Consider the following 55,667-nt stretch of genomic DNA (forward strand, 5'->3'; position numbering starts at 1 on the left):
TCGCGGAGGCACTGTCAGAGAAGTATGTCCAAGTCCCACGACGCACGAAGTGTCCGCGCGAAGTCACGACGACCGCGTAGTGCGGCGACGAGCCGTACGGGGCGCCGCTCGTCGCCGAGGCCACGTGTGACAGCTCGGTCACCGGGATCGACCGCGCTGGAAAGCTCGCGACGGACGGCGACTCCGGGTGTCCCGCTCGATTGCGCCGTGCGGTGCCGGCGGCCGATGAGCTTTCCCGGCCGCCGGTCGGACGGGTGGATCAGCGCAGTCCGGCGAAGAGATCGTTCTCGGGTACGGCGGCGCCGGTGGCGTCCTGGACACGTACGAAGGTCTCCGTGCCCATCAACTCACCGAACCTCTCCTTGCCCATCTTGAGGAAGAAGATGTTCTCACCCTGACTGGAGTGCGCGGCCAGCGCATCGAACTTCTGATTGCTGAACGCGGTGGTGTCCACCCACGTGGTGATCTCATCGTCGGGGAGGCCGATCTCGGCCATCGCGGCGGCCTCGGCAGGATCCGGCTCCGGCATGTCCTCATGAAACTCACGCATGATTTCGCCGAACCGCTGCATCCCCGAGCGGGGCACCGTGGTCCAGTACACCTTCGGTGTCAGCGTGGTCATCTCCAGCGCCGCCATCGTGATGCGGTGGGCCTGGATGTGGTCGGGGTGACCGTAGAAGCCGTTCTCGTCGTAGGTGACGACCACATCGGGTCGGTAGTGCCGCATGAGTTCCGCAAGCCGGGCGGCGCCTTCCTCGACGGGGGTCTGCCAGAAGGATCCGGGGGCGTCGTTGCTCGGCCAGCCCATCATCCCGGAGTCGGCGTAGTCCAGCATCTCCAGCTCGCTGACCTTCAGGACGTCACAGCTCGCCTCGAGTTCTTGACGGCGCATCAAGGCGACGGCCGCCGGATCATGCCCGGGATCGCCCGGCTTGACACCTCCCGGCCCATCACCGCAACCGCCGTCGGTACACGTCACGAGAACCGTACGGATGCCTTCCGCCGCGTACCGCGCGAGGACCCCTCCGGTTCCGGTGGCCTCGTCGTCGGGGTGGGCGTGTACTGCCATGAGCGTCAAGGGCCGGTCAGTCATGAAACAGTCCTCCTGCAGAGATACGTCTTGGTCCAAGCAGCGCGGCGGGCGTACCGCGATTCTGGGGCCCGGATCCTGGTGGGGCGGACGACCTTGTGTTCTCCGTGTCCCCCGCCCCGCGCGGCGCCGACGCCCCGGTCGATGCAACAGCGCCGCCCGGACCGGCTGTTCCCGGCACGGCCGCTTGGCCCGCCCGTCGGCGTTTCCACGCGAACGAGAGACAGCCGCGACCCGCACATCTCAGCGCCACGTCGGATCCGACTTCCCTCCGGCGCCGGCGTATGTGCTGCATCACCGCATCCTGCGGGGCCGATCGTCTCGGCTCGGGGCAGGCGAGACAGCACGCCGGCCGAGGGTGTGGTCGGGCATCGTGGTGGCATCGGCGGGCAGGTCGACCAGGCGGCGCAGCCGCCACACCAGCACGTCACCGATCGAGTCGGCGGTGCCCGGCTCCCGCCGTTCGGCAGCCTCCGCCGGATCGTGGCCGGTCGACCGCGCAGTCCTTCGCGTGGAGAGGTGGCTCGGATGCTTCCTCTGCAAGGCGCACATAGGCGATATCGCAGGTGCGATCAGTCGGCGAGCTTGCTGCCTGAGGTGAGGCCAGTGCCGTGTGCCCCGACGTTGGCGGTGGTCCGCCCGAAACCTTTCGGGAGCGCCCGGACCTCCTGTCGGCTCTTGTCATCCGCCCACCGGCATCGGCCTCGTGGTGGGGATCGGCATCAGGCGGGGCGGAGGGCCTCGTGCTCCTCCCCTGCGCCGAGTGGTGCGCCGCCCCTGTCGCCCCCGGCCCCGTGTCGGGCCCGTTGGCGTGCTCACCCGCTTCGGCCACCAGGTGCTCGCCGCCGTCGACGACGCGGACGCCCTGATCACCGCCGTCCGGGAACACCGTTCCGACATCGTCGTCACCGACGTCCGCATGCCACCGGACAACACCGACGACGGCCTGCGCGCCGCCGTCGCCCTGCGCCACGAGCACCCCACCCTGCCGGTCCTGGTCCTCAGCCGGTACATCGAGCAGTCCTACGCCGCCCACCTGCTCGACCTGGGCAGCGACAGCGGGGTCGGCTACCTCCTCAAGGACCGCGTCAGCTCCGTCGGCGAGTTCGTCGACGCCGTCATTCAGGTCGCCGCAGGCGCGACGGTCGTGGACCCCGAAGTGGTCCGCCAACTCCTCAACCGCCGCCGCGACCCCCTGCAACGCCTCACCCCACGAGAGTGCGAGGTCCTCGCACTGATGGCCGAGGGGCGCACCAACACCGCCATCGCCCGAGAGCTGTACGTCACCGAAGCAGCGGTCAACAAGCACGTCAGCAACATCCTTCAGAAACTCGACCTCCACCTCGACGGCCAGGGACACCGCCGCGTCCTCGCCGTCCTCACCTACCTCCGCGCATGACCGGCGACGGGCGGTCGCCAGGCGTGTGAGGAGCGAAGGCGCCCGCCGTCGCTCGGCCTGCAGCCCGTTCATCGCGACTGCGCGCCGCGACTCGCTTCCCAACCACCTCTTTTCGGCGCCTGGTTGATGAGGGAAAAGCAAGCTGCGGGCTTTCCCGTGGGAAGGGTGCGATGTGCGCTACGAAATCCCAGGTCGGCGCCACGTTCCGAGCCGGGAGCGGTGACCGCAGGGCGCCCACCGAGCACTCGTGCCCTCCGCGTGCCCGATTTTTGTGTGTCCGCCGACCCGGATCGGCGGAGAACCCCCGGCAATACACAAGACCCAGGCCGCTGACCTGGGGCTTCAAGAAGAGCGGGTGACGAGAATCGAACTCGCGCTCTCAGCTTGGGAAGCTGCGATCGTTCGCGGCCGGTTCGGGCGCTGACCTGGACGAACGTACGGCCCGCGCTCCTTCTGGGCTCGACTGTCTTCACCGTGGTTCACCGCTGTTCTCCGCTCGATCCGGTGCGGTAGTGGTGCAGAGCTGCGGCGTCCAGGAGATGATTCGTTGACCGCGTTCCCTTCCTGGATCCTCTCCTTCATCCGGGATGCCCGACTGCTAGCGTCCGGCACCATGTGGGCTCAAGAGATCGTGGCCGGCCGACCGGCTTGGCGGCACACCCCCTCCGGAGTGGTCTTCCGGGCTGTTCCCGGTGGGACGTTCCGGATGGGCCTGTCCGACGCGGAACTGGACGCGGTTCGTGCCATCGAACGGGCCGACGGCGCCGATGACGACCTCGAAGCGTTCTTCGCCGGTGCTGTCCGGGCCCGGCCGGTGCGAGAAGTGCGGGTCGAGCCGTTTCTGATCGCCCGGCATCCGCTCACGGTGGCGCAAGTACGGCACTGGCTGCCCGAGTACGAGGACAGCTTCGCCGACTCGGCTTCGAGCACGGCCCGGCTCGAGGACGACGTGGATGACCTGCTGGGGACGTTGCCGTTCCGGCTGCCCAGCGAGGCGGAGTGGGAGTACGCGGCCCGGGCAGGCACGACCACCCTGACCTTCCGCGGGGACGGGAGGCCGGACGAGGACCAGGTGCTCGACGACTTCGCCGACGAAGAGCGCACTGCCGCGGCCGAGAACGCCTTCGGACTGGCCGCGATGGGGTCGGCAAACGAAATCTGCGCCGACGTGTGGATCCCGCACTTCACGGACGCGCCTGCGGACGCACGACCCCGCACCGGGGACGGACCGCGGGTGGTGCGCGGAGGCGCCGGCGACCTCTCTCCGTGGCAGGGCTGCGACGAGTGGCTGCTCTTGCTCTCCGCCACCCGCGACGAGTCCCAGGACTTCACCGCAGTCCGTCCGGTTGCACCTGTGCCAACCAGCCAGGGGTATGCCGAGCACAGGGACAACACGTAGACAGGACGCGCACCCTGGGAGCTCCGACACAGTGACAGGCCCCCTACCGGCGGAAGAACCGCGGACAGGGGGTCTGTGCGTGCGGGCTCACTTCTTCTTGCCCTGGGTCTTGCCGGAGATCTTGATGACCTGCGTTTTTGCTGGTCAGGGACGGTGGGCCCGTGCACCTGGTGGTCATCGTTGGTCGTCATTGGCCACTGTCGAGCGACCTCGGACGGCCCAGAGACGTCCCAGCCTTGGCGCGCTCGGCCGGCGGCCGGCACCTTCGATGCGACCCGTCTGAACCTCAGCCGACGACAATCAGCCACGACGCTGAGGATGCCGACCGACCATGCACGTGTATGCCTCGCTGCACCCCCACCGGCCTCAGCCACGCTGCTGGCGCCGTCGACCAGAGCAAGCCGCGACGGCCAGCCCGTGACGACGATGCCTGAGCTCTCAGCTTGGGAAGCTCGGGTCATCAACATGCAGTTGCCGGGCTGCCCTGCGACGGAGCGGCGGCGGGGCTTGCCCGGCCCGCTGACCTGGTCCCCGCCATTCCCTACGGTTCCCTGCACGATCTGGCACCCGGATGGCACGTGGGCCCTCGGCCGGTTGCGGCCTCGCGGTCTTTGACCCAGTGCTTGGAAGATGCGGGCACTGATCTGCGGAGGGACCTGACTGGTGGGTGCTGCCGCCATCGCCGACTGCTGACCGTTGCTGTCGTCCGCCGCTGTTGCCGTCACTACCGTCCAAGCGCGGGGCCATGAACGTTGCCGACGGTTGAGTTGGACGGTGCACTCCACACACAGCGCCCTGAGCCGCGGTGGGTTTCCCCCGAGATGCGAAGTTGTGTGACAGGGGGTCAGATGGGTCTCGTGAAAGGAGCCCGGACGATGCCTGCCCCGAGGAAATATCCGCTGGAGTTGCGTGAGCGTGCGGTGCGGATGTACCGCACGGCCGAGCCGAAGCCCGTGATCCGCAACGTGATCGCCCTGATCCCGGCCCACAACGAGGCCGACGCCATCGCGGACTCCATCCAGGGGCTGTACGGGCAGACCGTGCCCCCGCAGCGGGTCATCGTGGTCGCGGACAACTGCACCGACGCCACCGTGGCCATCGCGGACTCCCTGGGGGCCGAGGTCTTCGAGACCCGGGGCAACCGGCACAAGAAGGCCGGAGGGCTGAACCAGGTCCTGGCCGGCTTGCTGCCCGATCTGCACGACGGCGACGTGGTCCTCGTGACGGACGCGGACAGCGCCCTGGATCCCGGCTTCGTGGCCTGTGGGGTGGAGCACCTCGCGAAGGGTTACGGGGGAGTGGGCGGCACCTTCCGGGGAGGACCCGGCGGGGGCTTCGTGGGCCACCTCCAGCGCAACGAGTACGCCCGCTACTCGCGGGACGTGAAGCGCCTGGGCGGCAAGTGCCTGGTGCTCACCGGCACGGCGGCCATGTTCCGGGTGCAGGTGCTGCGGCAGATCTCCCAGGCCCGCCTGAAGGGCCGTCTCCCGGCCGGGGACGGGCTCGGGGGTATCTACGACACCTCGGTGCTCACCGAGGACAACGAGCTGACCTTCGCGGTGCTGCACCTGGGCTATCAGGTGCTCTCGCCGGAGGACTGCACGCTCACCACCGAGGTCATGCTGACCTGGAAGGCCCTGTGGGACCAGCGACTGCGCTGGAAGCGGGGAGCGGTGGAGAACTGCGTCCAGTACGGCTTGACGCGCATCACGTGGCGCTACTGGGGCCGTCAGCTCCTGAGCATGGCCGGCCTCCTCGTGACCGCCGTGTACATGGTGACCATCGCCTACTCCCTGGCCTCGGACTCGTTCCGCGTGCACGAGTTCTGGCTCTGGGTCTCGCTCGTCTTCGTGATCGAGCGGGTGGTGACCGTACGGGAGCGCGGCTGGAAGCGGATGCTGCTCGCCGCGTCCATGTACGAGCTGCTCTTCGACTTCCTGCTCCAGGCCTGCCACGCCAAGGCGTACCTGGACTCCGTGTTCCGCCGTGAGCGCGCCTGGTAGCAGGTCGCTTCAGAAACTGTCAGAGATCATTTCGGAGGGACCCTTGTACAACAACCCTGCAACGACTGTGGGCGGTGGGGCGTTGGCCTCTACCGGTATCGGGCTGATGACCAGCGTGTGGCTGAGCCTGACGGCCTTCGCCCTGGTGGCCCTGGGAACCGCTGTGATGCGGATCGTGCCCCGGGGCCGGAGCCGCTCCTGATCGTGATCCGCAAGACGACCGTGGTGGCCCTCCTGCTCCTGGGAGTGGCCACCCTGGCCGCCCGCCACGGCTCCGAGCACGCGCCGGACTCGAAGGACACGGTGGCCGTCCAGAGCCTGGAGGGGCGCTGAACAGCCGAGCACTACCTGCAAGCGGTTACAGCAGCGGACAGAAAGCAGCCCGTCCATGAGCGACTACGGCATCGACTTCTCGCGCAGCTCCGGGAACACGGTCAGCCTGAGGATGACAGCGTCGTGGACATCGTCCACGTGGGTGACCACGGCACCTACCTCTTCGAAGTGCCGTATGTGGAACAGTCCACCTGTACCGATTTCCGCGAAGCGGTAACGCGCACCGCCGAGATCCGTTTCGCAATGGGGCGAGCGATTGACTAGATCTTCCTCAACCCTGCTTCACTGATCGGCACCTGCGCCGGTACCCGAAGCACCGGCTCTGAGCAGGGGAAGGGCTGTCGTCGGCTGTCGTCGTCGGCCGCCCTCGGCCGCCCTCGGACGGCCCAGAGACGGCCCGAGCGGGGGTGCACTCGGCCGTCCACGATCGGCACATCCCCCAGACTGGTTTTGCCGCCTGCTTCAAGGGCACACGGCCAGTGAGACTCCGCGGAGGTACTGAGATGAGTGCCGGAGAACGGGCCAAGGCGAAGGCCGAACAGGTGGTCGGAAAGACTGTGCGGAAGGCGGCCCACGCTGTGCACAAAGGAACCCTCGAAGCAAAAGGCGCCGCTCTCGAAGCACGGGGCATGATGCGCGGCGCGAAAGAACGGTCCAAAGGCTCCCTCAAGCACTGACAGGTCGCTGCTGTACCGCACGGAGGGCCTGACCACGGTGGTCAGGCCCTCGGCGTGTGTCCGGTCCGATTGCCTACAAGCGTGGTGGGAGTTCCTCGTCCTGGTCGGCTGGGCGGACGGCCATGGCGACAGCGCGGTCGGCGTGCTGGCATACGGCGGATCGCGCCCTTCGCTACCTAGATGTCGCCGCGCACCGCTTTAGGAGCGAGGCTGGGCGGCTGCTGCTGTGACCTGCGTGTATTGACAGTACGACAAGTTCCGTCGTGTTCCACGTCGTTGCTGCTGACTCCCCGTGGTTCCCCGTACGTTCTGGCACGAGAGTGGCACGGTCCTGCGGTGGTGGTGAGGCAGCCGACCCTTGTCGCACCCCGGGTCGCGGCCTTTACCGTGCGGACGACCTCACCACTCGGCAGGGTACGCCTTCTGATCCGTAGCTCTATGTGGATCGGTCGGTGACGGTCATACAGGCCGTTTCATGGCCCCTCAGAGGCACTACTGGTCGAGGTTGGCTGCTGTGGTTGCTGTACTTCCTTGCTGTACAGCTCGCTTCGTCGCCGCGTTCTGGGCATGAGCCTCACGCCGCAGCCGACGCTCATAGTCCGCCATCTGTTGGGGTACGGGCCTGCTGATTGCAGCTCGGATAAGCCGCTCGTTCTCCCGATTTTATCTTTGTGTACAACCTTTTACGTTCGCCCCAGGTCTGGTCTGTGAGGTCAGCAGACCCACAGACCAAACCTGGGGAACAAATGCGTATTCGTGCCACTGTTGCCGCTGTCTCCGGCGCCCTGGCCCTGTCCGCCCTCGCCGTGCCGGTCTCTCAGGCGAGCAACCCTTCGTTCGCGCTGACGCGGGCGAACGCCGCCCCGGTGATCAGCAAGGTCGTTGTCAACAGTGGAAAGCCGATCGTGCTTGGTACCACCGCCACCAAGAAGGTGACAGTCTCCGTCACCGCGTCCCACTCCTCGGGCATCGAGGACGCTCTCTCCTACATCTGGAGGGGCCGCGACAGCAACCCGAACCTGTACGGCTTCGGGTTCCACCCGGACGGGGAAAGGGCCAAGTGCAAGGCCGCGAACGCAACAACCTCGACCTGCACCCTCACCATCACGGTCGATCCCGGATACCTGTGGAACACCAACGCCACGACCTGGCGGGTATACGCCAGCGCATGGGGCAGGGACGGGAACTTCACCGAGAACGCCAGGTTCTCCTCGGTCAGGTTCCAGCGACTGTCGCGGCTGACGGTCAACGCCTCCCCGGAGCCCGTGAAGAAGGGCCGCACCATCACGGTCACGGGCAAGCTGGACCGGGCCAACTGGGACACCCGTAAGTACGCGGGCTACGCGTCCCAGTCGGTCAAACTCCAGTTCCGGAAGAAGAACAGCAGCACATACACCACCGTCAAAACGGTGAAGAGCTCCAACACCGGCACGCTGAAGACCACGGTCAAGGCGGTGGAGGACGGCTACTGGCGCTGGAGCTTCGCCGGTACAACCTCGACTCCCGCAGTCAACGCCACCGGTGACTTCGTCGACGTGAAGTAGTCCCGCAGCGCGCGGTAGCGAGAGAACCGAAGGGCCCGGCAGGCCGGGCCCTTCGTCGTTTCCGCGAGGGGGCGTTTCCGCCGAAAAAAGCGCCGGCGCGCTCGGGATCCTAGAGCACCAGTTTGGAAGATCACGTATGCGGGTGGGCGCTGACCTGGAGAGACGGCGACCTGCGCGTTCCTGGGACGCTCGCCGCTGTTCCCCGCTGGTCGCCGCTCGGTCGGGCACGCAAGGGGCACGGTGCCCACCAGGGCTATTCGTAGATCCGAGCGGCAGTCAGGGCGCGGGCGAAGAACGACCAGTCACCTTCGGGCGGCAGGTCGTGCCCGAAGTTCCGGTACCACCCCGGAGACGCAGCGACCCAGGCTTCCAGGGCTTCCAGGAACCTGTCCAGCGTCGCGTTCTCCCACTGCTGGCCGTTGGCTGCGTGGTCTGCACGAAGGCGCGCCAGGAAGGCGCTGAAGGCCTCGCGATCGCCAATGTGATCGTCAGGCGCCAGGGGGCTCGTCATGGCTGCGACCTTAAGGGGCGCACGCGGTCGGCGGAGCCTCAATGGCCCGGTCAAGCTCCATCGAGCGCGATCAGTAGCCGAAGAAGTGAAGGGCCAGGTCTCTGACCTGCGGCCGGGTAATCGATCAACGCTGCGACCTGCGGCTTAGCTGTCGACGGTTGTCAGCGTTGGTCGTCGTTGAGCACCCCCGCACGGCCCAGGGACGGCCTGAACGGGGGTAGTGCGGTATGTGGCGGGGCGGTGGCTGCGGTTGGCCTCAGATGGCAGCGCTCGCCTGGTCGTTATGCCGCGACGCTGCGTGGTTGCTGCCCCTACGCTGCGTCCATGCGAACCGTGTTCATGTTCCCCGTCGCTGATCGTGCCGACACAGTGGCCTGCCTCAACCAGCACCTGGCGGGGGGCGACGGGTCGTGGACGTTCGCCGAGCGCGTCTATGTCCTGATTGATGACGAGGAAACTGGCTGCTTGTTCCGAGACTGGGAGCCTGATGACCTGGCCCTTCTCGAAGCGGCTCTTGGGTATCACCCCACCTGGGCAGTGCAGGTTGACATATCTGGGCGCATCGATGGAACTGCTGAGGTGCGCCACCTTGCCACTCTGTTGTTGAGGCGAGGTGGTGTCGCGTTCGACGACTACTCCGAGCACGCCTGGACATTGCAGGAGATCGAGGCAGGGACCGCGATTGAGGGCCTAAGCTTCTTCGACTTCCCCACGTACTACGAACGCCACCGCCGCCCTACGGCGTGAGGTCGGGGGAGTCTCAAAGGCTGAGTCAAGCCAGCGGCGACCCGCCTGGGACAGGTTCGAGCCTCATCCTTATCAGGTCGATCACGGGACACCGTCAACACCGGGTAACCGCCCTCATGCCTCGACGAATGGTCTGCTGGGGTCCGGCGCCGACCGCCGCTGTCCACTCCCGTTGGTGTCAGGCGCTGATGTCAGACGCCATCCGCTTATCGATGACGGGGCTGGTCTGGTCGAACAGGGTTCCTGTTCGGGTGATCGTGTGAGGGTCGGCGCATGACAGCAGGGCCTCTTGGTAGTTCGGGGGTGCGAACCAAACCGATCACCAGGAGGCCCTGTTGCCGCAGTCTTTCGCGCTCACCTGTGTGGAGTCCAACTCGCCGTCCCTGTCGTGTGACTGTCTCGCGCATAGGTTCGGCAACGCGGCGGACGGGCCGGAGCGCGTGCGGTGTTACGGCTCGGACATGACGGACGCGGAATGGCAGGTCATCCGGGCGGTGCTGCCGGTGCCCGCGTGGCTTGAAGGACGGGGCGGCCGACCGGAGAACTACTGCCACCGCGTGATGCTGGATGCAGTCCGCTACGTGGTCGACAACGGCGTCAAGTGGGTCAATCTGCCTGCGGATTTCCCACCGTACCGGCGTGTGCACGCTTTCGCCCGCCGCTGGCAGGTGACGGGCCTGCTGGCCGAGCTCCACGACCGGCTGCGCGACTGCGTGCGGGACAAAGAGGGCCGCAAGGCGGACCCGACGGCTGCGATCGTGGACTCGCAGTCACTGAGGGCAGCGGCGAACATCCCGCGCTCCACGTCCGGCTGGGACGGCGGGAAGAAGGTGGGCGGCCGCAAGCGGCACCTGGTGGTGGACTGCCTCGGCCTGGTCCTGGCCGTCGCGGTGACCGCGGCGAGCGTGCAGGACCGCGACGCCGCCGTCCCGCTGCTCGAGCGACTGCGCAAGGTGCACTTCTCCATCCGCCTGGTGTGGGCGGACGGCGGCTATGCCGGGCGACTGGTCGACTGGGCGGCCGAGAACCTTCAGCTCACCCTTCAGATCGTCAGACGCACCGACGACGCCACGGGCTTCGTGGTGCTGCCGCGCAGGTGGGTGGTGGAAAGAACGCTCAGCTGGCTGATGCGCTCGCGCCGCCTGGTGCGCGACTACGAGACCCTGCCCGCCATGCACGAGGCCATGGTGCTGTGGTCGATGACCATGCTCATGAGCGGCCGCCTCGCCGGGCGCCGCCCCGGTGCCTTCAGCCGGCCGGTGCAGCGAGCGCGGTGAACACCCCCGGCCGCACCTGCCGGGCCCACCCCCGCTCCACCAGGCGTTTCGCCCTCGACCGCACCCCCTCGACCTTCGCCGGGACCACCTGAAGCCCCAGAGCCCTGGCCAGCTGCTGACAGCGCATGCCCTCCCGGCCCGCTTCCGACTCCAGCACCGACACGATCCGCTGGTAGTCCGGCGCCAGGACCGACGCCGTCATGCTGCCGGTCCGGTGCGGCACCACCGAGCCGGCCACCGGGCCCCGCTGCGGTTCCACGACCGCGGAAGGCGGCTCGGCCAGTACCTCGGCCACCGTCACGCGGGCATCCACCAGCCGCTGCAGCACGCGTTCCGCCTCGCCGAGTGCGGCCTGCACCTGCTCCGCCTCCTCCCGCAACCGCGCGATCTCTTCCCGGGCCTTCTTCTCCCGAGCCTCCAGCAGACCGAGCACCGACGCCACCAGCCACCTCCACGAGCCAGACGAGCGGACCAACCATGCCCATCTCTCCCGCTGCCGACCGGAGTTCATACCCTCCGGCCCGAACTAAACGATCACGTTCGGAAAGCGGATGGCGTCTCAGAGATCCCGGCTCCTTTGACAAGTCGACGTGGACGGTCCAGAGGCGCCCTAGGAATCCGAGCGCAGCCCCAACACGCTGTGCTGAATGAGCCCAGCGGGTGCATCAGCAGCGCCCGACTTCCGACGCGTCAACTCCACCAGCTTCGAGCGCAGGTCAGACGCGGGTTCACCAAGCACGATGGCGCTGATCACCAGCTCAAGCATCAGGCAGTCGTAGTCGTCGTCCGTGCCCCGATAGCGCTCGGGATCCCGTTCAACTACGGCATGAGCGATCCGCCATCCACCGCCATCAACCGGCGCGAAGGTCGCCGCGTAGGCCCCGTTACCGGTCCAGCTTCGATGCAGGAAGACAACCTCGCTCTCCGTGAAGACGTCCCACTTCTCGTCCATGTCCCGCGACGCGTAGCCGCGCTGAATCCGCTCCCAGTCTTCATCTGACCAGATGCGCTGGGGCAGCTGTGGCATCGGTTGAGGAGCTGATATCGGCTGCATGCGACCGGAAAACCTGGACCGAGTTATGCGTTCGTCAGCGGGCATGGAGCGATCTTACGGACGAAGCCGAGCCGACGACCGCTCAATCTCAGCCCCAGCTCCCATCCCGTCCGCCGTCGACCCACACACCGTGGAGCGGGCGTGGTTCAGGGCGTCCAGGTGGAGCGCGCCACTGTACGAACGACCTTGACGCCCCTGGGCCGCGTCTGCTCGGCTCTGCCTGGGTCGACGGTGGACGGGATGGGAGCACCCCGCCCATGCCACTACGGACCCGCAGCTGGGAACGGCGCCCCCTCCATCCCGGTGCCGGCCGATCCCCCGCCGGAGGCATCATCTTGTGGCCGCGGATGACGTCTCGCCCTTGCCCGTTTGCACGCAGCGCGCCGCCGGGCGGGGCCGCCGCTGGCGAAGACAGAGCGGCGGCCCCGCCGACAAGGCGGCGCGCGCCCGCGCCGTGCGCGGGCTTGAACCCGTAGAGAAGGTTGTAACTCAGTGAGGTTCAGGAGCCGGTTGGCCTGGCCGGTCGTCCGGCTGTCGTGATCCTGCGTGCCTCTTCTGCGGCGCGCTGAAGCGCCTGGGCTACCTGGTCGGCGTCGTCGGCGCTCAGCAGGATCTCTTGTGTCCAGAGGAGCGAGAGCCTGACCGTGCCGTCGTGCAGGTGTACGGCTACGTCGACTTCTGTGCCGTGGCCTGCTGCGTCCCGGACGTCGTCCAGGCCTGGGTCGCTTGCGAATGCGCTCATGTTCCGATGTTCCACAGCGGGGCGTCGTACTGGTCCGGCCGGCTGTGGCTCGGCGCGTACGGTCCGATGCGGCCGGAAGAACTGGCCGGTCTCCGCCGCCGAGACGTCGACCTCGACAACCTCCGCGTCCGCGTCCGCCTCGCCGAGCCGGAGCGGATGAACGGGCGTCGCGTCCAGGGCGACACCAAATCCGAGGCGGGCACCCGGACTGTGATTCTTCCCGCGTTCCTTCGCCGGGAGCTCCGCTGGCACCTGGAGAGCTACGCCGAGCCGGGCCCGGACGGGCTGATCTTCGTCGGGGAGAAGGGCGCTCCCTTCCGGCGCAGCACCTTCGGGCGGAAGTGGCGGAAGGCGCGTGAGGTCGTCGGCATGTCAGAGGGCTTTCGGTTCTACGATCTCCGGCACACCGGGCACACGCTGTCCACCCGGTCCGGGGCCACACTCAAGGACACCATGGTCCGTGCCGGGCAGTCCTCGGAGAAGGCGGCGCTGATCTATCAGCACTCCGACGACGAGCGGCAAGCGGAGGTCGCCGCCGGGCTGGATGCCACCGTGCGGAAGGCGCGGGCCGCTGCCAGGGGGAAGGAGCCCGACAGGCCTTCTGGCACGAATCTGGCACGCGACGAGTGATCACAGAGCACAGCAAAAAGGCCCGGGTCTCTGACCTGGGCCTTCTTCGTGGAGCGGGTGACGAGAATCGAACTCGCGCTCTCAGCTTGGGAAGCTGATGTTCTACCATTAAACTACACCCGCGTGTGATCCAGGGCACTGATCTCGACCGGTGTCCGGATGCTCGCCCACTGTACCCCATGCCAGGTCCCCGGTGTTTTCCGTGCCGGGGGCCTGATGTCGTTTCAGGGGTGGAAGCGTGTGCGGAGGGGTGGAGTTGGGGCGTACGGTGGGGCCCCGAGTGAGGGGTGCCCGGGGTGGAGGATCCCCCCACGAGGGAGTCTCCTTGATCCCGTAATGTGGCTTTTGTCGTCAGGGCAGGAAGCCAGATGCGGTTCTTGGGAAGGGACTCTTGGACTTGATGGAGCGCACCGTCGTCCGCTGTGCCGATGGGCACGTATTCGCCGCCGCCTCGTTCCCGATGCAGCAGGCCGAGCGGCTCGGTCCCGGTCGGTTGCTGCGGTGTCCGCGCTGTGCGCGGCTCCGCAGCGTCGTGCCGGTGGCCTTCGGGAAGCGGTAGAGCGGCAGAGCGGTGAAGCGGTAGGGCTGTGTCCGGTCCGGCGGTCGTGAGAGCGGTCGGTGGGCCGGGGGCAGTACGGAGAACCTCGGGCGTGGGCGCGTGGGGCGGCGCGGTGGTGGCCGGCCTGCGCGTCTTGCGTATCCTCGGGGAGTGCTTCTCTCAGACAAGGACATTCGGGCCGAGATCGACGCCGGGCGGGTACGGGTCGATCCCTACGACGAATCCATGGTGCAGCCGTCCAGTGTCGACGTGCGCCTCGACCGCTTCTTCCGGGTGTTCGAGAACCACCGGTACCCGCACATCGACCCCTCCGTCGAGCAGGCGGAGCTGACCCGGCTCGTGGAGCCGGAGGGGGACGAACCGTTCATCCTGCATCCCGGTGAGTTCGTGCTGGCCAGTACGTACGAGGTCATCTCGCTGCCCGACGATCTCGCCTCGCGGCTCGAGGGGAAGAGTTCGCTGGGGCGGCTCGGGCTCGTCACGCACTCGACCGCCGGGTTCATCGACCCCGGCTTCTCCGGGCACGTGACCCTCGAGCTCAGCAACCTCGCGACCCTGCCGATCAAGCTGTGGCCCGGGATGAAGATCGGCCAGCTGTGCCTGTTCCGGCTCAGCTCGCGCGCCGAGTTCCCGTACGGCAGTGAGCGGTCCGGGTCCCGTTACCAGGGGCAGCGCGGGCCCACCGCCTCGCGGTCCTTCCTCAACTTCCACCGGACCCAGGTGTGAGCGAGGCGGGTGACGTGAGCGAGGTGCGGGAGAACCTGAGCTACGAGCAGTTCGGTGTGGCCGTGCGTGAGCTCGCGCAGGCCGTCGCGGACGACGGGTACCGGCCGGACGTCGTGCTGAGCATCGCGCGGGGTGGTGTCTTCGTCGCCGGCGGGCTCGCCTACGCCCTCGACTGCAAGAACATCCACCTCGTGAACGTCGAGTTCTACACCGGCGTGGGGACGACGCTGGAGATGCCGGTCATGCTGGCGCCCGTGCCCAACGCCATCGACTTCACCGACAAGAAGGTGCTGATCGCCGACGACGTCGCCGACACCGGCAAGACGCTCAAGCTCGTCCGCGACTTCTGCCTCGGCGCCGTCGCCGAGGTGCGCAGCGCCGTCGTGTACGAGAAGACGCAGTCCCTGGTGAAGTGCGAGTACGTCTGGAAGCGGACCGATGACTGGATCAATTTCCCTTGGTCCGTTCAGCCGCCCGTGGTGAGGCGGACCGGGCAGGTTCTCGACGCGTAGAGAGCAGTCGAGGGCAGGGTGACAGGAAGGGGGCTCCCGAGCGGGAGCCCCCTTCCTCGTGTGCCGTGTGTGCCGCTCGCTGTCAGAGCGTGCCCAGCTTCACCAGGGACAGCAGGGCCAGGAGCTGGATCGCGGACGCGCCCAGGGCCTTCGGCCAGGGGAGGTCGTGGGAGCGGCTGACCATCAGGGTGAGGAGCGCGCCGCCCGCGACCCAGGTGGCCCAGCCGACGATCTGGACGAAGGTGGCGTCGCCGCTCGCGAACATCGCGAGGATCAGGCGGGGGGCGTCCGTGAGGGTCATGATCAGCATGGACAGGCCGACCGTGGGCTGCCAGGCGCCGTTGCCGCCGAGCTGGCGGGCCAGGGAGTGGGTGACCACGCCCAGGATGAGGAAGCTGATCACCATGGCCACGCCCGTCATCAGGACGATGGGTATGGCGCTGGTGATGGTGGCCTCGATCGCCTCTTCGCGGGCGCCGTCGAAGCCGAAGACCGCCAGCAGGCCGTAGAGGAAGGTGACGGTGAGGGCGGGGCCCCACACCGTGTAGTCGCGCATCTGCAGGAAGGTCCGGTCAGGGGCGGTGACGATGCCCTTGAGCAGGTCCTTCCAGGGCAGGCGGGGGCCGACCGGACCCGGCAGCGGGGCCGCGTCGCCGTGGTAGTGGTCGTCGCTGATCTGGAAGGCCTGGGTGTGCCCCGGGTTGTTGGCCGCGTACGGGTCGTGCGGGGCATGGGGGGAGTGCGGGGCGGGAGGGTACGCGCCGCCGTCGCCGAAGTACTCGGGCTCGCCGTGGCCGCCGCCGGCCCCGGGGCGGTGCTGGCCGCCGTAGCCGCCCGGACCGCCCGGACCACCGCCCGGACCGCGGTTCACCTGCGGCCAGCCGCCGCCGTTGCCGCCGCCGCTGTGACCGCCCCTGCCGTAGGGCGGCTGCTGGGGCGGGTACGGCTGAGGCGCCTGCGGGGAGCCGTACGACGGCCCCGGCGGCGTCTGCTGTCCGTACGGGGGTTGTTGCGGTCGCGCGTGAGGAGCGCCGTTGTTGTCCCGGCCGCGTCCGATCCTGAATCCAGCCACGTTGTCGAACGTACCTGGTCCCGGGGGGCCGCGTGCCGGGCCCGGGGTTTCGGGCCCGGCTTTGCGGCCGAGCTGTGACATCCCCTAAGGGGGCGTCGGCCTGATGGTCCGTCCTTCGGAGGGCTTGGCACGGGCCCGGTCCTCCGCAGGACGGAGCCGGGGTCAGCCGCCGAGGGCCGTGCCGAAGCGCGGTTCGCTCAAGTGGCCCGGTCGGGTCAGCCGTTGATGTGGAAGCCGAACAGCGGGTTGCCGGCCGAGGAGATGCCGGCGGGGGTCAGGCCGATGCCGCGTCCGGCGGGGTTGATCTTCGTGCCGTCGGAGTTGAAGACGACGGTGTAGCCGTTGCCCGCGTTCTCCCAGGGGATTCCGACCGTGAGGTCGGCCTTTCCGTCGCCGGTGACGTCGGAGAGGAGGACCTCGCCGCCGAAGCCGTCGCCCTCCTCGCCGCTGCCGGGGACGCCCGGGGTGTTCTGTTCCAGGGCCTGGGAGCCGTTCTCGCGCAGGCCGCCGCTCCAGCCGTAGATGACGGAGACCATGCCGGAGTCCTTGACCCCGTTCAGGTCCTCGCCCGGCGCGCCGACGACGAGGTCGTCGTGGCCGTCGCCGTTGATGTCGCCGAGGGAGACCTCGTGGCCGAAGCCGTCGCCCTTCTCGTTGCTGCCGGGCACGCCCGCGGTGTTCTGGCTGATGGTCTCGGCGGCGCCTCCGGGGCCGCCCGCCGTCCCGTAGACGATCTCGACGGCCCCGCCCTTGGCGACGCCCGCGCTGACCGAACCGGCGTCCCAGCTGTTGCCGATGACGATGTCGCCGTGGCCGTCGCCGTTCACGTCGCCGATGTCGGAGATGACCCCGGCGGGCAGCTTCCGCGCGCCCGACTTCGTCACCCCGGAGGAGGAGCCGGGCAGCCAGTAGTTGGCGTTGTACGAGTACTCGCCGTCGCTGTCGCCCTCGTAGCCGTCCACGACCAGGTCGGTCCGGCCGTCGGCGTCGATGTCGCCCGGGGTGAGGTTGAAGATGTCCAGGCCCTTCACCTTGAGGATGGGGGCCGTGACGCTGTAGCGGCCGCCGGTGGAGCCCGACTTGGTGAAGCCGCCGCGGTAGATGTCGACCTTGTTGATGTCGGAGGCGATCGCGAGGTCGTCCCGGCCGTCGCCGTTGTAGTCGCCGGCCGCGACCACCTGGCCGAACCAGTCGTGGGTGGAGCGGGAGGGGTCGGAGACCGTGGTGCCGCCGGACAGGCCGCCGGAGCCGCCCCACAGGATGACCACGGTGCCGCCGTCGGTGTCCGAGCCGGCGTCCTCGCCCGGGGCGCCCACGGCCAGGTCGGCGTAGCCGTCGCCGTTGTAGTCGCCGGGGGCGGTGTGGGCGCCGAACTGGTCGCCCTTCTCGGCGGTGCCCGGGACGCCGGCGCTGTTCTGGCTGAGGGTCTGGATCCGCTTCGCGCCCGCGCCGGCCGGGGAGCCGTACAGGATGGTGACGGCGCCGGCCTTGGACTTGCCGTTGACGGAGGCGAGGGGGGCGGTGACGGCGACGTCCCGGTAGCCGTCACCGTTGAAGTCGCTGTCCAGGCCCGGGGCGGCGGCCGCGGGTCCGGCCGCGGCGACGAGCAGGCCGCCGGTGAGCGCGGCCGCGGTGGCGGTCGCCAGGGTGATGCTGAGCTTCTTGCGCATGGGGTCTCCTGCCCTGTGCGGGGCGGCCGCCGGCTGCGGCGTCCCGTGCCGGTGCGGTGGGTCGCCCGTGTGCGTCCCGGAGGGGCCACGAGTTCACCGGGTGATCACCCGGTGATCACCGCCAAGGAGACCGGCGAGGGGCGGGGAAGGTTGTACGTGGACATGGCAAAAGTGGGGGCGGGTGCGCGATGAGTGCGCACAAGGGTGTGAGACGGGCGCGGGCTCGGGCGTGGGACAGGCGGGCGCGGACGGGGAGCGGGTGCGGGGGCAGGCGGCCACCGCACGGCCACCGCCGGTTCCCCGCACCGGCCGTTCTTCGGCCGCTCCCCCACGAGGGCCCCGGGGCCCTCGGCGCACGACAGCGCCCCGCCGCCGGCCGGAGCCGGGACGGGGCGCTGGAGGAGGGGCCGGACCGGTTACTTCACCGGCTCGGGCTCCGGGGTGTTCTCGCTCTCCGCCTCACCGGCGGGGTCGAGCGGCGTCTTGACCGACTTCAGCAGGAGCTGGGCGACGTCGACGACCTGGATGGACTCCTTCGCCTTGCCGTCGTTCTTCTTGCCGTTGACCGAGTCGGTCAGCATGACCAGGCAGAACGGGCAGGCGGTGGAGACGATGTCGGGGTTCAGGGCGAGGGCCTCGTCGACGCGTTCGTCGTTGATGCGCTTGCCGATCCGCTCCTCCATCCACATCCGCGCGCCGCCGGCGCCGCAGCAGAAGCCGCGCTCCTTGTGGCGGTGCATCTCCTCGTTGCGCAGGCCCGGGACGTTGGCGATGATCTCGCGCGGAGGCGTGTAGATCTTGTTGTGCCGGCCCAGGTAGCACGGGTCGTGGTAGGTGATGAGGCCCTCGACCGGGGTGACCGGGATCAGCTTGCCCTCGTCGATGAGGTGCTGGAGCAGCTGGGTGTGGTGGATGACCTCGTAGTCGCCGCCGAGCTGCGGGTACTCGTTGCCGATGGTGTTGAGGCAGTGCGGGCAGGTGGCGACGATCTTCTTCGCCGACCTGGGCTTCTTCGACTCCTCGGTGACGTTGCCCTCGTCGTCCGTCTCCTCGCCGAAGGCCATGTTCAGCGACATGACGTTCTCCATGCCGAGCTCCTGGAACAGGGGCTCGTTGCCGAGGCGGCGGGCGGAGTCACCGGTGCACTTCTCGTCGCCGCCCATGATCGCGAACTTGACGCCCGCGATGTGCAGCAGCTCGGCGAAGGCCTTGGTGGTCTTCTTGGCGCGGTCCTCCAGGGCGCCGGCGCAGCCGACCCAGTACAGGTACTCGACCTCGGACAGGTCCTCGATGTCCTGGCCGACGACCGGGATCTCGAAGTCGACCTCCTTGAGCCACTGAAGGCGCTGCTTCTTGGCCAGGCCCCAGGGGTTGCCCTTCTTCTCCAGGTTCTTGAGCATCGTGCCCGCCTCGGACGGGAAGGAGCTCTCGATCATCACCTGGTAGCGGCGCATGTCGACGATGTGGTCGATGTGCTCGATGTCGACCGGGCACTGCTCGACGCAGGCGCCGCAGGCGGTGCAGGACCACAGGACGTCGGGGTCGATGACGCCGTTCTCTTCGAGGGTGCCGATCAGCGGCCGCTCGGCCTCGGCCAGCGCGGCGGCGGGCACGTCCTTCAGGGCCTCGGCCGAGGCCTTCTCCTCGCCCTCCATGGTCTTGCCGCCGCCGGCCAGCAGGTACGGGGCCTTGGCGTGCGCGTGGTCGCGCAGCGACATGATCAGCAGCTTGGGGGAGAGCGGCTTGCCGGTGTTCCAGGCGGGGCACTGCGACTGGCAGCGCCCGCACTCGGTGCAGGTGGAGAAGTCCAGCAGGCCCTTCCAGGAGAACTGCTCGACCTGGGAGACGCCGAAGACGTCGTCGTCGCCGGGGTCGGTGAAGTCGATCGGCTTGCCGCCCGACGTCATCGGCTGCAGGGCGCCGAGGGCGACGTCGCCGTCGGCCTCGCGCTTGAACCAGATGTTCGGGAAGGCGAGGAAGCGGTGCCAGGCCACACCCATGTTGGTGTTGAGCGAGACCACGATCATCCACACGAACGAGGTCCCGATCTTGATCGTGGCGACCAGGTAGACCAGGTTCTGCAGCGTCTCGACGGACAGGCCGTCGAAGGCCAGCACCAGCGGGTACGAGGCGAAGTACGCCGCCTCGTAGCCGTCCACGTGGTGCAGCGCGCCCTCGAGGCCGCGCAGCACGTAGATGGCGAGGCCGATGGTGAGGATGACGTACTCGACGAAGTACGCCTGACCCGATTTGGAACCGGCGAAGCGGGATTTGCGGCCCGGACGCGACGGCAGGCTCAGCAGACGGATGACGATGAGCACGGCGATGCCGAGCACGGTCATCACGCCGATGAACTCGATGTACATCTCGAACGGCAGGAAGCCGCCGATGACCGGCAGCACCCAGTCGGCCCGGAAGAGCTGGCCGAACGCCTGGGCGAGGGTCGGCGGCAGCGTCAGGAAGCCGACGGCCACGAACCAGTGGGCGATGCCGACGACACCCCACCGGTTCATGCGCGTGTGACCGAGGAACTCCTTCACCAGGGTCACGCTGCGCTGGTAGGGATTGTCGGTCCGGGTACCGGCCGGGACCGGCTGGCCCAGCTTGAAGTACCGGACGAACTGGCCGATCGCGCGCGCGAGCAGGGCAGCGCCGACCACGGCCAGGACCAGCGACACGATGATCGCGGCGAGTTGCATGGGGGCTCCTCGGGCCTGCGAGGGTTTGGTCGGGGGCTCCTGCCACGGAATTCCCGACATTACTAAGCGGTAACTTATGCAGTCCGTTTGAGACTACCCCTAACCCCAGCCGCACTGTAGTCGGGTGCGGGGTGATCTGAATCGCTGAGGCTTGCCTTGGGAGGCGCCCCGGCCGCGGCCGCGGGACGACCGCCAAAGCGGGGCATACGCCACTAACTTATATCCGTGACGCACACTTGTATCCGGGTGCCGCTGTCCTGATACCGCCGTCCCGGGTGGTCCGCGGGTTTATCCGCGTTCCTGCGCGGGGCTGCTCGCCGCTCTCGCGCGGGGTTCTCGACTGCTGCCGCGCGCCGTCGCCGCCCCGGCCGCGTCGTCGCCGACGTCGCTGCCGGCGTGACCGCTGAGGGGGCTGCGACGTCGCCGCGACAGCGCCGTCGATGCCGCCGGCGCCCCGCTCCTGGCGGGTGACTTCCGCCTCGCCCTCGAGCGGAACCGCAGGTCAGCGCCTGGTTGCGCGTAAGGAGCGGATAAGAGTTGAGTCCGACCGACTCAGCTCTGTTGACCCGGCGCCGGGCGTCAGGCATGCTTGAGCCTGTTCCACTCAAGTCAGCTGGAGGAATCGAAATGGCACGTGCGGTCGGCATCGACCTGGGCACGACTAACTCCGTCGTCAGCGTTCTGGAGGGCGGCGAGCCCACCGTCATCACCAACGCCGAGGGCGCCAGGACCACGCCTTCCGTCGTCGCCTTCGCGAAGAACGGCGAGGTGCTGGTCGGCGAGGTGGCCAAGCGGCAGGCCGTGACCAACGTCGACAGGACCATCCGGTCGGTCAAGCGCCACATGGGCACCGACTGGAAGATCAACCTGGACGGCAAGGACTTCAACCCGCAGCAGATGAGCGCCTTCGTGCTCCAGAAGCTGAAGCGGGACGCCGAGGCGTACCTGGGCGAGAAGGTGACCGACGCGGTCATCACCGTCCCGGCGTACTTCAACGACGCGGAGCGCCAGGCGACCAAGGAGGCCGGCGAGATCGCGGGCCTGAACGTGCTGCGCATCGTCAACGAGCCGACGGCCGCCGCCCTGGCGTACGGCCTCGACAAGGACGAGCAGGTCATCCTGGTCTTCGACCTCGGTGGCGGTACGTTCGACGTCTCGCTGCTGGAGATCGGCGACGGCGTCGTCGAGGTGAAGGCCACCAACGGTGACAACAACCTCGGTGGTGACGACTGGGACCAGCGCGTCGTCGACTACCTGGTCAAGCAGTTCCAGGCCGGGCACGGCGTGGACCTGGGCAAGGACAAGATGGCGCTCCAGCGCCTCCGTGAGGCCGCCGAGAAGGCCAAGATCGAGCTGTCCGCGTCCACCGAGACCACGATCAACCTCCCCTACATCACGGCCTCCGCCGAGGGCCCCCTGCACCTCGACGAGAAGCTGACCCGCGCCCAGTTCCAGCAGCTGACCGCGGACCTGCTGGAGCGCTGCAAGACGCCGTTCAACAACGTCGTCAAGGACGCCGGCATCGCGCTGTCCGAGATCGACCACGTCGTTCTCGTCGGTGGCTCCACCCGTATGCCCGCCGTCGCCGAGCTCGTCAAGGAGATGACCGGCGGCAAGGAGGCCAACAAGGGCGTCAACCCGGACGAGGTCGTCTCGATCGGTGCCGCGCTCCAGGCCGGTGTCCTCAAGGGCGAGGTCAAGGACGTCCTGCTGCTCGACGTCACCCCGCTGTCCCTCGGCATCGAGACCAAGGGCGGCATCATGACCAAGCTGATCGAGCGCAACACCACGATCCCGACCAAGCGCTCCGAGATCTTCACCACGGCCGAGGACAACCAGCCGTCGGTGCAGATCCAGGTCTACCAGGGCGAGCGCGAGATCGCGGCGTACAACAAGAAGCTCGGCATGTTCGAGCTGACCGGTCTGCCGCCGGCGCCGCGCGGCGTCCCGCAGATCGAGGTCTCCTTCGACATCGACGCCAACGGCATCATGCACGTCACGGCGAAGGACCTCGGCACCGGCAAGGAGCAGAAGATGACCGTCACCGGCGGCTCCTCGCTCCCGAAGGACGAGGTCGACCGCATGCGTGAGGAGGCCGAGCGGTACGCGGAGGAGGACCACCAGCGCCGCGAGGCCGCCGAGTCCCGCAACCAGGGCGAGCAGCTCGTCTACCAGACCGAGAAGTTCCTCGCGGACAACGAGGACAAGGTTCCCGGCGAGATCAAGACCGAGGTCGAGGCCGCCGTCGCCGAGCTGAAGGAGAAGCTCAAGGGCGACGACTCCGCCGAGATCCGCACCGCCACGGAGAAGGTCGCGGCCGTCTCCCAGAAGCTGGGCCAGGCCATGTACGCCGACGCGCAGGCCTCCCAGGCCGCGGGCGGCGGGGCCGGCGCCGGTGGGGCCAAGGCGGACGACGATGTGGTCGACGCCGAGATCGTGGACGACGAACGTAAGGACGGTGCGGCGTGACCGAGGAGACCCCGGGCTTCGACGAGCAGTCGCAGCAGCCCGACGTCCCCTCAGGCGTTCCGGCCGACGAGGCCGAGCCGAAGGCCGCCACCCCCTCTGCGGAGGAGGCGGCGGCCCCGGCCGGGGACTCGGGTCCCGACGCCGGGCTGGTGGCGCAGCTGGACCAGGTGCGTACGGCGCTCACCGAGCGCACCGCGGACCTTCAGCGGCTCCAGGCCGAGTACCAGAACTACCGCCGCCGGGTCGAGCGCGACCGGATCGCGGTCAAGGAGGTCGCCGCGGTGAACCTCATGACCGAGCTCCTGCCCGTGCTCGACGACATCGGCCGCGCGCGGGAGCACGGTGAGCTGGTCGGCGGGTTCAAGTCCGTCGCCGAGTCGCTGGAGTCGACCGTGGCGAAGATGGGCCTGCAGCTGTTCGGCAAGGAGGGCGAGCCCTTCGACCCGACGATCCACGAGGCCCTGATGCACTCCTACGCCCCGGACGTCACCGAGACGACGTGCGTGGCGATACTGCAGCCGGGATACCGCATCGGCGAGCGCATCATCCGCCCCGCGCGGGTGGCCGTGGCGGAACCGCAGCCGGGCGCCCAACCGGGCAAGCCGGCCGAGGAGAGCACCGAGGCGGCGGCGGACGACAAGGAGACAGGTGGCCCTCAGGAGGGCTGACGCCTTCGCCGGCGTCCGCGGCACGCCGGCGGAGGCGGGCAGGACGAGCAGGTCAGGAGAGGAGGGACGTCGGGGATGAGTACCAAGGACTTCATCGAGAAGGACTACTACAAGGTCCTCGGCGTCCCTCAGGACGCCACCGAGGCCGAGATCAAGAAGGCGTACCGGAAGCTCGCCCGCGAGTACCACCCGGACGCCAACAAGGGCAACGTCAAGGCGGAGGAGCGGTTCAAGGAGATCTCCGAGGCGAACGACATCCTCGGTGACCCCAAGAAGCGCAAGGAGTACGACGAGGCCCGCTCGCTCTTCGGCAGCGGTGGTTTCCGCGCGGGGCCGGGCGCGGGCGGAGCCGGGTCGTTCAACTTCGACCTGGGTGACCTCTTCGGGGGCGGCCAGGGCGGTGGTCAGGGCGGCCAGGCCGGTGCCGGCGGCTTCGGCGGCGGGATCGGCGACGTCTTCGGCGGGCTGTTCAACCGCGGTGGCACGGGCACCACGCGTACCCAGCCCCGGCGCGGCCAGGACATCGAGTCCGAGGTCACCCTGAGCTTCACCGAGGCGATCGAGGGGGCGACGGTCCCGCTGCGGATGTCCTCCCAGCAGGCCTGCAAGGCCTGTTCGGGAACCGGCGACAAGAACGGCACACCGCGCGTGTGCCCGACCTGCGTCGGCACCGGGCAGGTCGCCCGGGGCAGTGGCGGCGGCTTCTCGCTCACCGACCCGTGCCCCGACTGCAAGGGCCGCGGTCTGACCGCGGAGAACCCCTGCGACATCTGCAAGGGCAGCGGCCGGGCCAAGTCCTCGCGGACGATGCAGGTGCGCATCCCCGCGGGGGTCAGCGACGGTCAGCGGATCCGGCTGCGGGGCAAGGGCGCTCCGGGCGAGCGCGGCGGCCCGGCGGGCGACCTCTACGTGGTCGTGCACGTCGGCAGCCACCCGGTGTTCGGCCGCAAGGACGACAATCTCACCGTCACCGTCCCGGTCACCTACCCGGAGGCGGCGCTCGGCGGGGAGATCCGCGTTCCGACGCTCGGCGGTCCGCCGGTCACGCTGAAGCTGCCCCCGGGGACACCCAACGGGCGGACCATGCGGGCCCGCGGCAAGGGAGCGGTCCGCAAGGACGGCTCGCGCGGTGATCTGCTGGTCACCGTCGAGGTGAGTGTTCCCAAGGACCTGCCGGGGAAGGCTCGTGACGCACTGGAGGCGTATCGCGAGGCGACCGCGGACGACGATCCGCGGGCGGAGTTGTTCCAGGCCGCGAAGGGAGCTTGAGGGCGATGGACGGTCGTCGACGCAATCCGTACGAACTGACGCAGGACACTCCGGTCTATGTCATTTCGGTGGCGGCCCAGCTCTCCGGGCTGCATCCGCAGACGCTGCGTCAGTACGACCGTCTGGGGCTGGTCTCCCCGGACCGCACCGCGGGCCGGGGCCGCCGCTACTCGGCCCGTGACATCGAGCTGCTCCGTCAGGTGCAGCAGCTGTCGCAGACCGAGGGCATCAACCTGGCGGGCATCAAGCGCATCATCGAACTGGAGAACCAGGTCGCCGCGCTGCAGGCCCGGGTGGCGGAGCTGGAGGGCGCCCTGGACGGCGTGGCCGCGACCATGCGGCAGCGCGAGGCGGCGGTGCACGCATCGTACCGCCGGGACCTGGTGCCGTACCAGGAGGTCCAGCAGACCAGCGCGCTGGTGGTGTGGCGGCCCAAGCGCCAGCAGCAGACCGACTGACGGCCGGCACCCGGTCCGGTCGTCGTCGGCCGGCGTGAAAGCGTCGGTCCGGGGCGGCGGTGCGGTGACGGAAGTGTCCCCGTGGGAAGGCTGCGGCCTGACGGAGAAGTTCCGTTTGGCGCAAAAGTGAGGTACTGGGCGAGGCCCGGAGGTTCGTCCGAACCTCCGGGCCCCGTCTGTGCGCGGGCTGTTGACGGTGCGTCAACCGGAGTCCCGAGTGCCCCCGTGTACGCCCCGCGCACGGCTGTGAGCAGCACGTGTATGCGCGTGTAGGAGATATGTGCGATTCTTTCGCCGAGCCCACACGACTTCAGCGCACGGTGCTGTGTTCATCTCGTTAAGTAGTTGGTCTTGACGCCACTGGTCGCTGGAGCGTTGGCTTTTCAGTCACATGGGCCGCAATGTTCTGCCCACGTCCAAAAACGTACTGAAGTGAGCCCTCGCATGCGTCGTATCGCCATATCAGTCGCCGTCACCTCGATGTCCGTCATGCTCGCCGGTTGCGGTGCACTCAACGCGACGGGGAGCAGCGACGGAGCGAGCCCCACCAAGGGGAACGATGTCACCATCGGGCTCCTGCTGCCGGAGACGGCCAACACCCGGTACGAGCAGTTCGACTACCCCATCTTCAAGAAGAAGGTGGAGGAGCTCACCAGCGACAAGGGCAAGGTCGACTACGCCAACGCCGATGCGGACGCGGGCAAGCAGTCGAGCCAGATGCAGCAGATGATCAAGGACAAGGTCGACGTCATCGTGCTGGACGCGGTCGACGCGCACGCCATCGCCGAGGACGTGGAGAAGGCCAAGGACGAGGGCATCCCCGTCATCGCCTACGACCGGCTGGCCGAGGGCCCGATCGACGCGTACATCTCCTTCGACAACGAGCTGGTCGGCGAGGTCCAGGGCCGTACCCTGCTGGAGGCGCTCGGCGGCGACGGCGAGGTCACCAGCAAGATCGTCATGATGAACGGCTCGCCGACCGACCCGAACGCCAAGCAGTTCAAGGCGGGGGCGCTGTCCGAGCTCCAGGACGCGGTGACCATCGCCAAGACCTACGACACCAAGGACTGGAAGCCGGAGAACGCCGAGGCCAACATGGCCGAGGCGATCGCCGAGATCGGCGCGGGCAACATCGCGGCGGTCTACTCCGCCAACGACGGCATGGCGGGCGGCGTCATCAAGGCGCTGAAGGCCGCCGGGGTGACCGAGATGCCCCCGATCACCGGCCAGGACGCCGAACTCGACGGCGTGCAGCGGATCATCCTGGGCGACCAGTTCATGAGCGTCTACAAGTCCTACCCGACCGAGGCCGAGACCGCCGCGGAGATCGCGGTGGCACGGATCCAGGGCAAGGCCATCCAGTTCGACGCGCTGACCGGCGACCGCGTCGACAGCCCCACCGACAAGGACATTCCGGCGAAGCTGGTGCCCGTGGTCGCCCTGACCAAGGAGAACATCGCGGACACGGTCGTCGCGGACGGAATCTACAAGCTGTCGGACATCTGCACGGCCCCCTACAAGGAGGCGTGCGACAAGGCCGGACTGAAGTAAGGCCTGTCCGGCGGCGGGTCTTCGGCCGCCGGACCACGTCGACCGCCTTGTCGACCGCCCTGCCGGGGAGTGCGGACCGCCGCCCTCCCCGGCAGTGTCGTTCCCGCCCGCGCACGTCCCGCGTCCTCGCCCCGCACCCCGCCGTTCTCCCGCCGCTCATGTGGGGCCGACCACCGCCGGTTTGTTGCAATGTGACGAGTCGAGGCAGGGGCATAGAAGGTCATACCGGCGGTTTCCGGCGACCGTGCCGACGGGAGCCGTGTTGCGGAGCCGGGTGGGTCCGCGCATAGTTGCGCATCGGAAAGTGGCTGAACCGGGGGTGGGCGGGCAATGGCCGGGCGCGGGACGGACGAGCATCCACATGGTGCTGACCGACTGTGCGACCTCGGGGATCGCGTGTACTCCCGGGCCGTACGGCGCGGGCGGGTGCCGCGCCGGGACGGGGAACCGGTGCCCTGTCTGCTGGATCTGGCCCTGCTGCACCCGGACCCCGACGACATGGAATGGCTGGTGCCGACCGCCCCGCAGGAGGTCATGACCCGGCTGTTGCGCGGGATGTACGACGAGGTCAGCGCGAGCCAGCGCCGCGTGGGTTCGGCCGTCGAGGCCTTCGAGTGGTACGCCGGCCTCGGCCGCGGGACGCAGTCACCGCAGGCTTTCGCCGCCTCGGCCGGGGAGGGCCCGGCGATCCGGGTGCTGGACGGGGTGGCCCGTATCCAGGCCGCGATGGACGAAGCGACGCAGGCGTGCACCACGGAGGTGCTGACGGTCCAGCCCGGCGGCATCCGGCGCGAGGCGGAGCTGTCGGAGGGCCTGCACCGGGCGACGGCGCTGCGCGGGCGCGGGGTGCGGATGCGGGACCTCTACACGCATGTGGCCCGGCACGGCCAGGGGCTGCACGGGTACCTGGAGCTGATGGGCGCCGCGGTGGAGGCGCGGACGCTGGACGAGGTGACCGAGCGGCTGATCCTCTTCGACCGTACGGTCGCCTTCATCCCCGCCAACGCCGAGCGCTCGATGGCCCTGGAGCTGCGGCATCCGGCGTTGGTGGAGTACCTGGGCACGGTCTTCGAGCGGCTGTGGCGGCTCGCCCTCCCGCTGGCCGCCCCGCTCCCCGACACCGGCATCGAGGGCATCTCGCACCGGGAGCGGTCCATCGCGGCACTGCTCGCGGAGGGCCACCAGGACGCGGTGATCGCGGAGCGGCTGGGGATCAGCGTGCGCACCTGCAGGGCCCACATCGCCCGGCTGTCGGAGACGTTGGGCGCGGCCAGCCGTACCCAGCTGGGCGTCAAAATGGCCCAGGCCGGCCTGGACGGCCCACCGCGATCGGCGGCGGCCTCCGCCTCCGTCACGATTCCTGATCGAGAATCCCGGACTGCCCGATGAGGTACCCGAGCTGAGCCCGGCTCCCGCTGCCCAACGTCGTGGCGATCTTGGCGATGTGCACGCGGGCGGTGCGGACGTTCATGCCGAGGCGGTCGGCTATCACGGCGTCGGTGTGGCCTTCGACGAGGAGCGCGGCGATGGCGCGCTGGCGGGGCGTGACGCCGTTCAGCGTGGGCCGGCGGACCGCCTGGGGGTGCATCGGTGTGGCCGGCCGCCAGAAACGGTCGAAGGCGGTGGCCAGGTAGCCGACGATCGTCGGGTGCCGGATCTCCAGCGCGACGCGGCCGTCACGGTCGGAGGGGACGAAGGCGACGGCCCGGTCGACGATGATGGGACGGTCGGTCACTTCGTCGAGAGTGCGGGCCTCCGCGTCGCCCCTCAACTGCTCGTAGCGCGCGATGACCATCAAGACGTGGCGCTGGCTGTGCGGGTACAGGGTGCGGATACGGCCGCCGCGGTCGAGGAAGGCCTGGTCGCGTTCCAGGGCGAGGGTCTGAGCCGTCACGCCGCGCCCGGAGCTGTAGTGGTTCCTGTGCGGCTGGATGCACAGGAGTTCGTCGGTCCCCTCCGCCAGAGCTTCGAAGAGGGCCTTGTTGATCCGCTCCGAGCCGCTGAGAACCCGGATCATCGGGGTGTCCGCCCCCGTTGCGCGGAGCCTGCCGATCCGCATGAGCGGCTGGAACGTCTCGGCCAGTCGCTCCTCGCGCCGCCGTTCGTCCGCGATCCGCGCCTCGCAGGCCCGCAGCATCCCGTGAAGGGCGACGGTCGGTTCGACGGGCTCCAGGCGGTTCAGATCGTCGACGGCCGGATGCAGCAGCCCGAAGTCGACCAGACAGGGAGCAGCGCGCGCCTCCTGCGCGCGGACGTGCCCCTCACGCAGGGAACGTGCGTACAACTCCACCCCCGCCCCGCACAGTTCCTCCCTTCCGTGGTCGTGCGTCTTCGCCGTCATGTGTGGCTCGCTCACCCCCGGTGCTCAGTTCTCCTGTTCGAGGATCCCCGACTGAGCGATGAGATAACCCAGTTGGGCGCGGCTGCCACTGCCGAGGGCGGAGGCCAGCTTGGCTATGTGGGCGCGGCAGGTGCGGACGTTCATGCCCAGGCGCCGGGCGATGGCCTCGTCGACGTGGCCCTCCACGAGGAGCTTGGCGATGGAGTGCTGGATGTCCGTGAGGCCGTCCGAGGCCGGTTCGTACGGGGCGCCCATGCTCAGGGGGACCGCGCGGGTCCACATGAACTCGAAGACCTTGATCAGGTAGCGGACGAGGCCGGGATGGCGCAGTTCCAGGGCGACCTGACGGTCGTCGCGGGTGGGGATGAAGGCCACGGTCTCGTCGCAGATGACGAGCCGCTCCACGAGCTCGTCGATGGTGCGGTACTCCACCCTGCTGGTGTCGAACCGTGCCACGTACGCCAGCGTCTCGGGGCTGTGGCGGGCGGTGTGCTGGTAGAGGGTCCGGATGCGCACCCCCCGCTCGGTCAGCTGCTGGTCGCGCTCCAGCCCTTGGGCGAGGGTGTGTTCCAGCCGACGGCCGCCCGGCTGGACGGTGAGCATCTCGGACCGGCACTGCGCGGTGGCCAGATCGAGGGCGGCGTTGATCCGGTCGAAGCCCTCCAGCACCGTGATCGAGTGGGTGGTCATCGACGTCTGGGCGCTGAGGGCCATGAACGGCTCGAAGGCGTCGGCCAGTTCGATCGACATCCGCCGACGCTCGGTGATCTCCCGTTCCAGGGGGTTGAGCCGGTGGGCCAGGGCTACCGCCGGGGAGAGGGGGCGCAGCCAGCTGGGGTCGTCCGGGTCGGGATGCAGCAGGGCGAGCTCCATCAGGCAGGGAGCGGGCTCCACGTCCGCACGGGCGATGCGGCCCGCGCGCAAAGCGTCGGCATAGAGACGGCTGCCGGCCTCGCACAGTTCGGTGACCGCATGGGGATGTGTCTTGTTCATCCGATTCATTGTCAAATCTCCACCCCACAGGGTCCTGAACATGCAGGAACATGATGCACCGATTGTGTGGCCACGACGTGCCCGAATGAGCCATCGTCGTACCTGACGGGGGAAAAGGGTGATCTTCGAGTGAGGACGAAGCCGACTATGCGCAAGAGAACGCTTCGCTCGGTGCTTGTCGCCGCATTCTCCGCCGTCGTGGCCTTCGGGGTGCTGAGTGGCCCGGCCGGCGCGAAGGGCGACGTCCGGGCGGACAGCAGCTGGGGACCAGTGGTGGGCGCCAACTCCGTGTCTTTGGACAGCAGCTGGGGACCGGTGGTGGGCGCCGGCTCCATGGGCACGGCCGACAGCAGCTGGGGCTGAGTGATGACCACGCCTCCCGACGACCGATCCTTCCGCCGCGAGATGGCCACCGCCTACCGGTCCGGATGGCACTTCATCGACCTGGTCACCGCCATCCCCCACAGCGGTGACTCCCTGATGGTGACCGTGTTCGGTGAACCGGTCGTCGTCACGCGCGACGAGGACCAGGACGTACGGGCGTACCGGTGCCTGCGGCGGCCCCGTGGGGCGCCGCAGCCCGTGCGGTGTGCCATCCGGTACGGAATGATCTTTGTGAACCTGGACCAACGGGACCACGAGCAGGTGGAGTCCGGCTCCCCCGCTTCCCGGACCATCTCGGCCACCCCCCGCAGTGCCTGACGCGATTCCCCCGTCGTAAAAGATCGCGCAGGTGCTTCCCCCCGCAGTGGCGTCACCGTGACCTGAACACGGTGACGCCACTGCAGTTTGCGGGGACATTTCCGGGTATGGCCGGGGTCGAGTGATGGCCGGAACCGGTCGTCGGACGCTACGGATCTTCACCACCGCCTCACCCCCCGTCTCGTCGCCGCCTCACGTGTACGGGCGCGATCGCCGTGCTCCCCCGTGCCGGAGCCGCTGCCGGCCGTGCCCGCGGGTGGCCTCCCCCGACCGCGCCTTCACCGCACGCCCCGGCCGGCCGGCCCGCGCGCCGCCGTACCGGTGCCGCCCCCAGTGTCACCCACGGCCGGCGAATGTCGTCCCCCGCGCGCGGGCCCGTCGTACGCCTTTCGCGCAGGGCCCCGCCTTCGCGCCCGCGCCCGCGCCCTCGCGCCGCGACCCCACCCCGATCCGTGCCGTGACGCCCGCCGCGCTCCGTTTCTCCGGCACGCGCCCGCGCCCTGCCCGCTCGCGCCTCTGCCCGCCCGCGCCCGTGCGTATTCACGTGCGTGTGTGCGTGCACATCCCGGGGGTGCGTGCGTATCCATGGGTGGAGGTACACGGAGGTACACGGAGGTACGCGGAGGTGAGCGGCCGGTGGTCGCGCCGGAAGCCGGGAGGCCCGGAAACTCGATCACTCCGGCCCTCCCGTCCTCACCTTGAGTGGAATAGACTCAAGTTTGTGTACGCTGACCGAGTCAGCCAAGTCGATGTCGGCCGTGAGGGCCGCTGAACGGTCACCGCAAGGAGGAGAACGCGAACGTGGACGCCGAGCTGACCAACCGGAGCCGGGACGCGATCAACGCAGCCGGCAATCGGGCCCTGACCGGGGGACACCCCGACCTCACCCCCGCCCACCTGCTGCTCGCCCTGCTCGAAGGGCAGGACAACGAGAACATCACCGACCTGCTCGCCGCGGTCGACGCCGACCAGGCCGCCGTGCGCGCCGGGGCCGAGCGCGTCCTCGCCGGACTGCCGAGCGTCACCGGGTCCACCGTCGCCCCGCCCCAGCCCAACCGCGAGCTGCTCGCCGTCATCGCGGACGCCGAGGCCCGCGCCCGCGACCTGGGCGACGAGTACCTCTCCACCGAGCACCTGCTCCTGGGCGTCGCCGCGAAGGGCGGCGCGGCCGGCGAGGTGCTGGCCGGGCAGGGCGCCACCGCGAAGAAGCTGCAGGCGGCCTTCCAGCAGACGAGAGGAGCCCGTCGGGTGACGACGGCCGACCCCGAGGGTCAGTACAAAGCCCTGGAGAAGTTCGGGACCGATCTCACCGAGGCTGCCCGCGAGGGCAGGCTCGACCCGGTGATCGGCCGGGACCAGGAGATCCGGCGGGTCGTGCAGGTGCTGTCCCGCCGCACCAAGAACAACCCCGTGCTCATCGGCGAGCCCGGCGTCGGCAAGACCGCCGTCGTCGAGGGACTCGCCCAGCGGATCGTCAAGGGGGACGTGCCCGAGTCGCTGAAGGACAAGCGGCTGGTCGCGCTCGACCTGGGGGCGATGGTCGCCGGGGCCAAGTACCGCGGCGAGTTCGAGGAGCGGCTGAAGACCGTCCTCGCCGAGATCAAGGAATCCGACGGGCAGATCGTCACCTTCATCGACGAGCTGCACACGGTCGTCGGCGCCGGTGCCGGCGGCGACTCCGCCATGGACGCCGGCAACATGCTCAAGCCGATGCTCGCCCGCGGCGAGCTGCGCATGGTCGGCGCCACCACCCTCGACGAGTACCGCGAGCGGATCGAGAAGGACCCTGCGCTGGAGCGGCGCTTCCAGCAGGTGCTGGTCGCCGAGCCGTCGGTCGAGGACTCCATCGCCATCCTGCGCGGCCTGAAGGGCCGCTACGAGGCGCACCACAAGGTGCAGATCGCCGACAGCGCGCTGGTGGCGGCGGCGACCCTCTCGGACCGCTACATCACCTCCCGCTTCCTGCCCGACAAGGCCATCGACCTGGTCGACGAGGCGGCTTCCCGGCTCCGCATGGAGATCGACTCCTCGCCCCTCGAGATCGACGAACTCCAGCGCTCCGTGGACCGGTTGAAGATGGAGGAACTGGCGATCGGCAAGGAGACCGACGCCGCCTCCCTCGAGCGCCTGGAGAAGCTGCGCCGCGACCTCGCCGACAAGGAGGAGGAACTGCGCGGCCTCAACGCCCGCTGGGAGAAGGAGAAGCAGTCCCTGAACCGGGTCGGCGAGCTGAAGGAGAAGCTCGACGGCCTGCGCGGTCAGGCCGAACGCGCCCAGCGCGAGGGCGACTTCGACACCGCCTCCAAGCTGCTCTACGGCGAGATCCCCGGCCTGGAACGCGACCTGGAGGCCGCCTCCGAAGCCGAGGAGGAGGTCGCCAAGGACACCATGGTCAAGGAGGAGGTCGGCTCCGACGACATCGCGGATGTCGTCGCCTCCTGGACCGGCATCCCCGCGGGCCGCCTGCTGGAGGGCGAGACGCAGAAGCTGCTGCGCATGGAGGACGAGCTGGGCAAGCGGCTCATCGGCCAGAGTGAGGCCGTACGGGCGGTGTCGGACGCCGTACGCCGCAGCCGCGCCGGAATCGCGGACCCCGACCGCCCCACCGGCTCCTTCCTCTTCCTCGGCCCCACCGGCGTCGGCAAGACCGAACTGGCCAAGGCGCTCGCCGACTTCCTCTTCGACGACGAGCGGGCGATGGTCCGCATCGACATGTCGGAGTACGGCGAGAAGCACAGCGTGGCCCGCCTGGTCGGCGCCCCGCCCGGCTACATCGGGTACGAGGAGGGCGGCCAGCTCACCGAGTCCGTGCGCCGCCGCCCCTACAGCGTGGTGCTCCTCGACGAGGTGGAGAAGGCCCACCCCGAGGTCTTCGACATCCTGCTCCAGGTCCTCGACGACGGCCGCCTCACCGACGGCCAGGGCCGCACGGTCGACTTCCGCAACACGATCCTGGTGCTGACGTCCAACCTGGGCAGCCAGTTCCTGGTCGACCCGCTGAGCACCGAGGAGCAGAAGAAGGAACAGGTCCTGGAAGTGGTCCGGACCTCCTTCAAGCCGGAGTTCATCAACCGGCTCGACGACCTGGTCGTCTTCTCGGCGCTGACCAAACCCGAGCTGGAACGCATCGCCGCACTGCAGCTCGACCGGCTGGGCCGCCGCCTCGCCGAACGCCGGCTCACCCTGGACATCACTCCCGAGGCGCTGGCCTGGCTGGCGGACGAGGGCATGGACCCGGCCTACGGCGCCCGCCCGCTGCGCCGCCTGGTGCAGACCGCCATCGGCGACCGGCTCGCCAAGGAGATCCTGTCCGGCGAGATCAAGGACGGCGACACGGTCCGCGTGGACCGCGCCGGCGAGGGCCTCCTGGTGGGCCCGGCCACGGTCAAGACGCTGTAATACCCCCTAGGGGTACGGTCTCCATGGTCATCGAAATGTGATCATGGAGACCGGCGCGTGGGGAGACCTCTCGGCCAGGCAGGTTGCCCGGCACGTGCCAAGAGAGAGAGGGTGGGACGTACGTCTGGTCCCATCCACGGCCGGACGCCAGACGACCGCAGGAGAGTCCCAGATGTCCATCGACCCGTCCTCGATTCCTAGCTTCGGGGGCCAGCAGCCGGAGCCGCAGCCCCAGGGCCCCGCGGGCCCCGTCGTCCCGGATCAGGACCTCGTGAAGCAGCTCCTCGACCAGATGGAGCTCAAGTACGTCGTCGACGACGAGGGTGACCTCGCGGCGCCGTGGGAGCAGTTCCGCACCTACTTCATGTTCCGCGGGGAGGACGACCAGCAGATCTTCTCCGTGCGGACGTTCTACGACCGGCCGCACGGGATCGAGGAGAAGCAGCAGCTCCTCGAGTCGATCGACGACTGGAACCGCCGCACCCTGTGGCCCAAGGTCTACACCCACACCCATGACGACGGCACCGTCCGCCTCATCGGTGAGGCCCAGATGCTGATCGGCACGGGCGTCAGCCTGGAGCACTTCGTCTCGTCGACGGTCAGCTGGGTGCGGGCCGCGATCGAGTTCGACAAGTGGCTCGTGGAGCAGCTCGGCCTGGAGCAGGAGGTCGACGAGGCGGAGAAGCCCGAGGACGACGAGGAGTAGAAGCCCTCCGCTTCCCGCCCGCGTACGCGCGGAGGAGCCCGGCTCCGGACCGACCCCAGGGTCGCCCGGATCCGGGCTCCTCCGGTTTCCCACAGGCCCGCTGCCCGCACCTTCTTGCCCGGGGTAGCAGGGGGCGTGCTTACCCGGGGTGGCAGAGGGCGTGGTCGACGAGCTCGCGCAGCGCGTTCTCCTGGCGGTCCGCCGTGTCCGGATCTCCCGGCCGGCTGTGCGTGGAGACGGTGATGCTGCGACGGCCGTCCGTCGTGGTGGCGGCCCGGACGAGATAACCGAAGCCGCTTCCCCCGTGACCGAGGTAACCGCCGCCGCAGGACAAGGGCGTGAAGAACAGTCCCAGGCCGCTCCGGGTGCCCACGGGATGATCGCTGTCCCGGGGCATGGGGACGGTGGCCCGCATGGTGGCGAGGGTGGCGGGTTTCAGCAGTCGTCCCCGGGTCAGGGCGGTGAAGAAGCGGTTGAGGTCACGGGCCGTGCCCGTCATCGATCCGTCGGCCCCGAGGTCGAAGGGGCGGTAGGGAATCGTGGTGTCGACCATCGGGCCGTCCGGGGCGAACTGCTGGTAGTTGGCCGCGTGGGGCTGCGGCAGGAAGGGCCGGGTGCCGGGGATGTCCGTGTGACGCAGCCCGAGAGGGCGCAGGATACGGTCGCGGACCCGTTGCTCCCAGGAGCGGCCGGTGACCTTCTCGATGACCATCCCGGCGAGTACGTAGTTCGTGTTGGAGTACTCCCAGTCCGTTCCCGGAGGGAAGGCGGGCTCGTGGCGCATGGCCATGGCGACCAGCTGTGCGGGCCGGTAGGCGTGCCACCGATGGGCGTAGTACGTTTCCGCGCTGTGGTCGGGGAACACATCGGCCGTGTAGTCGTACAGTCCGCTGGTGTGCTGCAGCAGGTCGCGGAGCGTGATGGCACGACCGTCGTTCCCGGCGCCGGTCACCACCCCGGGCAGTAATTCTTCCACCGTCCGGTCGAGCGTCAGCCGCTTCTCCTCCACCAGTTGCAGCACGACGGTCGCGACGAACGTCTTGGTGACACTGCCCAGACGCAGATGGCCGTCCTCGGGAACCGGGCGACCACTGACCAGGTCACCCACACCGGAGCGGGCGGTGACGGTCCCCCGGGGGGTCTCCAGGCGGACCGAGACCCCCGTGACTCCGGTGGCACGCAGCGCGTCGGCGTCGTGCTGCACGGACCGGTCCACGGCGGAAGGACGCGGTGGGGGTGGCGAGGCCGCTGCGGACGGGGAAGCCGACACGGCCAGCGCCAGAACGGCGGCGGACAACGACAAGCGACGAAGAATCATGGCCCGAGGCTAGGAACAACCCGTTCCACCGGCCATCCGGGCCGCCCCCCGACCTGTCGGGTGCTACCGGGGTGGACGCAGGCCGACGTATACCAACTGCCCGGTATCGAAGGCGTCAAGGCCATGGCCGAGGAGCCGGCCGGACTCCGGCAGCGGGCGAAGCCGATCTGGGGCTGCCACCGGACGCATCACGATCCCCGGTCCGCCGACGTGGCGATCGGCCTGGGCAGCCACGGCCTCGGAACTGCCGCGTTCTCCGCCACGCCGTATCGCGCCGGCCTCTTTCCTCACCCCGGTCCTCACCGGCGGCAACAGCCCCGCCACCGCTCAGGCGGTCCCGCGCGGGAAGGCCGTGTGCTTCCGGGAGCACGCCGTCGAACTCGGCGTCCGGACCCCGGCCGTCCTACCGGGGCCCGGCGCGGGGAACACCGGCCGGAACATCACCCTGTCACGCGCCGTGCCGTTCGCGGGTTCAGGCTGCCAGGCGCCGCAGGCGGCCGGCGGCCTCGGTGAGGACCTCGTCCTTCTTGCAGAAGGTGAAGCGGACCTGGCTGCGGCCGGTTTCCGGGTCGTCGTAGAAGACGGAGTTGGGGACGGCGACGACGCCGCAGCGTTCGGGGAGGGCGCGGCAGAAGGCATAGGCGTCCTTCTCGCCGAAGGGGGTGATGTCGGTGGTGATGAAGTACGTGCCCCGGGGCTGGTAGACCTCGAAGCCGGCGGCGCGCAGGCCGTCGCCGAGCAGGTCGCGCTTGCGCCGGTGGTCGGCGCGGAAGGCGTCGAAGTACGCCTCCGGCAGGGCGAGGGCCTCGGCGACCGCGTACTGGAAGGGGCCTGCGGAGACGTACGTCAGGTACTGCTTGGCCGAGCGGACTGCCGTCACCAGCTCGGGCGCTCCCGTCACCCAGCCGACCTTCCAACCGGTGAACGAGAAGGTCTTGCCGGCGCTCGAGATGGTGACCGTGCGGTCCCGCATGCCCGGGAAGGTCGCCAGAGGTACGTGTTCGGCGTCGTCGAAGACCAGGTGCTCGTACACCTCGTCCGTCACCACCAGCAGGTCGCGCTCCACCGCCAGCTCGGCGATCGCGGCCAGTTCCTCGCGGGTGAGGACGGTGCCGGTCGGGTTGTGGGGAGTGTTGACCAGCAGCAGGCGGGTGCGGTCGGTGACGGCGTCGCGCAGTTCGTCGAGGTCGAGGTGGAAGCGGCCCTCACGGGGGCGCAGGGTGACCGGTACGCGCGTGGCGCCCGCCATCGCGACGCAGGCCGCGTACGAGTCGTAGTACGGCTCCAGGGCGACCACCTCGTCGCCCGGCTCCAGCAGGGCGAGCAGCGACGCGGCGATCGCCTCGGTGGCGCCCGCGGTGACCAGGACCTCCGTGTCGGGATCGACGGACAGGCCGTAGCGGCGCTGCTGGTGCGCGGCGATCGCGGTGCGCAGTTCGGGGATGCCGGGGCCGGGCGGGTACTGGTTGCCGCGGCCGTCCCGCAGGGCCCGCACCGCCGCCTCCCTGACCTCCTCGGGGCCGTCGGTGTCCGGGAAGCCCTGGCCCAGGTTGATGGAGCCGGTGCGCAGGGCCAGGGCGGACATCTCGGCGAAGATCGTGGTCCCGAACCCGGCGAGCCGGCGGTTCAGGAGGGGACGCGCGCTGGAGGTCATGCCCGCCATCCTGCGCCGAACCTCTGGAGTTGCTCAACTCTGCTTCACTGATCGGCACCTGCGCCGGTACCCGAAGCACCGTCTCTGAGCAGGGGAAGAGCCGTCGTCGGCTGTCGTCAGCTGTCATCGTTGAGCACCCCCGCACGGCCCAGAGACGGCCCGACAGATGGGGCGAAGACTGCCGGGGTAGGCCACGACTTCCATGAAGAGCGTGGCCTACCCCGGTGTCTTATACGGGCGGGCGGTGCTTTCTGATCCGTAGCTCTATGTGGACCGGTCGGTGGCGGTCATACCGGCTGCTTACCGGTCCCTCGAAGGCGCCACCGGACGATGCCGGTTGCGCGCCACCGGACGATGCCGGTTGCTGCGGTTGCTGTGCTTTGCTGCTGTACGAGCGTTCCGTGCGCCGAAGTCTGACCGGCCGCACGCATGGCTGCCCGAGCCAGCCACAGAGCGTTGAGGACGATCAGAGATGTGGCCAACTCCTGCGCCTGAGGGGCGACCACCCACAGGATGCAGACAAGCACTGTGATCACGGTGACCGACTGAGGGGGAGTTGACAGATGCTGGGTCACCCGCGGGAGACTCAAGATGGACCTCCAAGGTTCCGGGCCCACCTCTGCCGCTCTCGTTTGGTAGCCAGCGCGGCGGGGTGGGCTTTCTGCATGACAGGAACCATGATGGCCGGCGCAACAGGCGACCGCACCAACCCCACGAACCTGTAGATGAGGTCGCTTAGGGCGACGTCCATGTCGGTACTGAGCGGCCGGATGACGCGTCTCAGTGCGCTTCCCGTGCCCCTGAGCTGCGGGTTTTTCGTACGACTCCCGCTTATACAGCCGCTCACTGACAACCTGGGCCATTAGCGCGCTCACCAAAACATGATCTATCAGACATGCGCGTTTTATGCTTTACAGACGCTTTACCAAACGGCGTAGATCTTCTACGTCGCTAACGGTGCCGCGTGAGGGTATCCAGTCGCATCTGTCGCCTCTGGCAAGGTCGTGAAACCTCGCGTGAAACATGGGTGAGGGGCTGCCGGGCGCCGGAGCCGACCTCGTTACAACGGCGTCAGTCGCGATTGGCTCGGTTCGGGCTCCGATTGCGCGGGGATCCGTGCCCCGTCCCGGGTCGCTGTCTCCCGGATGAGGTTCCGGAGTTCGTCGGGTGTGGGCCAGGGCGCGTGGCGGTGGATCATGCGGTGGCAGTTGGCGCAGATCAGAGCGAGATCACTGAGCTTGGTCCGCCCCTCTCCGGCCTCGTGCAGGGGCACGACGTGGTGACACTCGATGTATCCGGCACCCCGCGGGCCGTAGGTCGCCTCGAAGTCGAAGCCGCATGCCTCGCAGGCGAGCCGGCGGCCCTGGCGCAGCACGGCATCGATCTTCCTCTTGCGCAGCCCCTTGTCCCGCTCCCGGCTCTTGTGACGGCGTATCAGCAACCTGCCTTCGGGCGCGCTGTAGTCGTCCTCCTCCTCGGCCTGCGGGGGCAGGTCCTGGAATTCGCCTGTGGTCAGGCCGTCCCGGATGTGCCGGGCCACCTCCGCCATCTCGGCCGGCCGGGCCAGGAAGTCGTTCATCACCTCGACATCGAGCGCGTTGCCGTTCGTGGGCTTCCCCCGGTAGTCCGGGTGCCGGGACGTGATGTCGACGGTCTTGCGAGCCACCCCGTTGGGATTCCGGAACAGCTCGGTACGTACTTCTTCGGGGTGGATCGGCATGGTCTGCAGCAGCGCGGACAGCTCGATCACGCGTGGGTCGTTGAACTCCAGTCGCTTCCAGCCGTTGGCCATCGCCAGGTCACAGGCGAGGATGATCTCGTCACGCGTCCAGTCGGGATCCCGGGACGAACGGATCGCGAAGCCGAGTCGGGCGAGCCACCTGGCGGCGTGCGACCTTCCCCCGCTCAACTCATCCGGCCTCAGCGCTCGACCTTGATCGAACTTGTGGGCCACCCCGGCGATGGCCTTCGAGTCGTATGTCCGGCCCTCGTGTACGAGGAGGTACCCGGTCGCCGGCTCGTACCCGTACTCGGACAGGAACCTCTCGCGGCCCAACTCGTCGTACTCCGCTACGGCTTTGAGGACATTATCCCGGCTGATCGCACCTTTGCGCATGGCGGAAGCCTAGGGGTAAGCACCGACAGCCCCGGCGGGCAACTACCCCCAAGCCAGACATAGTGGCCGTGCAGTGCAGCGTAAGCACGGTCCCACCTGACGCCCGCTTTAGGAGCGAAGTGGGGCTAGTTGGGGTCTGACCTGCGGGATACCGACTTCGGCGCCTGTTGGCTGTGGTCCCTGTCGACAACCGCAGTTCCCCGCAAGTCCCCGCCCCATTTGACACGGTCGTGGCACGGGTAACGCCTGATTCGCAGCTCTAGCCGGATCAGTCAGCGACGGTCACACCGGTCACTACGAGGTCCTGGAGAGACGGTAGTGGACGAGGACGGTCGCTGTGGTTCACGTCCAGGTCGTTCATACAGTAGCGCGCTCCACTTGGATGCCAGGAACCGCGCCCGCTCCACAGGATGTGAGTCGACGGCAGGCGGGATGGCAGCCGAAGGCAAATGTGGCTGCGGAGATAGAGTCGTTGCCGATGCAATCAAGCGACCCTGTCGAAAGATGACCTAAATCCAACTCCACCCCGACTTGGCTCCGATGGCGCGTTTCTAAAAGGTCACTTACACTCGAACGTAAGGGTGAAGACCAACCCTCAAGCGCGAGACCCTTACTTCACCGGGTCTTACCTAACGCGTCCCTCTCCAACCCTGCATCCAAGAGTTGTCCCATAACTCAGCGACAGGGGATGACGGGCGCCGCCATCAGATAATCTTGTCCGCTTTTTGCTCGACTCGCGGCCTCAGTAGAGACCCGTCCAACCAGGCGAACTGAGCACCGGAGGGCGGTCTCGGGAGTTACGGGACAGCTTCAGCGATGACGGGCCGAATTGTGCAGAGATAGGTGATTCACCGTGCCTAGGTCAGTAGCCGTACTTACGAACCTCCAGTGCTTCGCAACCGAGGATGACGGTGGCACAGACGAGCTCTACATGACAGCCAACGGACGTCGGTTCTGGCCAGATAGCGGCATTTTCTCCATGTCCAAGGGCGGAGTCGCTCCCATGCACCTCGAGCGGATCATCCCTCACGGTGGAGAAATCCGCATCGAACTTTTCGATGAGGACGACCCCGACCAAGATGACAACCTTGGCGCGGTGGCGATCAGGGAATTCGACGAAGGGCACGGAGACCTCACGGCAGACTTCCTATCCGACGAGGCGCACTACCGGCTTACCTACCATGTCGAGTAGTTCCACCACCTCCGCGCCGAGAACAGGGCGGCGATCTCTTCTTGGTTGCCCATTAGGGGTCGTCGCCGTGGGTTGCCCGTAAGTCCGCGGCCTTGCAAATACGGGAGGTGCATATCTCCTTCCTCTCTCCTCGACGAAAGCGCTATCGCCTTTGCATTAGGTAGTGCTGCAATTGTGGTTTCAGAAACTTCTGCCGCTGCGGTAACCCTGATCACGCCAGTCCCACCTCAGGCCACCACTCGCCCAGCTGCCATCCCGTCCGCCGTCGACCCACACACCGTGGAGCGGGCGTGGTTCAGGGCGTCCAGGTGGAGCGCGCCACTGTACGAACGACCTGGACGCCCTGGGCCGCGTCTGCTCGGCTCTGCCTGGGTCGGCGGTGGACGGGATGGGAGCCCACCCCGCACACGCCCCTACGGGCCCGCGGTCGGCAACGGTGCCCCCTCCATCCCGGTGCCGGCCGATCCCCCGCCGGAGGCATCATCTTGTGCCCGCGGATGACGTCTCGCCCTTGCCCGCTTGCACGCAGCGCGCCGCCGGGCGGGGCCGCCGCTGGCGAAGACAGGGCGGCGGCCCCGCCGACAAGGCGGCGCGCGCCCGCGCCGTGCGCGGGCCTTGATGAAGTAGAGAAAGTCTTACCGCGCCACGGCTCGGGGTGTCCGGTCTCGCGGTGTCGGCTCCGGGCCCGTCTGGGCTACCGTGCGTTCTATGCCCTCTGGATTGGATACGCCTCAAGGCGCGGCTGAGCTAGCCGAGTCGCTGTTGCCTCCGCTCGGGAATCGTTGGCTGCACACTCAGGCGGTGGCTGCTCGCGCGCGCGAGGCTTCGGCTGCTGTGTCCGAGGGGGATCGTGATCTGCTCGTCGCCGCTGCCTGGCTGCACGACATCGGGTACGCCCCAGAGCTGCGGGACACGGGTTTCCACCCGCTCGATGGCGCGCGCCACCTGGAGACGCTTGGAGCGCCGTCCCGACTGGTACGCCTGGTCGCTCATCATTCCGGTGCCGTGTACGAGGCTGAGCAGCGTGGGCTGACTGACGAGCTGGACGTGTACGCGCGGGAGAATTCTCCCGTGTTGGACGCGCTGATCTATGCGGACATGACGACTGGGCCGGCGGGGCAGTCCTTCGACTTCGATGATCGCATTGACGAGATTCTGGAGCGGTACGAGCCGGGCAGTGAGGTGCACAACGCGATCAGCAAGGCGCGTCCCTACCTCGGGGCTGCCGTCGGGCGGACGCGCTCACGTCTCGGTGATCAGCCGATGTAGGGATCGGGTCGGTCGGTCAGTCCGCGATCGATCCGCATCCGCATCGACGGGTGGATGTTCAGGTCGTCCAGTCGGCTGGGATGGACGAACGCCACTTCCTTGCTCTCGCTGCTCGTGCGCGGCTCGCCGCCGACGATGCGGGCTCGGAAGCAGATCGAGAACTGTTGGCGTACCTCGCCGTCGTCGTATGCCATGACGTGAGCCGGGTTGGTGTAGATGCCGACCAGGCCCGTCACCTCGACGTCGAAACCTGTCTCCTCCTTCGTCTCCCTCACTGCGGCATCGGGGGCTGACTCGCCGACGTCGACCCCACCACCGGGCAGTGCCCACAGGTTGTTGTCCGTCTTGTGGATCAGCAGGACTTCCCCGGCATCGTTGAGCGCCACCGCAGTGACGGATGGAACGATGCTGTTCGCCTTCGGAGAGTTCGGATCGTTGAAGTAGTCGACTCGAGCCATGGCCCAAGCCTTGCACGCTCCGCCGCTGGACGGCATGGGCGCTTGTCTACTCGGGTCGCCCGCGCTCCCACGCGTAGTCGAAGCTGCGCATGTAGTGCCGGAACGTCCGGGCCCCCGGGATGTAGCGGAAGTGCAGAACCGGGTTCTGCCCCGCGGGAGCTCCGAGCACGTGCGGATTTACCAACACGTCGTCATCGAACCGGTAGATCGAGTTGTAGAGGATCGTGTCGTGCAACCGGACTTCGACGCCCGGTGTTGTCATCGCCGGCTCGAGGTAGCGCCGGGTGATCCGGGCGCGTGCGGCCAGATCGTCACCGATGCCTTCCTCTTCGCCGCGCTGGCGGACCATGTCGGAGTCCGGGTCACCGAGCAGAACGCGAACCTGTGCGCCGGCCTTGGCCTTCTCTGCCAACTGGTCGGGAAGATCCGGATGGCCGTCGAAGAGGAACAACCCCGCGTAGACGAGGATGTCCACCTGGTCCCTCGCCTTCTCGATCAGCGATGACCACAGTGTCGCCGGCACCGCTCCCCGGTGCGGGTAGTACGTGATCAGCTCTGACGTGCTCGCCGACTCGGCTCGTTTCTCCACCGCGGGCCAGATGTAGACCTCATCGACGTCGAGGAAGCTCGAAGCCTTCCAACGGTGTCCCCGGTGCGGCGTGCGGTCTGTTGTGATCCAACGTTCCACGCTCTTGGGGTCAACGCCGACATGTTCGGCCACGGACTGGATCGTCTCGCCCTTCGCCGAAATCGCCGCGCGCAGACGCTCGTTCGCCATGACGTGTCCTTCCATGGGACGCCGTAGGGACGTTTTGACGATAGCTCAGACGTCCCCAAACGTCCATATGGACCGTGATGCGTCCACTGCCTCTCGCGGTCTCCTGATCTCACCGACGAGATGTCGGTCAACGCCTCACTGCTACAGGAGACAAGACGATGCGTCAGATTCCCGTGGACACCGCCAACGCCACCGTGATGGTCGCCAAGGCCCCGCAGCCCAAGGTGAAGGACCGCCGTACCGGTGAGATCGCCATCGACAAGGACGGCGTGACGCTGATGACGGTGGAGGTCATGTTCTCCACGCCCGACGAGGTCGAGATCCTCAAGCTCACCGTTCCGCAGCCCGGCGTCTCCGAGGACCTGACCATGGGAACCCCGGTCGCGCTCACGGGCCTGGTTGCCTCGGCGTGGGAGAACGAGTTCAACGGCCAGAAGCGGCACGGCATCGCCTTCCGCGCGGTCGCGGTCACTTCGCTCGCCGCCGGCGCCTCGAAGCCGAAGGCGGCCTGAGTCATGACGTGGCTGTTAGTCGCCCTGGTGATGGTCGTCGCCGCTGCGGGTCTCCTGCGGTGGCGGCGCCCCGCCTGGTACTGGCTGACCTTCGGGGTCACCCTCGCCGCGCTGCGGGTCCTGATCCGCTACGGCTCGGTCATGGACGCCTGCGGCCTGACCGTCCCGGCCCCGCGCTGGCGCCTGACCGTGGCCCGGGTGACCAACCGGCCGATTCCCGGTCCTCGTGCTCCGCGCATCCTGCGGGTGCGGGTGACCCGTACCGGCCTGGTCCTGCGACTCAAGCTCCGCCCCGGACAGGACGCCTTCGACGTCGCCGCCGCCACGGACCGGCTGCGCCACTCCTTCGCCCTGTACGGCGTCACCTCCCGTGAGCTGCGCTCGGGCGTGGTCGAACTGCGGATGACCGGCTACGACGTGCTCAAGCGGGTGCAGATGCCGGCCCTGGCCGATGACGCCCGCCCGATGCGGGTCCCGGTCGCCCTGCGCGAGGACGGCTCCGTGCACTTCCGCGACTACCGCACCGTCCCGCACGCGCTCACCCTCGGCGCCACGGAGTCCGGCAAGTCGGTCTATCAGCGCAACCTCGTCGCCGCGCTCGCCCCGCACCATGTGGCCCTGGTCGGCATCGACTGCAAGCAAGGCGTGGAACTGTTCCCGCTCGCCCGCCGCTTCTCCGCGCTGGCCGACAACCCCGACACCGCCGCCGAACTCCTCGACGCGCTGGTCTCCCACATGCAGGACGTGTACCAGCTCATCCGGGCCGAACAGCGGATCACCGCCGACGTGCCGGATGCCGAGATCGCCGCCGACATCTGGGACCTGCGCGAGGACCTGCGCCCGGTGCCGGTCGTGGTCATGGTCGACGAGGTCGCCGAACTCGCCCTCTTCGCGAGCAAGGAGGAGGAGAAGCGGCGGGACCGGATCATCACCGCCCTGGCCCGGCTGGCCCAGCTCGGCCGTGCCGCCGGCATCTATCTGGAGATCTGCGGGCAGCGCTTCGGTTCCGAACTCGGCAGGGGCATCACCATGCTCCGGGCCCAGCTCACCGGCCGCACCGCCCACCGGGTCAACGACGAATCGTCGGCGAACATGGCCTTCGGCGACATCGCCCCGGATGCCGTGCTGGCCGCGATCCAGATCCCCACCGACACGCCCGGCGTCGCCGTCACCGGTGACTCGTCCGGCGGTTGGGCTCGCATCCGTGCTCCACACACCTCGCTGCGGCAGGCCGTGAACATCTGCAACCGGCACGCCGACCTGACCCCGGACGTGCCCGCCCTGGCCCCGTTCCGGCCCGTTCTCGGCACCCTCGCCCCGGTTCCGGCCCCGGCTGTCGAGTCGGCTCCGGCCGCCGCCTGACCCCTTCCGGGAGGTTTTTCATGCCCGCCGCGAAGAAGCCCGCCACCCGCCGCACGACCACACCGAAGCCGAAGCCGAAGCCGGAGCCCGAGAAGTGCCCCGACTGCGACGGCAAGGGCGAGACCGCCGAAACCGTCCGCGTCGGCGCTCGCAAGGGCCGTGCCACCGACAACCACCAGACCGCCCTGTGCCTCACCTGCTGGGGCACCGGCCACGCCGCCGACTGAGCCAGGAAGGACACGCATCATGACCCGCTCCGCCCTGCGCGTGGACGCCGTCCTGGTCCAGGCCGTCATCGCCGGCGCCCTGTCCTTCGCCCACCTGCACGACCTCGCCGCCGCCGCGGGACAGGACGGCTGGAAGGCCTGGGCCTACCCCGTCTCGGTGGATCTGCTGCTGGTCGCCGCCTGGCGTCGGCTGCGCACCGACGGTCCGTCCCGGCTGGCCTGGTGCTGGTTCCTCATCGCCCTGGTCGCCTCGCTCGGCGCCAACGTCGCCACCGCCGGACTCCTCGACCTGAACGACGTCCCGGCCTGGCTGCGCATCCTCGTCGCCGCCTGGCCCGCCCTGGCCTTCATGGGCGGCACCCTCCTCGCCCACTCCTCCACCGACACCTCCCCGGCTTCGCCGGCACCCACCACACCGGACCCGGACCCCGTGCCCGAGGCGGCACCGGAGCCGCCCGCCGTCGCCGACCCGGACCCCACCCCGGTCCCGGTGGCTGCCGCCGACGACCCCCCGGCCCTCCCGGCCGCCGACCCGGCTCCCACCCCGTCGCCTGCGGTTCCGGTCCCGGCCGCGCTGGTCGCCCATGCCCGCAAGGTCGCCGACGACCACCACGCCCGCACCGGCGCCCGGATCGACGCCGACACCCTGCGCGCCCGCCTCGGCGTCCCGCCGCACCTGGCCGACGCCATTGCCGCCCAACTCACCTGACCCGGAAGGGAGAAGCACCCGTGACCCGTGACCCGGCCGACCTGACCGCCGCCGACCACCTCGACGCCGCCCGCGAGATGGCCGCCGCCGACCGGCCCTACCTCGCCCACCTGCTCGCCGAGGAAGCCGCCCGTCGCACCGACGACCCGGTCACCGCCGCCGGTATCCGCGCCTCCTTCCCCGACCCGACCACCACCCGGACGGAGACCGACTGACATGCCCGCCCGCGACTTCTTCCACTCCGTGATGCGCATCGGCCCGGTGCAGATCGGCACCCACCGCGACCGCCACGGCACCACCAAGCACGCCGCCGTGTGCAGCTCCGACGGCTGCGGCTGGTCCGCCGACTACTCCAGCCGGTCCGCCGCACAACTCGCCGCCCGCACCCACCGCTGCAAGGTCCGCTAGGAGGCCGTCATGGATGTCCCGCTCTGGTTCGCCCTGCTCTGCGTCGGGGTCCTCGGCGTCAAGCTCATCCGCCCGCCCTGGTGGCTGATCGCCGTGCTCCTCCTCGGCGGCTACCTCCTCGCCGACAGCCTCCTGTCCCCCGTCATCGACACCGCCGTCAAGTAAGGAGATCCGTCCATGCTCCGGCCCAAGCCCCCGACCATGCCCCAGCCCACCGGCCGCCTCACCCCGCCCGCGGTCGTCGTCCAGCCGACCACCATCACTCCCGCCACCTCGGTCCCGCCGCCGGCCCCGGTCGTCCCGGCGCCGTCCCGGCCGACGGTTCAGCTCACCCCGGGTACCGCGCTCGCCCTCGTCGGCGGCGGCACCGCCGTGGTCCTGGTCGTCGGTGCGGTCCTGGTCTCGCTGCTGCTGGCGGTCGCCGTCACCGGTGTCTCGGTCGCCGTGGTCGCCGTCGTCCTGCGGCTGCTCGTCAACGACCTGCGCAAGGGGCGGTGAGCCGTGGAAACCCTGATCGCCGCCGCCTTACCGGCGCTCGGCTGGGCCGTTCACGGCGGCCTCCTGGTCCGTCGCCTGGCCACCGCCCGCCGCGACCCGCTGACCGGCCTGCACACCCGCGCCGGATGGACCACCCGCGCCGAGCACCTGCTCACCCGGCACCCGGCCGCGCTGGTCGTCCTGATCGACCTGGACGACTTCAAGAGCATCAACGACACGTACGGCCACGCCGCCGGGGACGCCGTCCTCACCGTGACCGCCCGCCGGCTGCGGGACTGGAGCGGCCGGCACGGCGTCGCCGCCCGTCTCGGTGGAGACGAGTTCGCGGCCATCGTCACCGACCCCGCCCACACGCCGGGGACGAGCGCGCTGCACACCGCCCTCGGCCGGCCCGTCGTCCACGACGGACGCCTGCTGTCGGTCTCCGCCTCGGTCGGCTTCTGCCACCGCACCGACCTGCCGGTACCGGCTCTCACCGACGCGCTGTCCGCGGCCGACGCCGCAATGTACGCGGCCAAGGGCCACGGCAGGCGCAACGTCCACGACTGACCAACCCCCGGAGCGGCCTCAACCGCCAAGTCTCCGCCGCTCCGGGGGCCCACCCATCCAGATCCAACGGACCCGAAAAGGGAGATCCCATGATGCCCCAGCGCACCCCGGCCGCGCGCGTCTGCCGCGACTGCGACGGCTTCCCGGTCGTCGCCATCACCACCGGCACCCGCCACACCGACGGCACCCGCACCACCCTCCGCGTCACCTGCCCGACCTGCCAGGGCACCGGCACCACCACCCCCACCGCTGGCCTCGCCCGGGCCGGGAGGTGACCGCCATGGTGCTCCCGCGCGTACTCGACCTGTTCTCCTGCGCCGGCGGGGCCGCCATGGGCTACCACCGGGCCGGATTCGAGGTGGACGGCTGCGACATCGCCGACCGCCCCCGCTACCCCTTCGCCTACTACCGGGGCGACGCCCTGGACTACCTCGCCCACCTGATCACCAGCGGCGACAGCGAGCGGTACGCCCTGGTGCACGCCTCCCCGCCCTGCCAGGCCGGCTGTGCCCTGACCGTGGGCACCAACGCGTCTCGGGGCTGGGGCGGCTCGCACGTCGACATGGTCGCCGCCACCCGCGACCTCCTCGACGCCTCCGGGCTGCCGTACGTGATCGAGCAGCCCAACGGCCGCGCACAGATCCGCAAGGACCTGTCCCTGTGCGGGGAGATGTTCGGGCTCGGCGTGCTGCGGCACCGCAACTTCGAACTCGGCCGCTGGGCCACCCCGCGCCCCGTTCACCCCCGGCACCGGGGCTACGTGCGCGGCCACCGCCACGGCGTCCACCGCACCGGCCCCTACGTCGCCGCGTACGGCAACGGCGGCGGCAAGGCCACCGTCCCCGAGATGCAAACGGCCATGGGCATTACCTGGACCGACGTCCGCGAGGAGCTGACCGAGGCGATCCCGCCCGCCTACACCCGCTGGATCGGTACCGCCTTCCTCACCGCCCGACAGGAGGTGTTCGCGTGAGTGACACCGCCACTGCGGCGGGCCTGGACCCGGTCACCCTCGGCGATCTGCTGCGGGTGGCCGGGTCCCCCGGCTTCGACCGCTGGCAAGACCAGATCCGCCGTACCGGCGGCTGCGCCGACCCGATCCACCTGACCGGCTGGACCCTGACCAAGGACAAGACCACCGGCCAGACCCTGCACCACTACACCACCGCCGGTGAGCCGGGCGGACGGCTGCGCGTCGCCTGCGGCAACCGCCGGGCTTCCCGCTGCCCCGCCTGCGCCTGGACCTACGCCGGCGACACCTATCACCTGATCCGCGCGGGCCTGGCCGGGGACGACCGCCGCGCCATCCCCGGCACCGTCCGCGACCACCCGCGCGTGTTCGCCACCCTCACCGCGCCCTCGTTCGGCCCGGTCCACAACCGGCCCGACCATGGCGCCTGCCGCTGCAGCACCCGCCACGCCCCGGACGCGCCCGAACTGGGCACCGCCCTCGACCCGGCCACCTACGACTATGCGGGCGCGGTGCTGTTCAACAACCACGCCGGGCAGCTCTGGCAGCGCTTCACCAACCGACTCCGCCGCGAGATCGCCGCCCGCGCCGGCCTCACCCAACGCGAGCTGAAGGAGTGCGCCCGGCTGTCGTACGGCAAGGTCGCCGAGTTCCAGAAGCGCGGCGCCGTGCACTTCCATGCCGTGGTCCGCCTCGACGGACCCGACGGCCCGGACACCGCTCCGCCGTCCTGGGCCACCGTGCAGCTGCTCGCTGACGCGATCCGGGCCGCCGCCGGCCACTCGTACACCTCGGTCTCCGTCCCGGCCGCCGCCGAGCAGCCCGCCCGGACCTTCCGGTGGGGCACCCAGCTCGACGTCCGGCCGGTCAAGGCGTTCGGCGACGGCTCCGACATCACCGAACAGGCCGTCGCTTCCTACGTCGCCAAATACGCCACCAAGGCGGCCGAGAACACCGGCACCCTGGACCGGCGCATCGGGGAACTGTCCGAACTCGACCGGCACGGCGTCCCGGACCACACCCGCCGCCTGATCGAAGCCTGCAAGCGGCTCGACCCGCTCTATCCGGACCGGCGGCTGTGGGCGTGGGCGCACATGCTCGGCTTCCGCGGCCACTTCTCCTCCAAGTCCCGCCGCTACTCCACCACCCTCGGCGAACTGCGCCAGGCACGCGCCGACTACCGCGCCGCCCAGGAACACGCCGCCCTCGGCCTCGAGGACCGCGAGCCGGACACCGTCCTCGTCCTGGCCGACTGGCAGTACGCCGGCCACGGCCACACCCCCGGCGAGTCCGCCCTCGCCGCCATCATCGCCCGCGACCTCCAACTCAACCGCGAAACCGCCCGCGAAGCCCTACGCGACCAACTCGCCGACGAAAGGGAGTGCTGACCATGGCCTCAGAGCTGCCGAACCGGTTCCTGACCCCTGAGGACCTGGTCGAGATGTTCGAGCTCCCCAGCGTCGAGACGGTCTACCAGTGGCGCCGCAAGGACACCGGTCCCCGCGGCTTTCGCGTCGGCCGGCACCTCCGCTTCGATCCGAACGACGTGCGGGCCTGGGTCGACTCCCTCATGGAAGGGGTCGCCTGATGGCCGGACACATCCAAGACCGCTGGTTTCGGACCGAGACTGGGCCGGATGGCAAGAGCCGCAAGGTCAAGACCGACCGGCACGGCGTCGGCCTCCGCTACCGGGCCCGGTACGTCGGCCCCGATGGCACCGAGAAGTCCAAGAGCTTTCCCGACGGCAAGAAGCGGCTTGCTGAGAAGTGGCTCAGCGCGATCGAGACGGACATGACGCGCGGTCAGTACACCGACCCCAACTCGGTGCGGATTACCTTCCGGCAGTACGCCGAGAAGTGGTTGGACAGTAAGACTTCCAGCCCGATGACCCGGAAGGAACTCGGCCGGCGCCTGCGGCTGCACGTCTACCCGGTGCTCGGTTCCCGGCCGATCGGGACCTTCCGGCCTGAGCACATCAGGGAACTTCTCGCCGTGCTGGAAGCGAAGCCCGGCGTGAGTGCGTCCTATGCCCGGAACATCTTCGCGGACGTTCAGTCGGTCCTGTCCGCCGCTGTCGACGACTCGCTCCTGTCCCGCAATCCGTGCGGCTCGCGGACCGTACGGCGGCCCAAGCCCGACTCGCACCCGGTGATTCCGTGGGAACCCGCCCGAGTGCTGGCCGTTCGAGCGGCACTCTTGGAGCGCTATCAGGCGATGGTCGATGTCGGTGCCGGGTGTGGTCTGCGGCAGGGTGAGGTGTTCGGGCTCGCCGAAGACGCTCTCAGCAGTGACGGCCGTACCCTCCACGTGGTCCGACAGGTCAAGCACGTGGAGGGGCATCCGGTGTTCGACCTTCCCAAGGGAGGCAAGAAGCGGGACGTACCGTTGCCCGACTCCGTTGCGGGAGCTCTCCGGGCGCATATGGATGCCTGCAAGCCCGTGGAGATCAGGTTGCCGTGGCGCGTGCCGGAGGGGCCGAAGGTGTCCGCCCGACTGGTCTTCACGGCTGAGCAAGGGGGCATCGTGTGGCGCAGCAACTTCAATGCCAAGGAGTGGAAGCCCGCTCTTGCTGCCGCGGGTCTCCTCCCTGCAGCGGGGGAGAACAACCGGTACGAGTCGGCGCGCGAACACGGGATGCATGCCCTACGGCATTTCTACGCTTCCGCGCTGCTGGACGCCGGCGAGAACATCAAGGCCGTCAGCGAGTACATGGGACATGCTGATCCGGGGCTGACACTGCGGGTGTACGCCCACCTGATGCCCGACAGTCGCGAGCGTGCCCGTCGTGCCATCGACACGGTGTTTCAGCGCCTCTCTCGGGAAGATCACGGCCCACAGACGGCCCAGTGACACCCGAACGGCCCCTGGACTGCGCTTCTGCACAGGTCAGGGGCCGTTCCTCCAGACGGATCCTCAGAAGTTGCTCAACTCTGCTTTGGGCCGGGCGGGCATCGGGCATCTCCCGTCCACACGCGTGAGCGAGGCGCCCACGGGGGGTCGCTTCGGGTGCATCACGGGGGAACGAAAGGACGGTGGCTCATGGTCATCGGCATCATCCTGGCCTTGGTCTTCGCGTTGGTCGTCGTGTTCGTGGTGGCGGCGGGACGTCGGCGCCCTGTGAGCCGGTCGCGCCGCGGCGGCAGCGGCGGCAGTGACAGTGGCAGCTGGTGGGCGGCCGGCGGGGCTGTGGCCGCCTCCTGCGGCTCGTCGCACGGTGACGGGGGCGGGGGAAGCTCCGGCGGATCGTCCTGCGGGGGCGGGTCGTCCTGCGGAGGCGGCGGCGGATGCGGTGGGGGAGGCGGCTGACGGGGGGCGGCCGGGAGCAGTCGGGGGCATCCGCCCCGGGAGGCAGGGGGCCCGCGCCTGGCGGGCTCCCTGCCGCGTTTCCCGCCGGATGAGTGCCGTGCGAGTGCCGTGCGGGTGCCGGACGAGTGCCGGACGGGCGCCGGACGAGCGCCGCATGTGCTCCGGGTGCGCGCCAGGTGCGCGCCAGGTGAGCGCCGGGTTCGCCCCCTTGAACAGGTGATCTGAGGGGCCCCCGAGGGGATGGAAACCGCACGAAGTTGGGTAAAAACGCTGTTGCGGAGCCATAGTTCATGGTTCCCTCTCAATCACCAGCACAGCCCTCGGACCTACCGCGGACCTCATCCGACCGGCCGACCGGGCCGGCGGGCCGAACCTCCGGTACGACCGGGGCGTAACGGGCCGCCCGCACCCCTCCTCCCCGACCCTTCTCCATGCGCGCTTGCGGAGCCGTTCCATGCTCACGACCCTGACCACCTCCTACACCGACACGCGTGCGGCCGACCTCGCCTGGGCCCTGGGGTGCGAGCCGTTGCCCGCGCTGGCCACGCTCGACCTCGAGCTGACGGGGGCCAAAGTCCAGTTGAGGCTCCTCGGCGCGTCCCACCAGGTGCTGCTGGAGGAGGAACAGGGCGTCTGTTCGGAGACCGTGGCGTGCATCCGGGGCTCCAGAACGCCCCTCCCGCTGGGTGTCGCCACCCGGGTGGGCGACTGGGAGTACGAGTTCGCCGCCCGGGTGGAGATGCTCTCCCCGGGCTCCTTCGCGGGCCGCGCCCAGGAACTGCTCGCCCTGGTCTCCGACCATCCGCACGGTCTCGTCGGCGTGTTCCCCGGGAGCCCGCACGCGTTCACCGCGATGCTCGCCCAACGCCAGGGGGGCCGGGTCCACTGGCGGACCTGGCACGCCTATCCGCAGGACGGCCAGGTGGTGGCGACCCGGACACGGGTGGGCGTACGGGTGAAGGCGGCCGCGTGAGCGCCGGGTGAGCGCCGTGCGAGTGGTGTCCCGTCGGAGACCCGCGCGAGGGTCCCCGGTTGTACCAACACCGGTCAACGGTAAACAAACATCACACGTGTGGGTGACGATCCGCAGTGGAGCAGTAACGTAACGTCGCAGGGTGATCGAACCGCAGGCCCCCGCTCCGCCCCGCTCCGCGCAGCCCCGTGACAGGCTGCGCGGCAGCGGCAGCGGTGGCGGTGGAGGGGACGGCTCGTGCAGTTCGCTGCGGCTGCCCGTGCGGCAGGGCACCGGGCGGTTCCTGGTGCTCGCTGGTGTGTTCGTGTGTGCGGCCTGCGGACTGGTGTACGAACTCGAACTCGTGGCGCTCGCGGCGTACTTGATGGGCGACTCGGTCACCCAGGCGTCGGTCGTGCTGTCCGTCATGGTCTTCGCCATGGGGATCGGCTCGCTGGCCGCCAAGCGGTTGCGGCGGCACGCGGCGGCCGGTTTCGGCGCCGTCGAGGCCGCCCTCGCCCTCGTCGGCGGGTGCAGCGCGATGGCCCTGTACGCCGTCTTCGCCTGGACCGGGGACTGGGGCGGCCCGTGGGCGCACGGGCCGCCCGTCCTGCTGGTCTTCTTCTCGCTCGCCGTCGGTCTGCTGATCGGGGCCGAGGTGCCGCTCCTGATGGAGCTGATCCAGCGGATCCGCCGCCAGGACGCGGGCGGCGCGGTGGCCGACCTGTTCGCCGCGGACTACGTCGGCGCTCTCGTCGGCGGGCTCGCCTTCCCGTTCCTCCTCCTGCCGTTCCTCGGCCAGCTGACGGGCACGCTGATCACCGGGGCGGTCAACACGGTGGTCGGCGGGGCACTGGTGCTCGGCCTGTTCCGGGAGGACCTCACCCGCCGCGCCCGTCGGCTGCTGATCGTGGCCAACCTCTGCGTGCTGACCCTCCTCGCCTCGGCCACCGTCCTCGTCGACGACTTCGAGCGGGCCGCCCGCCACGCCATGTACGGCTCGGACGTCCGGGTGGCCCTGCGGACCGACGTCCAGGAGGTGGTGCTCACCGGCGACCGGGACGGCCGGTCCCTCGGCCTGTTCCTCGACGGCCGGCTCCGGGTCAGCAGCCGCGACGAACTCCGGTACCACGAGGCCCTGGTGCATCCCGCCATGACCGGCCCGCACGAGCGTGTGCTCGTCCTCGGCGGCGGCGACGGGCTGACCGTCCGCGAAGTGCTGCGCCACACCGGGGTGCGGCGGGTCGACGTCGTCGAACTCGACGCGGACGTGGTGCGGCTGGCCCGCCACGACCCCGCCCTGTCCGCGTTGAACGGCCACGCCCTCGACGACCCGCGCGTACGCGTCACCACCGAGGACGCCTTCGACTGGCTGCGCGGGGCGCCCCCGGCCGCGTACGACGTGGTGGTGTCCGACCTGCCGCACCCGGAGATCACCGCGAGCACCAAGCTGTACTCGCAGGAGTTCTACGGTCTGGCCCGACGCGTGCTCGCCCCCGGCGGGCGGCTCGCGGTGCACGCGGGGCCGGTGACGTCCCGGCCCGAGGCGTACTGGACGGTGGAGTCGACGCTCCGCTCGGCCGGCTTCCGCACGGCCCCGTACGGCACGGGCGGCCGGCCGGCCGGTCTCGTCACCGGGCCCGCCCGCACTCCGGCGGACACCACCCGTGCCCTGCGCGACCGGGGCTTCGTCCTCGCCGCCCGCACGGCCCCCGAGCTGCGCCTGGACCCGTCCGGTCCCCGCCCGCGCACCCTCACCGACAGCTCCCTCGCCGTCGGCGCGCGGGCCGCCGAGCGCACCCGCGTCCCCGGCCTCCCGCCGTCGACGCTGATCCACCCCCGGTACGCGCGGTGAGCCACGACCGCTGACCCGCGTCCACACGGACGCGTGTCCGAGCTGTGCCCGCTGCGCCTTTCGTGCCGACGGGGATACAGTCCGGCGTTCCCGTGGGTAGGCTCCGCAGTCATGGAGCACGAGGTGTTCGTTCCGGTTCCGGTGGAGCGGCTCAGGGAGGCGCTGGACGATCCCGCACGGGTCGCCCGCGCGGTGCCGGGGCTCCAGCACGACGCCGGAGCCGATCCGGTCGCCGGCCGGCTGAAGGTCCGCATCGGCAGCCACTCCATCACCTACCGGGGCGCCGTCCGGGTGACCCGGCGGGACGACGGTTCCTACGCCGTCGAGGGCGACG

At 69.3% G+C, this 55,667-nt stretch carries 56 protein-coding genes, 2 tRNA genes and 1 pseudogene (1 of these 59 only partly in view); 41 read left to right on the forward strand and 18 right to left on the reverse strand.

Translation table 11 applies throughout. The features are described from left to right. Positions 1-259 precede the first annotated feature (259 nt). Positions 260-1,093 carry a PIG-L family deacetylase gene (locus OHB56_RS22315; RefSeq protein ID WP_406355233.1) on the reverse strand — a complete coding sequence of 278 codons (834 nt, stop codon included), beginning with the start codon at positions 1,091-1,093 and terminating at the stop codon, positions 260-262. A gap of 291 nt (positions 1,094-1,384) precedes the next feature. After that, the gene (locus tag OHB56_RS22320) at positions 1,385-1,633 is read right to left on the reverse strand and encodes a hypothetical protein (RefSeq protein ID WP_406355235.1); all 249 of its coding nucleotides are present in this window, start codon (positions 1,631-1,633) and stop codon (positions 1,385-1,387) included. Positions 1,634-1,901: 268 nt separating this feature from the next. Here OHB56_RS22320 and OHB56_RS22325 point away from each other — a divergent pair, with 268 nt between their 5' ends. Further along, a complete protein-coding gene (locus OHB56_RS22325) occupies positions 1,902-2,489 on the forward strand; it encodes a LuxR C-terminal-related transcriptional regulator (RefSeq protein ID WP_406355237.1) in 588 nt (195 codons plus the stop codon). Positions 2,490-2,839: 350 nt separating this feature from the next. Here the strand turns inward: OHB56_RS22325 and OHB56_RS22330 are convergent. Further along, positions 2,840-2,935: transfer RNA gene (locus OHB56_RS22330), tRNA-Gly, on the reverse strand. A 101-nt stretch (positions 2,936-3,036) separates the two neighbouring features. On the opposite strand from OHB56_RS22330, the gene OHB56_RS22335 reads away from it, so the two are divergent. The 6 genes from OHB56_RS22335 to OHB56_RS22360 all read left to right on the forward strand — a co-directional run bounded on the left by OHB56_RS22335 (position 3,037) and on the right by OHB56_RS22360 (position 8,445). Then, the gene (locus OHB56_RS22335) at positions 3,037-3,888 is read left to right on the forward strand and encodes an SUMF1/EgtB/PvdO family nonheme iron enzyme (protein ID WP_326753841.1); all 852 of its coding nucleotides are present in this window, start codon (positions 3,037-3,039) and stop codon (positions 3,886-3,888) included. Between the two features lie 875 nt (positions 3,889-4,763). Continuing rightward, positions 4,764-5,891: a glycosyltransferase gene (locus OHB56_RS22340; RefSeq protein WP_406355239.1), complete on the forward strand. Its 1,128-nt coding sequence runs from the start codon at positions 4,764-4,766 to the stop codon at positions 5,889-5,891. Between the two features lie 204 nt (positions 5,892-6,095). Beyond that, positions 6,096-6,224, forward strand: coding sequence for a hypothetical protein (locus tag OHB56_RS22345; protein WP_360030386.1), 129 nt, complete (start codon positions 6,096-6,098; stop codon positions 6,222-6,224). A gap of 123 nt (positions 6,225-6,347) precedes the next feature. Beyond that, the gene (locus tag OHB56_RS22350) at positions 6,348-6,488 is read left to right on the forward strand and encodes a hypothetical protein (protein ID WP_406355241.1); all 141 of its coding nucleotides are present in this window, start codon (positions 6,348-6,350) and stop codon (positions 6,486-6,488) included. Between the two features lie 239 nt (positions 6,489-6,727). Further along, positions 6,728-6,901, forward strand: coding sequence for a hypothetical protein (locus tag OHB56_RS22355; RefSeq protein ID WP_167532579.1), 174 nt, complete (start codon positions 6,728-6,730; stop codon positions 6,899-6,901). 746 nt (positions 6,902-7,647) lie between these two features. Further along, entirely contained in the window at positions 7,648-8,445 is a 798-nt protein-coding gene (locus OHB56_RS22360; protein ID WP_406355243.1) for a DUF5707 domain-containing protein, read from the forward strand. A gap of 253 nt (positions 8,446-8,698) precedes the next feature. On the opposite strand, the gene OHB56_RS22365 is transcribed toward OHB56_RS22360, so the two are convergent. Continuing rightward, positions 8,699-8,956, reverse strand: coding sequence for a hypothetical protein (locus OHB56_RS22365; protein ID WP_406355245.1), 258 nt, complete (start codon positions 8,954-8,956; stop codon positions 8,699-8,701). Positions 8,957-9,280: 324 nt separating this feature from the next. On the opposite strand from OHB56_RS22365, the gene OHB56_RS22370 reads away from it, so the two are divergent. Together OHB56_RS22370 and OHB56_RS22375 are read left to right on the forward strand one after the other, a co-directional pair. Further along, positions 9,281-9,703 carry a hypothetical protein gene (locus OHB56_RS22370; protein WP_406355246.1) on the forward strand — a complete coding sequence of 141 codons (423 nt, stop codon included), beginning with the start codon at positions 9,281-9,283 and terminating at the stop codon, positions 9,701-9,703. 461 nt (positions 9,704-10,164) lie between these two features. Next, a complete protein-coding gene (locus tag OHB56_RS22375) occupies positions 10,165-10,980 on the forward strand; it encodes an IS5 family transposase (protein WP_406355247.1) in 816 nt (271 codons plus the stop codon). On the opposite strand, the gene OHB56_RS22380 is transcribed toward OHB56_RS22375, so the two are convergent. The 3 genes from OHB56_RS22380 to OHB56_RS22390 form a co-directional block, all read right to left on the reverse strand. Beyond that, entirely contained in the window at positions 10,952-11,422 is a 471-nt protein-coding gene (locus tag OHB56_RS22380) for a hypothetical protein (protein WP_406355248.1), read from the reverse strand. The two genes, OHB56_RS22375 and OHB56_RS22380, sit on opposite strands and share 29 nt — an antisense overlap. Positions 11,423-11,590: 168 nt before the next feature. Beyond that, the gene (locus OHB56_RS22385) at positions 11,591-12,007 is read right to left on the reverse strand and encodes a hypothetical protein (protein WP_406355250.1); all 417 of its coding nucleotides are present in this window, start codon (positions 12,005-12,007) and stop codon (positions 11,591-11,593) included. A 526-nt stretch (positions 12,008-12,533) separates the two neighbouring features. After that, a complete protein-coding gene (locus OHB56_RS22390) occupies positions 12,534-12,776 on the reverse strand; it encodes a hypothetical protein (protein ID WP_406355252.1) in 243 nt (80 codons plus the stop codon). A 45-nt stretch (positions 12,777-12,821) separates the two neighbouring features. Here OHB56_RS22390 and OHB56_RS22395 point away from each other — a divergent pair. Further along, positions 12,822-13,406 (forward strand): annotated as a pseudogene (locus OHB56_RS22395) (tyrosine-type recombinase/integrase); the annotation flags it as partial. Positions 13,407-13,455: 49 nt separating this feature from the next. Here the strand turns inward: OHB56_RS22395 and OHB56_RS22400 are convergent. Further along, positions 13,456-13,529: transfer RNA gene (locus OHB56_RS22400), tRNA-Gly, on the reverse strand. A gap of 586 nt (positions 13,530-14,115) precedes the next feature. Here OHB56_RS22400 and dcd point away from each other — a divergent pair. Further along, a complete protein-coding gene (gene dcd / locus OHB56_RS22405; RefSeq protein ID WP_055570280.1) occupies positions 14,116-14,691 on the forward strand; it encodes a dCTP deaminase in 576 nt (191 codons plus the stop codon). A 14-nt stretch (positions 14,692-14,705) separates the two neighbouring features. Beyond that, positions 14,706-15,203, forward strand: coding sequence for a phosphoribosyltransferase (locus OHB56_RS22410; RefSeq protein WP_326757096.1), 498 nt, complete (start codon positions 14,706-14,708; stop codon positions 15,201-15,203). Between the two features lie 82 nt (positions 15,204-15,285). On the opposite strand, the gene OHB56_RS22415 is transcribed toward OHB56_RS22410, so the two are convergent. The 3 genes from OHB56_RS22415 to OHB56_RS22425 all read right to left on the reverse strand — a co-directional run bounded on the left by OHB56_RS22415 (position 15,286) and on the right by OHB56_RS22425 (position 20,644). Continuing rightward, a complete protein-coding gene (locus OHB56_RS22415) occupies positions 15,286-16,356 on the reverse strand; it encodes a Yip1 family protein (protein WP_406355253.1) in 1,071 nt (356 codons plus the stop codon). A 134-nt stretch (positions 16,357-16,490) separates the two neighbouring features. Then, positions 16,491-17,945, reverse strand: a complete 1,455-nt coding sequence (locus OHB56_RS22420; protein WP_406355255.1) for an FG-GAP-like repeat-containing protein — start codon at positions 17,943-17,945, stop codon at positions 16,491-16,493. Positions 17,946-18,361: 416 nt separating this feature from the next. Beyond that, on the reverse strand, positions 18,362-20,644 hold the full coding sequence (locus OHB56_RS22425; RefSeq protein WP_406355256.1) for a heterodisulfide reductase-related iron-sulfur binding cluster: 2,283 nt from the start codon (positions 20,642-20,644) through the stop codon (positions 18,362-18,364). Between the two features lie 627 nt (positions 20,645-21,271). On the opposite strand from OHB56_RS22425, the gene dnaK reads away from it, so the two are divergent. The 6 genes from dnaK to OHB56_RS22455 all read left to right on the forward strand — a co-directional run bounded on the left by dnaK (position 21,272) and on the right by OHB56_RS22455 (position 28,448). Then, positions 21,272-23,113, forward strand: a complete 1,842-nt coding sequence (gene dnaK, locus OHB56_RS22430) for a molecular chaperone DnaK (RefSeq protein WP_055594698.1) — start codon at positions 21,272-21,274, stop codon at positions 23,111-23,113. Further along, positions 23,110-23,781 (forward strand): nucleotide exchange factor GrpE, encoded by a 672-nt coding sequence (grpE, locus tag OHB56_RS22435; protein WP_055594699.1) that lies wholly within the window; start codon positions 23,110-23,112, stop codon positions 23,779-23,781. The genes dnaK and grpE overlap by 4 nt, the downstream gene beginning before the upstream one ends. A 75-nt stretch (positions 23,782-23,856) precedes the next feature. Next, positions 23,857-25,050, forward strand: coding sequence for a molecular chaperone DnaJ (gene dnaJ, locus OHB56_RS22440; protein ID WP_406355259.1), 1,194 nt, complete (start codon positions 23,857-23,859; stop codon positions 25,048-25,050). A 5-nt stretch (positions 25,051-25,055) separates the two neighbouring features. Then, a complete protein-coding gene (locus OHB56_RS22445) occupies positions 25,056-25,508 on the forward strand; it encodes a heat shock protein transcriptional repressor HspR (RefSeq protein WP_055594701.1) in 453 nt (150 codons plus the stop codon). A 444-nt stretch (positions 25,509-25,952) separates the two neighbouring features. Continuing rightward, positions 25,953-27,059, forward strand: a complete 1,107-nt coding sequence (locus OHB56_RS22450; protein ID WP_326753854.1) for a substrate-binding domain-containing protein — start codon at positions 25,953-25,955, stop codon at positions 27,057-27,059. Between the two features lie 330 nt (positions 27,060-27,389). Continuing rightward, the gene (locus OHB56_RS22455; protein ID WP_406355261.1) at positions 27,390-28,448 is read left to right on the forward strand and encodes a LuxR C-terminal-related transcriptional regulator; all 1,059 of its coding nucleotides are present in this window, start codon (positions 27,390-27,392) and stop codon (positions 28,446-28,448) included. Here OHB56_RS22455 and OHB56_RS22460 read toward each other — a convergent pair. Next, complete coding sequence (locus tag OHB56_RS22460) at positions 28,411-29,400, reverse strand: LuxR C-terminal-related transcriptional regulator (protein WP_406359191.1); 990 nt, start codon at positions 29,398-29,400, stop codon at positions 28,411-28,413. The genes OHB56_RS22455 and OHB56_RS22460 overlap by 38 nt on opposite strands. Before the next feature lie 24 nt (positions 29,401-29,424). Beyond that, positions 29,425-30,393, reverse strand: coding sequence for a helix-turn-helix transcriptional regulator (locus OHB56_RS22465; RefSeq protein WP_326753857.1), 969 nt, complete (start codon positions 30,391-30,393; stop codon positions 29,425-29,427). A gap of 171 nt (positions 30,394-30,564) precedes the next feature. On the opposite strand from OHB56_RS22465, the gene OHB56_RS22470 reads away from it, so the two are divergent. The 4 genes from OHB56_RS22470 to OHB56_RS22485 all read left to right on the forward strand — a co-directional run bounded on the left by OHB56_RS22470 (position 30,565) and on the right by OHB56_RS22485 (position 35,200). Further along, positions 30,565-30,756 carry a hypothetical protein gene (locus tag OHB56_RS22470; protein WP_055594710.1) on the forward strand — a complete coding sequence of 64 codons (192 nt, stop codon included), beginning with the start codon at positions 30,565-30,567 and terminating at the stop codon, positions 30,754-30,756. A gap of 3 nt (positions 30,757-30,759) precedes the next feature. Then, positions 30,760-31,095, forward strand: a complete 336-nt coding sequence (locus OHB56_RS22475; protein ID WP_326753858.1) for a hypothetical protein — start codon at positions 30,760-30,762, stop codon at positions 31,093-31,095. 801 nt (positions 31,096-31,896) lie between these two features. After that, positions 31,897-34,494: an ATP-dependent chaperone ClpB gene (clpB, locus tag OHB56_RS22480; RefSeq protein WP_326753859.1), complete on the forward strand. Its 2,598-nt coding sequence runs from the start codon at positions 31,897-31,899 to the stop codon at positions 34,492-34,494. Between the two features lie 172 nt (positions 34,495-34,666). Further along, complete coding sequence (locus tag OHB56_RS22485) at positions 34,667-35,200, forward strand: YbjN domain-containing protein (RefSeq protein WP_326753860.1); 534 nt, start codon at positions 34,667-34,669, stop codon at positions 35,198-35,200. Positions 35,201-35,339: 139 nt separating this feature from the next. Here the strand turns inward: OHB56_RS22485 and OHB56_RS22490 are convergent, their stop codons facing one another. The 3 genes from OHB56_RS22490 to OHB56_RS22500 form a co-directional block, all read right to left on the reverse strand. After that, entirely contained in the window at positions 35,340-36,518 is a 1,179-nt protein-coding gene (locus tag OHB56_RS22490) for a serine hydrolase domain-containing protein (protein WP_406355265.1), read from the reverse strand. Between the two features lie 472 nt (positions 36,519-36,990). Beyond that, entirely contained in the window at positions 36,991-38,181 is a 1,191-nt protein-coding gene (locus OHB56_RS22495) for a pyridoxal phosphate-dependent aminotransferase (RefSeq protein ID WP_406355266.1), read from the reverse strand. Between the two features lie 1,051 nt (positions 38,182-39,232). Further along, positions 39,233-40,288, reverse strand: a complete 1,056-nt coding sequence (locus OHB56_RS22500; RefSeq protein ID WP_406355267.1) for an HNH endonuclease — start codon at positions 40,286-40,288, stop codon at positions 39,233-39,235. A 931-nt stretch (positions 40,289-41,219) separates the two neighbouring features. Between OHB56_RS22500 and OHB56_RS22505 the strand changes: the two genes are divergently transcribed. Together OHB56_RS22505 and OHB56_RS22510 are read left to right on the forward strand one after the other, a co-directional pair. Next, the gene (locus OHB56_RS22505) at positions 41,220-41,480 is read left to right on the forward strand and encodes a hypothetical protein (protein ID WP_406355269.1); all 261 of its coding nucleotides are present in this window, start codon (positions 41,220-41,222) and stop codon (positions 41,478-41,480) included. A 708-nt stretch (positions 41,481-42,188) separates the two neighbouring features. Then, positions 42,189-42,749, forward strand: coding sequence for an HD domain-containing protein (locus OHB56_RS22510; RefSeq protein WP_406355270.1), 561 nt, complete (start codon positions 42,189-42,191; stop codon positions 42,747-42,749). On the opposite strand, the gene OHB56_RS22515 is transcribed toward OHB56_RS22510, so the two are convergent. After that, positions 42,737-43,207, reverse strand: a complete 471-nt coding sequence (locus OHB56_RS22515) for an NUDIX hydrolase (RefSeq protein ID WP_406355272.1) — start codon at positions 43,205-43,207, stop codon at positions 42,737-42,739. The two genes, OHB56_RS22510 and OHB56_RS22515, sit on opposite strands and share 13 nt — an antisense overlap. A gap of 46 nt (positions 43,208-43,253) precedes the next feature. Then, positions 43,254-43,985: an XRE family transcriptional regulator gene (locus OHB56_RS22520; protein ID WP_406355273.1), complete on the reverse strand. Its 732-nt coding sequence runs from the start codon at positions 43,983-43,985 to the stop codon at positions 43,254-43,256. A gap of 158 nt (positions 43,986-44,143) precedes the next feature. On the opposite strand from OHB56_RS22520, the gene OHB56_RS22525 reads away from it, so the two are divergent. The 17 genes from OHB56_RS22525 to OHB56_RS22605 form a co-directional block, all read left to right on the forward strand. Beyond that, complete coding sequence (locus tag OHB56_RS22525) at positions 44,144-44,497, forward strand: hypothetical protein (protein ID WP_406355274.1); 354 nt, start codon at positions 44,144-44,146, stop codon at positions 44,495-44,497. Between the two features lie 3 nt (positions 44,498-44,500). Further along, the gene (locus OHB56_RS22530) at positions 44,501-45,859 is read left to right on the forward strand and encodes an FtsK/SpoIIIE domain-containing protein (RefSeq protein WP_406355276.1); all 1,359 of its coding nucleotides are present in this window, start codon (positions 44,501-44,503) and stop codon (positions 45,857-45,859) included. Between the two features lie 20 nt (positions 45,860-45,879). Beyond that, positions 45,880-46,086: a hypothetical protein gene (locus tag OHB56_RS22535; RefSeq protein WP_406355278.1), complete on the forward strand. Its 207-nt coding sequence runs from the start codon at positions 45,880-45,882 to the stop codon at positions 46,084-46,086. 19 nt (positions 46,087-46,105) lie between these two features. Then, a complete protein-coding gene (locus tag OHB56_RS22540) occupies positions 46,106-46,795 on the forward strand; it encodes a DUF2637 domain-containing protein (RefSeq protein ID WP_406355280.1) in 690 nt (229 codons plus the stop codon). A gap of 20 nt (positions 46,796-46,815) precedes the next feature. Further along, positions 46,816-47,010 carry a hypothetical protein gene (locus OHB56_RS22545; RefSeq protein ID WP_406355282.1) on the forward strand — a complete coding sequence of 65 codons (195 nt, stop codon included), beginning with the start codon at positions 46,816-46,818 and terminating at the stop codon, positions 47,008-47,010. A 1-nt stretch (position 47,011) separates the two neighbouring features. Continuing rightward, a complete protein-coding gene (locus OHB56_RS22550) occupies positions 47,012-47,203 on the forward strand; it encodes a mobile element transfer protein (protein ID WP_004987945.1) in 192 nt (63 codons plus the stop codon). A gap of 9 nt (positions 47,204-47,212) precedes the next feature. After that, positions 47,213-47,368, forward strand: coding sequence for a hypothetical protein (locus tag OHB56_RS22555; RefSeq protein WP_381173338.1), 156 nt, complete (start codon positions 47,213-47,215; stop codon positions 47,366-47,368). 12 nt (positions 47,369-47,380) lie between these two features. Then, a complete protein-coding gene (locus OHB56_RS22560) occupies positions 47,381-47,701 on the forward strand; it encodes a SpdD-like protein (RefSeq protein WP_406355284.1) in 321 nt (106 codons plus the stop codon). A 3-nt stretch (positions 47,702-47,704) separates the two neighbouring features. Further along, positions 47,705-48,250 carry a GGDEF domain-containing protein gene (locus tag OHB56_RS22565; protein WP_406355286.1) on the forward strand — a complete coding sequence of 182 codons (546 nt, stop codon included), beginning with the start codon at positions 47,705-47,707 and terminating at the stop codon, positions 48,248-48,250. A gap of 92 nt (positions 48,251-48,342) precedes the next feature. Beyond that, positions 48,343-48,525, forward strand: a complete 183-nt coding sequence (locus tag OHB56_RS22570; RefSeq protein WP_406359193.1) for a hypothetical protein — start codon at positions 48,343-48,345, stop codon at positions 48,523-48,525. 5 nt (positions 48,526-48,530) lie between these two features. Then, entirely contained in the window at positions 48,531-49,223 is a 693-nt protein-coding gene (locus tag OHB56_RS22575; RefSeq protein ID WP_406355288.1) for a DNA methylase, read from the forward strand. After that, positions 49,220-50,608 (forward strand): replication initiator protein RepSA, encoded by a 1,389-nt coding sequence (gene repSA, locus OHB56_RS22580; RefSeq protein WP_406355290.1) that lies wholly within the window; start codon positions 49,220-49,222, stop codon positions 50,606-50,608. Before OHB56_RS22575 ends, repSA begins: the two co-directional genes overlap by 4 nt. 2 nt (positions 50,609-50,610) lie before the next feature. Further along, positions 50,611-50,808, forward strand: a complete 198-nt coding sequence (locus OHB56_RS22585; RefSeq protein ID WP_406355292.1) for a helix-turn-helix transcriptional regulator — start codon at positions 50,611-50,613, stop codon at positions 50,806-50,808. Further along, positions 50,808-52,070, forward strand: coding sequence for a tyrosine-type recombinase/integrase (locus tag OHB56_RS22590; RefSeq protein WP_406355293.1), 1,263 nt, complete (start codon positions 50,808-50,810; stop codon positions 52,068-52,070). The genes OHB56_RS22585 and OHB56_RS22590 overlap by 1 nt, the downstream gene beginning before the upstream one ends. Positions 52,071-52,980: 910 nt before the next feature. Further along, positions 52,981-53,499 carry a DUF2617 family protein gene (locus tag OHB56_RS22595; RefSeq protein WP_326753867.1) on the forward strand — a complete coding sequence of 173 codons (519 nt, stop codon included), beginning with the start codon at positions 52,981-52,983 and terminating at the stop codon, positions 53,497-53,499. Positions 53,500-53,641: 142 nt separating this feature from the next. Continuing rightward, entirely contained in the window at positions 53,642-55,333 is a 1,692-nt protein-coding gene (locus tag OHB56_RS22600) for a polyamine aminopropyltransferase (protein WP_406355296.1), read from the forward strand. Between the two features lie 111 nt (positions 55,334-55,444). Further along, a protein-coding gene (locus OHB56_RS22605) for an SRPBCC domain-containing protein (RefSeq protein ID WP_406355298.1) crosses the window boundary here: on the forward strand, positions 55,445-55,667 show its beginning. Its footprint extends 674 nt past the window's final position; only the first 223 of its 897 coding nucleotides appear in the window; its start codon is at positions 55,445-55,447; its stop codon lies off the right edge, out of view.

It is taken from the genome of Streptomyces sp. NBC_01635, from assembly GCF_045209715.1.
Classification (GTDB): Bacteria; Actinomycetota; Actinomycetes; order Streptomycetales; family Streptomycetaceae; genus Streptomyces; species Streptomyces hirsutus.

Coding starts and splice junctions, on each gene's coding strand:
- OHB56_RS22540 (WP_406355280.1), top strand. CDS start 46,106: ATGACCCGCTCCGCCCTGCGCGTGGACGCCGTCCTGGTCCAGGCCGTC.
- OHB56_RS22515 (WP_406355272.1), bottom strand. CDS start 43,207: ATGGCTCGAGTCGACTACTTCAACGATCCGAACTCTCCGAAGGCGAAC.
- OHB56_RS22590 (WP_406355293.1), top strand. CDS start 50,808: ATGGCCGGACACATCCAAGACCGCTGGTTTCGGACCGAGACTGGGCCG.
- OHB56_RS22420 (WP_406355255.1), bottom strand. CDS start 17,945: ATGCGCAAGAAGCTCAGCATCACCCTGGCGACCGCCACCGCGGCCGCG.
- OHB56_RS22465 (WP_326753857.1), bottom strand. CDS start 30,393: ATGAACAAGACACATCCCCATGCGGTCACCGAACTGTGCGAGGCCGGC.
- OHB56_RS22555 (WP_381173338.1), top strand. CDS start 47,213: ATGGATGTCCCGCTCTGGTTCGCCCTGCTCTGCGTCGGGGTCCTCGGC.
- OHB56_RS22535 (WP_406355278.1), top strand. CDS start 45,880: ATGCCCGCCGCGAAGAAGCCCGCCACCCGCCGCACGACCACACCGAAG.
- OHB56_RS22595 (WP_326753867.1), top strand. CDS start 52,981: ATGCTCACGACCCTGACCACCTCCTACACCGACACGCGTGCGGCCGAC.
- OHB56_RS22510 (WP_406355270.1), top strand. CDS start 42,189: ATGCCCTCTGGATTGGATACGCCTCAAGGCGCGGCTGAGCTAGCCGAG.
- OHB56_RS22370 (WP_406355246.1), top strand. CDS start 9,281: ATGCGAACCGTGTTCATGTTCCCCGTCGCTGATCGTGCCGACACAGTG.
- OHB56_RS22550 (WP_004987945.1), top strand. CDS start 47,012: ATGCCCGCCCGCGACTTCTTCCACTCCGTGATGCGCATCGGCCCGGTG.
- OHB56_RS22425 (WP_406355256.1), bottom strand. CDS start 20,644: ATGCAACTCGCCGCGATCATCGTGTCGCTGGTCCTGGCCGTGGTCGGC.
- OHB56_RS22450 (WP_326753854.1), top strand. CDS start 25,953: ATGCGTCGTATCGCCATATCAGTCGCCGTCACCTCGATGTCCGTCATG.
- OHB56_RS22445 (WP_055594701.1), top strand. CDS start 25,056: ATGGACGGTCGTCGACGCAATCCGTACGAACTGACGCAGGACACTCCG.
- OHB56_RS22375 (WP_406355247.1), top strand. CDS start 10,165: ATGACGGACGCGGAATGGCAGGTCATCCGGGCGGTGCTGCCGGTGCCC.
- OHB56_RS22520 (WP_406355273.1), bottom strand. CDS start 43,985: ATGGCGAACGAGCGTCTGCGCGCGGCGATTTCGGCGAAGGGCGAGACG.
- OHB56_RS22340 (WP_406355239.1), top strand. CDS start 4,764: ATGCCTGCCCCGAGGAAATATCCGCTGGAGTTGCGTGAGCGTGCGGTG.
- OHB56_RS22525 (WP_406355274.1), top strand. CDS start 44,144: ATGCGTCAGATTCCCGTGGACACCGCCAACGCCACCGTGATGGTCGCC.
- OHB56_RS22490 (WP_406355265.1), bottom strand. CDS start 36,518: ATGATTCTTCGTCGCTTGTCGTTGTCCGCCGCCGTTCTGGCGCTGGCC.
- OHB56_RS22365 (WP_406355245.1), bottom strand. CDS start 8,956: ATGACGAGCCCCCTGGCGCCTGACGATCACATTGGCGATCGCGAGGCC.
- OHB56_RS22585 (WP_406355292.1), top strand. CDS start 50,611: ATGGCCTCAGAGCTGCCGAACCGGTTCCTGACCCCTGAGGACCTGGTC.
- OHB56_RS22415 (WP_406355253.1), bottom strand. CDS start 16,356: ATGTCACAGCTCGGCCGCAAAGCCGGGCCCGAAACCCCGGGCCCGGCA.
- OHB56_RS22530 (WP_406355276.1), top strand. CDS start 44,501: ATGACGTGGCTGTTAGTCGCCCTGGTGATGGTCGTCGCCGCTGCGGGT.
- OHB56_RS22570 (WP_406359193.1), top strand. CDS start 48,343: ATGCCCCAGCGCACCCCGGCCGCGCGCGTCTGCCGCGACTGCGACGGC.
- dnaJ (WP_406355259.1), top strand. CDS start 23,857: ATGAGTACCAAGGACTTCATCGAGAAGGACTACTACAAGGTCCTCGGC.
- OHB56_RS22315 (WP_406355233.1), bottom strand. CDS start 1,093: ATGACTGACCGGCCCTTGACGCTCATGGCAGTACACGCCCACCCCGAC.
- OHB56_RS22485 (WP_326753860.1), top strand. CDS start 34,667: ATGTCCATCGACCCGTCCTCGATTCCTAGCTTCGGGGGCCAGCAGCCG.
- dnaK (WP_055594698.1), top strand. CDS start 21,272: ATGGCACGTGCGGTCGGCATCGACCTGGGCACGACTAACTCCGTCGTC.
- OHB56_RS22475 (WP_326753858.1), top strand. CDS start 30,760: ATGACCACGCCTCCCGACGACCGATCCTTCCGCCGCGAGATGGCCACC.
- OHB56_RS22505 (WP_406355269.1), top strand. CDS start 41,220: ATGACAGCCAACGGACGTCGGTTCTGGCCAGATAGCGGCATTTTCTCC.
- OHB56_RS22495 (WP_406355266.1), bottom strand. CDS start 38,181: ATGGCGGGCATGACCTCCAGCGCGCGTCCCCTCCTGAACCGCCGGCTC.
- OHB56_RS22385 (WP_406355250.1), bottom strand. CDS start 12,007: ATGCCACAGCTGCCCCAGCGCATCTGGTCAGATGAAGACTGGGAGCGG.
- OHB56_RS22460 (WP_406359191.1), bottom strand. CDS start 29,400: ATGACGGCGAAGACGCACGACCACGGAAGGGAGGAACTGTGCGGGGCG.
- OHB56_RS22575 (WP_406355288.1), top strand. CDS start 48,531: ATGGTGCTCCCGCGCGTACTCGACCTGTTCTCCTGCGCCGGCGGGGCC.
- OHB56_RS22455 (WP_406355261.1), top strand. CDS start 27,390: ATGGCCGGGCGCGGGACGGACGAGCATCCACATGGTGCTGACCGACTG.
- OHB56_RS22355 (WP_167532579.1), top strand. CDS start 6,728: ATGAGTGCCGGAGAACGGGCCAAGGCGAAGGCCGAACAGGTGGTCGGA.
- OHB56_RS22500 (WP_406355267.1), bottom strand. CDS start 40,288: ATGCGCAAAGGTGCGATCAGCCGGGATAATGTCCTCAAAGCCGTAGCG.
- OHB56_RS22390 (WP_406355252.1), bottom strand. CDS start 12,776: ATGAGCGCATTCGCAAGCGACCCAGGCCTGGACGACGTCCGGGACGCA.
- OHB56_RS22360 (WP_406355243.1), top strand. CDS start 7,648: ATGCGTATTCGTGCCACTGTTGCCGCTGTCTCCGGCGCCCTGGCCCTG.
- OHB56_RS22560 (WP_406355284.1), top strand. CDS start 47,381: ATGCTCCGGCCCAAGCCCCCGACCATGCCCCAGCCCACCGGCCGCCTC.